The organism is Vibrio sp. NC2 (assembly GCF_025195005.1).
GTDB lineage: Bacteria > Pseudomonadota > Gammaproteobacteria > Enterobacterales > Vibrionaceae > Vibrio > Vibrio splendidus.
Map to the genome: position 1 here is coordinate 57,672 of NZ_JANVFC010000006.1, position 57,671 is coordinate 115,342.

At 43.4% G+C, this 57,671-nt stretch carries 47 protein-coding genes and 1 tRNA gene (2 of these 48 cut by a window edge); 11 read left to right on the forward strand and 37 right to left on the reverse strand.

The genetic code is table 11. From position 1 onward, the window contains the following. The 4 genes from gltS to NX845_RS10430 all read right to left on the reverse strand — a co-directional run. On the reverse strand, nucleotides 1-542 hold the beginning of the coding sequence (gene gltS, locus NX845_RS10415; RefSeq protein ID WP_065681564.1) for a sodium/glutamate symporter. 673 nt of this gene lie to the left of the window's left edge; the window shows 542 of its 1,215 coding nt (coding positions 1-542); its start codon is at nucleotides 540-542; the stop codon falls past the left edge of the window. A gap of 254 nt (nucleotides 543-796) precedes the next feature. Next, a tRNA-Ser gene (locus NX845_RS10420) sits at nucleotides 797-887 on the reverse strand. Nucleotides 888-1,067: 180 nt separating this feature from the next. Next, a complete protein-coding gene (locus NX845_RS10425) occupies nucleotides 1,068-1,517 on the reverse strand; it encodes an L-alanine exporter AlaE (RefSeq protein WP_017089573.1) in 450 nt (149 codons plus the stop codon). A gap of 248 nt (nucleotides 1,518-1,765) precedes the next feature. After that, on the reverse strand, nucleotides 1,766-4,219 hold the full coding sequence (locus tag NX845_RS10430) for a hybrid sensor histidine kinase/response regulator (protein WP_065681565.1): 2,454 nt from the start codon (nucleotides 4,217-4,219) through the stop codon (nucleotides 1,766-1,768). A 171-nt stretch (nucleotides 4,220-4,390) separates the two neighbouring features. On the opposite strand from NX845_RS10430, the gene NX845_RS10435 reads away from it, so the two are divergent. Continuing rightward, nucleotides 4,391-4,960, forward strand: a complete 570-nt coding sequence (locus NX845_RS10435) for a UPF0149 family protein (protein ID WP_017083925.1) — start codon at nucleotides 4,391-4,393, stop codon at nucleotides 4,958-4,960. A 77-nt stretch (nucleotides 4,961-5,037) separates the two neighbouring features. On the opposite strand, the gene NX845_RS10440 is transcribed toward NX845_RS10435, so the two are convergent. The 8 genes from NX845_RS10440 to NX845_RS10475 form a co-directional block, all read right to left on the reverse strand. After that, nucleotides 5,038-6,069, reverse strand: a complete 1,032-nt coding sequence (locus NX845_RS10440) for a potassium channel family protein (protein WP_065681566.1) — start codon at nucleotides 6,067-6,069, stop codon at nucleotides 5,038-5,040. 162 nt (nucleotides 6,070-6,231) lie between these two features. Next, nucleotides 6,232-6,933 (reverse strand): 4'-phosphopantetheinyl transferase, encoded by a 702-nt coding sequence (locus tag NX845_RS10445; RefSeq protein WP_065681567.1) that lies wholly within the window; start codon nucleotides 6,931-6,933, stop codon nucleotides 6,232-6,234. Nucleotides 6,934-6,938: 5 nt separating this feature from the next. Next, nucleotides 6,939-7,751 carry an ABC transporter ATP-binding protein gene (locus NX845_RS10450; protein ID WP_065681568.1) on the reverse strand — a complete coding sequence of 271 codons (813 nt, stop codon included), beginning with the start codon at nucleotides 7,749-7,751 and terminating at the stop codon, nucleotides 6,939-6,941. 198 nt (nucleotides 7,752-7,949) lie between these two features. Continuing rightward, a complete protein-coding gene (locus NX845_RS10455; RefSeq protein ID WP_065681569.1) occupies nucleotides 7,950-11,165 on the reverse strand; it encodes a condensation domain-containing protein in 3,216 nt (1,071 codons plus the stop codon). A 187-nt stretch (nucleotides 11,166-11,352) separates the two neighbouring features. Next, a complete protein-coding gene (locus NX845_RS10460; protein ID WP_065681570.1) occupies nucleotides 11,353-12,414 on the reverse strand; it encodes an iron chelate uptake ABC transporter family permease subunit in 1,062 nt (353 codons plus the stop codon). Next, entirely contained in the window at nucleotides 12,411-13,451 is a 1,041-nt protein-coding gene (locus tag NX845_RS10465; protein WP_017094432.1) for an iron ABC transporter permease, read from the reverse strand. Before NX845_RS10465 ends, NX845_RS10460 begins: the two co-directional genes overlap by 4 nt. A 32-nt stretch (nucleotides 13,452-13,483) precedes the next feature. Then, nucleotides 13,484-14,449, reverse strand: coding sequence for a Fe2+-enterobactin ABC transporter substrate-binding protein (fepB, locus tag NX845_RS10470; RefSeq protein ID WP_017094431.1), 966 nt, complete (start codon nucleotides 14,447-14,449; stop codon nucleotides 13,484-13,486). A 412-nt stretch (nucleotides 14,450-14,861) separates the two neighbouring features. After that, entirely contained in the window at nucleotides 14,862-19,340 is a 4,479-nt protein-coding gene (locus tag NX845_RS10475; protein ID WP_241819412.1) for an amino acid adenylation domain-containing protein, read from the reverse strand. Nucleotides 19,341-19,677: 337 nt separating this feature from the next. Here NX845_RS10475 and NX845_RS10480 point away from each other — a divergent pair, with 337 nt between their 5' ends. Further along, a complete protein-coding gene (locus tag NX845_RS10480) occupies nucleotides 19,678-20,748 on the forward strand; it encodes a 3-deoxy-7-phosphoheptulonate synthase (RefSeq protein WP_065681571.1) in 1,071 nt (356 codons plus the stop codon). Nucleotides 20,749-20,794: 46 nt separating this feature from the next. On the opposite strand, the gene NX845_RS10485 is transcribed toward NX845_RS10480, so the two are convergent. After that, nucleotides 20,795-21,580, reverse strand: a complete 786-nt coding sequence (locus NX845_RS10485) for a 2,3-dihydro-2,3-dihydroxybenzoate dehydrogenase (RefSeq protein WP_065681572.1) — start codon at nucleotides 21,578-21,580, stop codon at nucleotides 20,795-20,797. A 271-nt stretch (nucleotides 21,581-21,851) separates the two neighbouring features. On the opposite strand from NX845_RS10485, the gene NX845_RS10490 reads away from it, so the two are divergent. Then, nucleotides 21,852-23,033: an isochorismate synthase gene (locus NX845_RS10490; protein WP_065681573.1), complete on the forward strand. Its 1,182-nt coding sequence runs from the start codon at nucleotides 21,852-21,854 to the stop codon at nucleotides 23,031-23,033. Between the two features lie 11 nt (nucleotides 23,034-23,044). Further along, on the forward strand, nucleotides 23,045-24,664 hold the full coding sequence (locus NX845_RS10495) for a (2,3-dihydroxybenzoyl)adenylate synthase (RefSeq protein WP_017096105.1): 1,620 nt from the start codon (nucleotides 23,045-23,047) through the stop codon (nucleotides 24,662-24,664). A 65-nt stretch (nucleotides 24,665-24,729) separates the two neighbouring features. Here NX845_RS10495 and NX845_RS10500 read toward each other — a convergent pair whose 3' ends face one another. The 4 genes from NX845_RS10500 to NX845_RS10515 form a co-directional block, all read right to left on the reverse strand. Next, nucleotides 24,730-25,545, reverse strand: coding sequence for a siderophore-interacting protein (locus tag NX845_RS10500; RefSeq protein WP_017095661.1), 816 nt, complete (start codon nucleotides 25,543-25,545; stop codon nucleotides 24,730-24,732). 52 nt (nucleotides 25,546-25,597) lie between these two features. Next, entirely contained in the window at nucleotides 25,598-26,491 is an 894-nt protein-coding gene (locus NX845_RS10505; RefSeq protein WP_065681574.1) for an isochorismatase family protein, read from the reverse strand. Between the two features lie 153 nt (nucleotides 26,492-26,644). Further along, a complete protein-coding gene (locus NX845_RS10510; RefSeq protein WP_017095663.1) occupies nucleotides 26,645-26,986 on the reverse strand; it encodes an isochorismate lyase in 342 nt (113 codons plus the stop codon). A gap of 168 nt (nucleotides 26,987-27,154) precedes the next feature. Continuing rightward, a complete protein-coding gene (locus tag NX845_RS10515) occupies nucleotides 27,155-28,810 on the reverse strand; it encodes a (2,3-dihydroxybenzoyl)adenylate synthase (RefSeq protein WP_065681575.1) in 1,656 nt (551 codons plus the stop codon). Nucleotides 28,811-29,026: 216 nt separating this feature from the next. Here NX845_RS10515 and NX845_RS10520 point away from each other — a divergent pair, with 216 nt between their 5' ends. Continuing rightward, a complete protein-coding gene (locus NX845_RS10520) occupies nucleotides 29,027-29,269 on the forward strand; it encodes a phosphopantetheine-binding protein (RefSeq protein ID WP_032555623.1) in 243 nt (80 codons plus the stop codon). A 100-nt stretch (nucleotides 29,270-29,369) separates the two neighbouring features. Here the strand turns inward: NX845_RS10520 and NX845_RS10525 are convergent, their stop codons facing one another. The 3 genes from NX845_RS10525 to NX845_RS10535 all read right to left on the reverse strand — a co-directional run bounded on the left by NX845_RS10525 (nucleotide 29,370) and on the right by NX845_RS10535 (nucleotide 34,004). Then, nucleotides 29,370-31,430, reverse strand: a complete 2,061-nt coding sequence (locus tag NX845_RS10525) for a TonB-dependent receptor (protein ID WP_017095666.1) — start codon at nucleotides 31,428-31,430, stop codon at nucleotides 29,370-29,372. A 456-nt stretch (nucleotides 31,431-31,886) separates the two neighbouring features. Further along, the gene (locus NX845_RS10530) at nucleotides 31,887-33,158 is read right to left on the reverse strand and encodes a condensation domain-containing protein (protein ID WP_065681576.1); all 1,272 of its coding nucleotides are present in this window, start codon (nucleotides 33,156-33,158) and stop codon (nucleotides 31,887-31,889) included. A gap of 69 nt (nucleotides 33,159-33,227) precedes the next feature. Then, nucleotides 33,228-34,004: an alpha/beta fold hydrolase gene (locus NX845_RS10535; protein WP_065681577.1), complete on the reverse strand. Its 777-nt coding sequence runs from the start codon at nucleotides 34,002-34,004 to the stop codon at nucleotides 33,228-33,230. A gap of 134 nt (nucleotides 34,005-34,138) precedes the next feature. Between NX845_RS10535 and NX845_RS10540 the strand changes: the two genes are divergently transcribed. Then, nucleotides 34,139-35,341 (forward strand): MFS transporter, encoded by a 1,203-nt coding sequence (locus tag NX845_RS10540; protein WP_017095669.1) that lies wholly within the window; start codon nucleotides 34,139-34,141, stop codon nucleotides 35,339-35,341. A gap of 329 nt (nucleotides 35,342-35,670) precedes the next feature. Here the strand turns inward: NX845_RS10540 and nadA are convergent, their stop codons facing one another. The 17 genes from nadA to aspS form a co-directional block, all read right to left on the reverse strand. Then, nucleotides 35,671-36,732: a quinolinate synthase NadA gene (nadA, locus tag NX845_RS10545; protein WP_004736488.1), complete on the reverse strand. Its 1,062-nt coding sequence runs from the start codon at nucleotides 36,730-36,732 to the stop codon at nucleotides 35,671-35,673. 210 nt (nucleotides 36,733-36,942) lie between these two features. Then, the gene (gene ybgF / locus NX845_RS10550) at nucleotides 36,943-37,725 is read right to left on the reverse strand and encodes a tol-pal system protein YbgF (RefSeq protein WP_029222039.1); all 783 of its coding nucleotides are present in this window, start codon (nucleotides 37,723-37,725) and stop codon (nucleotides 36,943-36,945) included. Nucleotides 37,726-37,758: 33 nt separating this feature from the next. Then, nucleotides 37,759-38,301, reverse strand: a complete 543-nt coding sequence (gene pal / locus NX845_RS10555; RefSeq protein ID WP_017085872.1) for a peptidoglycan-associated lipoprotein Pal — start codon at nucleotides 38,299-38,301, stop codon at nucleotides 37,759-37,761. A 111-nt stretch (nucleotides 38,302-38,412) separates the two neighbouring features. Further along, entirely contained in the window at nucleotides 38,413-39,765 is a 1,353-nt protein-coding gene (tolB, locus tag NX845_RS10560; RefSeq protein WP_017078184.1) for a Tol-Pal system beta propeller repeat protein TolB, read from the reverse strand. Nucleotides 39,766-39,777: 12 nt separating this feature from the next. Then, nucleotides 39,778-40,845: a cell envelope integrity protein TolA gene (tolA, locus tag NX845_RS10565; protein ID WP_017078183.1), complete on the reverse strand. Its 1,068-nt coding sequence runs from the start codon at nucleotides 40,843-40,845 to the stop codon at nucleotides 39,778-39,780. Nucleotides 40,846-40,858: 13 nt separating this feature from the next. Continuing rightward, nucleotides 40,859-41,302 (reverse strand): protein TolR, encoded by a 444-nt coding sequence (gene tolR, locus NX845_RS10570; protein WP_004736481.1) that lies wholly within the window; start codon nucleotides 41,300-41,302, stop codon nucleotides 40,859-40,861. Between the two features lie 3 nt (nucleotides 41,303-41,305). Next, a complete protein-coding gene (gene tolQ, locus NX845_RS10575) occupies nucleotides 41,306-41,989 on the reverse strand; it encodes a protein TolQ (protein WP_004736480.1) in 684 nt (227 codons plus the stop codon). Continuing rightward, complete coding sequence (gene ybgC, locus NX845_RS10580; RefSeq protein WP_017078182.1) at nucleotides 41,979-42,416, reverse strand: tol-pal system-associated acyl-CoA thioesterase; 438 nt, start codon at nucleotides 42,414-42,416, stop codon at nucleotides 41,979-41,981. The genes tolQ and ybgC overlap by 11 nt, the downstream gene beginning before the upstream one ends. Nucleotides 42,417-42,588: 172 nt before the next feature. Next, a complete protein-coding gene (ybgE, locus tag NX845_RS10585) occupies nucleotides 42,589-42,891 on the reverse strand; it encodes a cyd operon protein YbgE (protein ID WP_017055065.1) in 303 nt (100 codons plus the stop codon). Next, the gene (gene cydX, locus NX845_RS10590) at nucleotides 42,884-42,991 is read right to left on the reverse strand and encodes a cytochrome bd-I oxidase subunit CydX (RefSeq protein WP_000270284.1); all 108 of its coding nucleotides are present in this window, start codon (nucleotides 42,989-42,991) and stop codon (nucleotides 42,884-42,886) included. The genes ybgE and cydX overlap by 8 nt, the downstream gene beginning before the upstream one ends. Before the next feature lie 31 nt (nucleotides 42,992-43,022). Next, on the reverse strand, nucleotides 43,023-44,159 hold the full coding sequence (cydB, locus tag NX845_RS10595) for a cytochrome d ubiquinol oxidase subunit II (protein WP_102383406.1): 1,137 nt from the start codon (nucleotides 44,157-44,159) through the stop codon (nucleotides 43,023-43,025). Nucleotides 44,160-44,172: 13 nt separating this feature from the next. Further along, nucleotides 44,173-45,759: a cytochrome ubiquinol oxidase subunit I gene (cydA, locus tag NX845_RS10600; protein WP_004736475.1), complete on the reverse strand. Its 1,587-nt coding sequence runs from the start codon at nucleotides 45,757-45,759 to the stop codon at nucleotides 44,173-44,175. Between the two features lie 552 nt (nucleotides 45,760-46,311). Then, nucleotides 46,312-47,328 (reverse strand): Holliday junction branch migration DNA helicase RuvB, encoded by a 1,017-nt coding sequence (gene ruvB / locus NX845_RS10605; protein WP_017083931.1) that lies wholly within the window; start codon nucleotides 47,326-47,328, stop codon nucleotides 46,312-46,314. Between the two features lie 103 nt (nucleotides 47,329-47,431). Continuing rightward, nucleotides 47,432-48,043, reverse strand: coding sequence for a Holliday junction branch migration protein RuvA (ruvA, locus tag NX845_RS10610; protein ID WP_017076435.1), 612 nt, complete (start codon nucleotides 48,041-48,043; stop codon nucleotides 47,432-47,434). Between the two features lie 92 nt (nucleotides 48,044-48,135). Continuing rightward, nucleotides 48,136-49,596, reverse strand: a complete 1,461-nt coding sequence (locus tag NX845_RS10615; protein ID WP_065681580.1) for a methyl-accepting chemotaxis protein — start codon at nucleotides 49,594-49,596, stop codon at nucleotides 48,136-48,138. Between the two features lie 194 nt (nucleotides 49,597-49,790). Further along, nucleotides 49,791-50,312 carry a crossover junction endodeoxyribonuclease RuvC gene (gene ruvC, locus NX845_RS10620; protein WP_004736470.1) on the reverse strand — a complete coding sequence of 174 codons (522 nt, stop codon included), beginning with the start codon at nucleotides 50,310-50,312 and terminating at the stop codon, nucleotides 49,791-49,793. 211 nt (nucleotides 50,313-50,523) lie between these two features. Beyond that, entirely contained in the window at nucleotides 50,524-52,296 is a 1,773-nt protein-coding gene (gene aspS, locus NX845_RS10625; RefSeq protein WP_004736469.1) for an aspartate--tRNA ligase, read from the reverse strand. Nucleotides 52,297-52,876: 580 nt separating this feature from the next. Between aspS and NX845_RS10630 the strand changes: the two genes are divergently transcribed. The 5 genes from NX845_RS10630 to NX845_RS10650 form a co-directional block, all read left to right on the forward strand. Next, a complete protein-coding gene (locus NX845_RS10630; RefSeq protein ID WP_065681581.1) occupies nucleotides 52,877-53,782 on the forward strand; it encodes a DUF72 domain-containing protein in 906 nt (301 codons plus the stop codon). 139 nt (nucleotides 53,783-53,921) lie between these two features. Continuing rightward, on the forward strand, nucleotides 53,922-54,650 hold the full coding sequence (cmoA, locus tag NX845_RS10635; RefSeq protein ID WP_017078176.1) for a carboxy-S-adenosyl-L-methionine synthase CmoA: 729 nt from the start codon (nucleotides 53,922-53,924) through the stop codon (nucleotides 54,648-54,650). 182 nt (nucleotides 54,651-54,832) lie between these two features. Then, nucleotides 54,833-55,804: a tRNA 5-methoxyuridine(34)/uridine 5-oxyacetic acid(34) synthase CmoB gene (cmoB, locus tag NX845_RS10640; protein ID WP_004736466.1), complete on the forward strand. Its 972-nt coding sequence runs from the start codon at nucleotides 54,833-54,835 to the stop codon at nucleotides 55,802-55,804. A 267-nt stretch (nucleotides 55,805-56,071) separates the two neighbouring features. After that, nucleotides 56,072-56,812: an ATP-dependent zinc protease gene (locus NX845_RS10645; protein WP_004736465.1), complete on the forward strand. Its 741-nt coding sequence runs from the start codon at nucleotides 56,072-56,074 to the stop codon at nucleotides 56,810-56,812. Nucleotides 56,813-56,829: 17 nt separating this feature from the next. Continuing rightward, nucleotides 56,830-57,671, forward strand: the 5' portion of a protein-coding gene (locus NX845_RS10650; protein WP_004736464.1) for an inactive transglutaminase family protein. 664 nt of this gene lie beyond the right edge of the window; only the first 842 of its 1,506 coding nucleotides appear in the window; the start codon lies at nucleotides 56,830-56,832; its stop codon lies off the right edge, out of view.

Consider the following 57,671-nt stretch of genomic DNA (forward strand, 5'->3'; position numbering starts at 1 on the left):
ATTGGACCACCAATCACACACGCCGCTATCAAACCAACCGTATTTGACGCCACACCTAGCTCTAGCGCGTTAGCGATACCAAACTCTTCCACAAACGTTGGCGCCCACGCTAACGTTGTACCTACGCCACCGATTAAGCTAACAGAGCCCGATAACAAACCAGCTTTAGGATCCATTCCAAAGCCAGAAGCTACTGCCATCCCTACCACGTTTTGCAGAACGATAAAGACGGCAGCAAGAAACAATAGAATGAACAACGGTCGCCCACCCTTAATCAGTGTCTTAATATCCGCTTGGAGTCCGATACCAGCAAAAAAGTAGAGAAGTAAAAAGTCTCTTACATCTAGGCTAAAGGTGATTTGGATTTCAAAAATATAGTAAAGCGCCGCTACGGTCGCAGCACAAACAAAGCCACCAATCACAGGCTCTGGTAGTGAATACTTTCTTAATACTTCAGATCGTTCAATCAAACCTTTACCGATAAACAGTAACGAAATCGCGATAGTAAAAGAGAGCATTGGAGAAACTAGGGTTTCTGTCATGGGGTAATGAATTCCTAATAGTTAGATTATTAATAATATTTCGTACTATTAATAATCTAGATTCATACCAAAAGATCAAGCGTTTATCGATGATAAAAACACCAAATATGGTTCAGTCTGCGACGCCATTAATAGAGGAAATAACTATAAAGAAATGATTAAAGGAACTGATACTAGGGATGGATGTAGATGACGTGAAATATAGGGGCTCTAAAACGAGAAAACCCCAGCATTTCTGCTAGGGTTTTGAATAGTGGTGGAAGGATGGGGATTTGAACCCCAGATACGCTATAAACGTATACTCGCTTTCCAGGCGAGCGCCTTAAGCCACTCAGCCATCCTTCCACAAATTGTGTGTTGAGCTTGTCACTCAACGAGGCGCTACTTTATTGATTCTGCTTGCTTTGGTCAAGGGGCTTTGTCAAAAAAAGTGCCTTTTTCAGTTTGTTCGATTACAAATTAACTCATTAGATCAAAAACAAACCAAATTTCATTCTTTCGCTGCACTTACGCTTGTTGCTTTTCTTAAGCTTGTTGATAGTAGCCCGGAACTCGAAACCATTTACGGCACATATCTAGGAAGTAGCCATAAAGTACCCCCATACCACACGAGATAACCGCATTACTGGTTACAGCCGTAACGATCTGGTCGCTTGAAGCACCCACCGCCAATAAAATACCGGCATACACAGGCGACTGGAACAACACGTAAGCTAAAAGGTCAGAAATATTCTTCATCAACGAACTTTGTGAAAACTTTGCACCATTACGTAAAAACCAATCACGAAAAAGACCATAAGGCCAAGCAATAGCAATGTTCACTGGGATAGATAACGTTCGAGAAGCGAGAGACTGCTCAAATGTCATACCAGAAATAAACACTTCTACGATCATGCCTGAAATAAAACAGAAAACGACCATAGCAAATGTATCCGCAGCTGCGTTTCGAATACAAAATGGACCACGAGACTTCATCGACGCAAAACCTAAAATATATCACTGCCTATTGAGTGAATTAGTAACATATAAACAAGGTGCATTTACACCCTACCAGATAATGTCGCTATTAAATCATAAGATTAGCAGTCATACATTCCAAATTAAAAATCAAGTTGTAAATTAACAACCAAAAACCTATTCAAAAGCAGTAGCTTCCACCAAAAAATCAAACCAAGGTCAAATATTAGACAATTCGTCATTTACTTACCGTAATTAAACAACATTTAAGCCATCGGTAGATTTACGGTAATGATATTAATGACATCTTGTGTAGGTGGTGATCCTAAAGAAACCTGCTCTAGCGCTTTATCGACTTGTTCAGTAAGTTCAGCGTTGTTCATAGGTTCAACGTGGACACGTAGACTCTCTAGTGCAAATTGAATCAGTTCTAGGTTGTTGTCTTCTAGCGCCACATACAGCGTCACCAATAGCTCTTCGGTGTTATCTTTATTTCGCAGATCAGGTTTAGGCAGTGACTCGCTTTTACTTTTCGAGTCGTGTTTTTTTACATCTTGGCTTTCGAGAGCATCCGCTTTTACTTCATGGTATTGGTATAGCTTATTTGAATAACGGAACAAGGCGTCATCCAGTTCACGCTCATCAATCGGCTTAGCGATAATGTAGTCCACACCCGCCCCTAGCATACGTTCGCGAGTCTCTTTAAAGACATCAGCCGTACAACCAAATACCAGTACCGATGACACATCACCTATCAAAGCACGAATCGCAGTGGTTGATTCAACGCCATCCATCACAGGCATATGGTTATCCATGAGTACCAAATCAAAGCGCTCGGCAACCACAGCTTGTATTGCAAGTTCACCATTTTCGACGCTCTTACAAGTGAAACCTTTGCTGCTCATGAAGGTTTCAATGATCACCGTATTCGTTCGGTTATCCTCGACAATCAATACTTTTAAGCCTGAGTAGTCCAACTTCTTATGTGGCAAGCTCTCTATCTCGCCAGGCTGGCATGGCTGAATCTTCAAGCGAACATCAAAGCTCGTGCCTATCCCTTCTTCACTGGTGACGGTAATACTGCCATCCATGAGTTGGGCAATTTTCTTCACTATCGCTAAGCCAAGGCCTGTACCGCCAAAACGCCTTGTTGTGGAAGACTCCGCTTGTTCGAAAGGTTTGAAAATACGCTTTTGAGCTTCCTTAGAAATACCAATTCCGGTGTCGCGAACTCGAATACTAAGATAGGTGTCACTCCCCTCTATGACTTCTTTCAAGTACACCTCGACAAAGCCTCTGGACGTAAACTTCACCGCGTTGTTCAAAAGATTAAACAAGATTTGTCGTAGACGTGCTTTATCTGAGAAGTACCAACGACCCGAAGGCACCTCAGAGTAGACTTTGAATTGAAGTCCTTTCTCTGAAGAGAGTGTGAAGTAGACACTGTTGATACTGCCGATGATCGAATCGAGTGGGAAGCGAGTCTCATCAAGATCCAGCCTTCCCTGCTCGATCTTCGAAAAGTCTAAGATTTCGTTAAGTAAGGTCATCATGTGATCACCAGACTCATACAAACTCTTAAGATGCTTCTCTTGTTCAGAATTTAGAGGCGTTTTTAATAGGATCTGAGCAGTACCCAATACCCCATTCATAGGGGTACGAATTTCATGTGACAGGGTCGCAAGGAAAGCGGTTTTTGCATTGGTGGATGCCTGAGCTTTAACCTTTTCCGCTTCAAGATAAATGGTCTTTTCGTTGAACGTTTTAATCAAATGGCCGATTTCATCATCACTCGAGTAATCCACATCAATGATTTCGCCCGCTTTGGAGCTATCAACCTGCGCGGCAATCGTTGTAATTGGACTAATCAAATAACGGTTCAATAAGTAATAGCCCGCCATCACACAAAGTAGCAATAGCGGAACAATACCGCCCTCAATACTCATCACCTGACGAAATACTTCGTCTGCTACACGTGACTTAGAATTAACTACATCCACTTGCCAACCGAAATCACCAAATTGATTGCTACTGATGTAGATCCCTTCAACGAGATTGAAGTTATGCGAAACTAACACTTGATTGAGTTTATCTCTGAGCATAATGCCAAGATTGTATTCTTCGGCATGGTTCTTAATAAAGCCAAGCAGCTCTTCGAGCGAGAGATCCACCGTGGCAACACCTGCAAAAATGCCGTCGTAATAATAAGGGGAAGACGCCGTAATCATTCGAACGTGTGTGTATGGGTCGATATAGACATCGCTCCAAGAGATCGTTCCTTGTTCTTTGTTTACTACAGAGGTGTACCAATACTCTTCTTGATAAGGGGTATTTTTAGGATTGTTATAAGAAAACAGCTGATCAATTTTTCCATCGTCGGCTTTATTGAAAAAGTGGCTGTTAAGAAGCTTTTTAGGGTCAAGCGCATAAGGTTCAGGCCAAATTCCAGCACTGACGATCGTATCGTCGCTCGCCGCCAACATGAATTTAAAGAGCGGAATAACATCATCACCGTTACGATGCGCTTGCGCAAACCCAACGAGACTGTCTACAAAACCTTGAGAGCTGCTGAGCGGCTCTGTAATCAATGCGGATAAAAGTTGCGTACGCAAGTCGAGGTTTTGTTGTAATTTGGCGCGCACAGGGGATTCTACGACGTAATACGTCACACTACCGACAATGGCAATAAACATCGCAAGGTATAACCCAAGCGCTACCATACTTTTTTTCTTTAAAGACGACCGTATCTGCATAATTCTTTTATTGTTTTCTTTTCTGTTAAACCTAGTGTTTATCATCCATGACATCAAGCCTTTTTAGATTGAAGCTTGATTGGCACAAGTTCATTGGTACTATAAGCGCAAATATGTTCCCTTTTACGGTACCTCACTTTGACTTTACAAGATATTCTTGCGCTTCCAGAGTTGGAAGGAAAGCTAATCACAGAACACAAAACAATGGGCTTTGTCACTGCAATGGCAGCGGCACCTAATGTGTTAACCCCTCATGAGTGGCTACCGTTCTTATGGGGTGGCGAAGAAGTCGCGCCTTTTACGGATGGTGAGCAGCTAGAGAGCTACATTGAAGTTATCATCACGCTTTGGAATAAAACACGTCCTGAACTAATTGAAGGAACGTGGGTTTGGCCTGAAGCTTGCCAATTGGATGATGCAGAAGTGGTGAATACCGCTGCTCGCGATTTCTGTGAAGGCTTACTTCAAGGCTGGCAGATCGCCCGTGATGACTGGGAAACATTGATGCCTGAAGAGAGCGAAGACAACGCACTCGTAGGCGGTGTGTTGCTTTCACTGAGCATGCTTTACGATCCAGAAACGTCAATTGCGACACTTGCAGAGCAAGGCATCGAAGGCCTAGAGCAATTCGAAGAGATCTTTAACGCTGTTCCTGTAATGCTTTGCGGATTAACGCAGCGTGGTATTGCCCTGGCTGAAGCTCAATAAAAGTTAGCTTTATACATACCCAAAAGGCCTCACAATGAGGCCTTTTTTCGTTTTTGGACGAGATTAAAATAGTAGATCTAGAAGCCTTTCCAATCGAAGTCATCAATTCGCTCGTCGGCGATATAAAATAGTTTAGTACCGCTGCTGATAACTTGGTCTAGTTCTGGGTTAAGTTCAATACCCCCCCCCGTATCAATCGCGATCAGCGTTGCTTTGTACTTCTCTTTAAACACAGAGAAAATAGGCGCGACGGTGACAGGGTCGGCGTCTTCAGGGAAATACGTTGAATACTGTGTCATACCTCTTGTTGAGCTCAATAGCTCTTGATGAAGCGCACTTGAACCTGGGTCTACCGCAGCCTTTGCTAGCATCTCTGCACCCACAGCCGGAATACATTCAGAGTTTGGACAATGTTTGTGTAGCAGGTCGCTCAGCGCTTCATCTTTAAAATAAACCAGTAAGTGAGCTTTCGGATTTCGGTTAGCACAGTAAAGTGCTGCAGACAGGGTGATGTCGTCTTCTGGGTTATCAATCAGGATGCAACTCGCAGACTCAATACCCGTTTTCTCCATCTCTTTTCCATCGGTGTAGCTGTTTACTTTGACGAAATTGATTTCACCGGGTAACGGGTTTTCGATATCTGAACGAGTACATAATACGATTGGTCGCTTACCCGTTTCTTCGTGTTGCAGCATGCGGATGAGGTGAATAGTTCTTTGTTCATTCCACCCCAACATCAAAATGTGGTTTTCCACTCTAACTCTCCTTTTACCTAACAAGCCCGCTCGCCAATATTCAACACCTTCTGTTGCCACCTTACCCAGTAAAGCAGCGAAAAGGCTGAGCCCTCCAGGGATAACAAACAAAATAACAATCCATCGCCCCGCTTCCGTCGTCGGTGACAAATCGCCATAACCAACCGTAGAAGCCGTCACGACTAAATAGTATGCAAATGTAGTAAACGAGTTGGTTAAGTCCGTTTCACCCGCTAAATACAATGTCGACCACGATAAAAACACGTAGCCGAGGAAAGTAAACAGTAGGTTTTTACCATTCAAAACAAAGATATTCGCTTTGACCCAACGTTTGAGTTGTAACCAGATTATCATTAGAGCCTCTAATCCATTTCTCTTAGTTACATGCTAGAAAAAATAAATGATATCAACAAGATGTATCTTAAGAAAAAGGCACATGAGCCCAAAATAATGCCAATAGTCCACATTTAGGTACAAAAAGACTTAGAAATATCTACAAACAATTTCTGGAGTTAATCAAGCTTGGCGAGGTTCGCGTACCAATGTATAAACTTTACCTTGCTTAAAAAAGAAATACACACATAGATTTAGTGCTTCGCCAAACGCCTTTTCTCCGCGCTCACACAGTTTAAAATGTGCCTCGCCTTTATCCATATCAACACTCATTAGCTTTGAGTCGCTGAACTCTAAGTAAGTCTTAACATGGGGGTAGATGGCTTTAAAAATACTTTCCTTAGCAGAGAACACTAAGGTGACAAACCATTGGATGGGAAGGTGAGTCCTGGCTAAGTGCTTTATTTCTTGAGGGCTAACAAACATAGGCATGAGTGACATAACCTGGTTTTCGTTGATGAGCTCTTCAACATCCAAACCAACAAGGCTCACGTCACTTAATGAACTGACCGTCGCTACCGCTAGATCATCGGTATGAGAAATGCTTCCAATCCAACCCTCGGGCCAAACCGGTGATCGGTGTTCACCGATGGGCACTTCGAGGCAATCACACCCTTCAATGCGTAATGCGTGCAATGCCGCCCTGCGACCGGCAATAAACTCTGCTTTTCGTTTAGTTACTGCACGCTTCATTTCATTTGGCAACGCGACGTCAAGTTCTTGAAAAAGGCAATCTGTATACCTTTGTCGTTCAAAGTGGTACTGCCAAACCTTAATATTTTGCGAGCCAAAGGTGAGCAATTGCAAACCTGACAAAAAAGTCATACGAGTTACTTCCCCAGAGGCACAATCAATGGAGTATGACTTACAGGATCATCAATAATAACGCTATCTAAGCCAAATACTTGCTTAACGAGTTTGGCGTCAATTAAAGACTTAGGTTCGCCTTGCGCGACAATTTCTCCACCAGCAAATGCAATCAGGTGATCCGCGTAACGACAGGCTTGATTCAAATCATGCAGCACGGCAACGATAGTATGTTTTTTTTCTCTATTGAGGCTACGGAACAACTCCAACAAATCGATCTGGTGTGCGACGTCCAAATAAGTTGTTGGCTCATCAAGTAATACTATCGGTGTCTTTTGCGCTAATACCATGGCGATCCAAACTCGTTGTTTCTGACCTCCAGAGAGTTCATCGACCTGCCTCTCGGCCAAATCGGTGACACCAGTATCTTCCATCGCTTGAAAGACCGCCTCTTGATCATCTAAGCTCCACTGCTTAAACAGCTTTTGATGCGGGTAACGACCTCTTGCCACTAAATCAACGACTCGAATCCCTTCAGGAGCTTGTGAGCTTTGCGGCAGTAACCCTAACTCTCTCGCCAACTCTTTAGCTGGCACCTTTTGAATATTCTGACCATCAAGACAAATTTTACCTTGAGAAGGTTTCAACAAGCGGCACAAGCTTCTCAATAAAGTAGACTTTCCGCACCCGTTGGGTCCGACAATGACCGTAAATTTACCTTCAGGAATATGAAGTTCGAGATTTTCACAAATAACGCGATTCTCGTATGCAAGTTTAAGGTTATTTCCGTTTAGTCGAGAGGTAATGTTGGATTTAACCGGTGTCGATAGGCTCATAAACTTCTGATTCATTTAAGTTAAACAATATCCCCTAAGTAACCTTTAGCTATTTGCTTATTTAGCCAATTAGCTGTTTGATTGCTTCACTCAATAGCTCTAGCTATTCAGTTACTTGGGAAAGCGCAGCATCAAGAATAGACTTGATACTGCTCAAGGTTACGCATGGTTTCTTGGACGAGTAATCTACCTACGGTTTTATAACATTGCGGGTTCAACCACGCTGTCTTTAATTGCTTCGAGCAACTGCTCCCCCTTTGAGCTCAAAGCAAATTCTGCAAACAGAGCTCTTAGTGTGTCACACAGAAGATCAACCTGAGCTTGACTGTAGTTTTCAGTAAGGTAGCTCATCATTACACGTAGCACCTGCTCATCATTGACGGTTTCTTCTAACACTTCGAACTGAAGTCCTAAACCAGATTCGCTTCGATCTGAATCAACCTGCTGGAAGTTGATTTTGTCACCATTAGACAATTCGAAAGCACCACTAAATTTACTTTTGGCGTGAAGTTGAATAAAAACTTCGAACATGTGCCCATCCACATCGGGATCCCCCCCAACCAAACCTTCTTCAATAAGGTCGATAGGAATATCGCCATATGGCATAGAATCATTAATCGTATGTTTCACTTGGGCTACCAGTTCAGCCACCGTACGGACGCGTTCAAAATTCACTAAATGCGCCACTACGGTGGTGAAGTAACCTATCGTGTCATAATACTCAACGTCTTGTCGGCCCGAAGCCGAGGTTCCTACTATGAGCTTATTGGGTGCACCAACAACATTGAGTGCCGCTGCAATAGATGCATAAACAACATTGAATAGCGATGCGCTTTGCTGCTTAGCAAGTGCATATAACCCATCCCTTACGTTATCTTCAATTTCAACGATAACCCAACCACCTTTAGCCCCTTGAGGATCAGCCTTCTCTGATAAAGGGTGACTCTTAGGGAATATAGGGGTAGACCACGGCACATCTTTTAGATTATCCAACCAATAATCGAGGTGCTTCTGATGTGTTCCAGAACCTCTCTGCATACGAGCATACTCGTGCATTGGAAGAGCTTCATGTCTCCATTCCGGTGATTGACCTTGAACGCGCAGTTTATAAGCTAAATTAAGCTCATCCATCATCAAATTCACTGACCATTCATCTTGAACAATATGGTGGAACAAGAAGGACAAGAACTGCTGCCCCGTATCCTTGCAACGGATGAATCTTACTCGAAGAGGGAACTCCTTCTCTAAATCAAAGGGATGGATTGCCTCCTGTTTAAGAAACTCATCCCTATCTTCGATTTCACATTCATCTGAAGTCCAAAACCATTTGTAATTGCCGATGTTACTGACATCAACCACTTGTTGGCATGGATTACCATTATGTTCATAAAAATGGCTTCTTAGAGTGGCATGACGAACTAGAATATCGCGGCAAGCTTCCCCAAAAGCCACTTCATCCAATTCATCGAAAAAGCGTAAAACAAACGGCAAGTTAAAAATCGTATTGAGTCCAAATTTGGCGTATTTTGGAATCGCCTTCCACAGAGAATTCTGAGCGAGTGACAATGGAGCAAGCGTAGAACCAACATCGGTAATAGATGCCGAAGACTCAAGAAACTCGGTACTTTTCGGCACAGCTTGTTCGGCAAGCGATTGAGCCGTCGGGTTGCCAAAAAGATCATTAATGCTGATTTCAATACCATGGTGAGTCAGTAATCGACCAATAACTCGAGTTGCAATCAATGAGTGCCCTCCGAAGTCAAAGAAATCGTCCGTTGCTGTCATCGTATCCGAAGCTAAAGCCTCTTTAAACTCAGCCAAAATGAGTTCGGCAGTAGAATTTATCTCAGAAACGGGACTTGATGCTTCAACTGATGCCGGCATAACCGTGGGATTTATTGGCTTAGCGCGCTTAGCCAGTTCAGTCGCAGTTCGGTAGGTGAATAAGTCTTCAATGCTCACTTCAATCCCATGGTCCTTCAACAAGCGACCAATGACTCGAGTACCAATAAGCGAATGACCACCAAAATCAAAGAAGTCATCGTCTTTGTTCATGCTTTCTATAGAAAGTGCATCTCTAAATTCAGCGAGTATTGCCTTTTCAAAAATTGAAACTGGCTCGGCACTTTCATTCACCAACGGTGCTGCTTTTACATCCTGCTTTGCCAATGCAGGTTTAGTGACTTTTTGGCCATCAATGTAGGCAACAAATTGCTCAAATAGAAACGCACCTAAGTGAGGAGAAACCGTTGCCCCCGTAACTAACTCAAATGACAGGGCACCTTGTCGGTTAAAGCCAACCGCAAGAGAGATTTCAAACTTCGGATGAAGCGGTGCGGTCGGTAATTTCACAGCCTCTACATCGTCAAGTGACAAATAGTCAGACGGATCTACAAGCCAAGTCACTAAAGCTGCTGATTGAGAAAACTCTGTTGACTCGATGGTCTGAGACTGAGCAGCGGTTAGCCTCATAGTAAGGTCGCCAACAGCTTGGCCTAAGTCTGAAATTGGCTGCCCTAAACAGAGATAAGTCAAACCAGTCTCAATCATCGCGCCATTAATTTCTCGATTTTTCTGACTGATATCAACCGGCATGAACACATCAAGACTATCGAGATCATTAGACTCGGTGATGTAACGAGCGAACAGCACCGCAGTAGCTGAGAGGATTTCTACTTCGTTCATCGTCCTACCAAGGCGGTTCTCGAAGATCTCTCTTTGAATAGAAGTCGTAAACTTACGTGGTACTGATGCTTGTAAATACGAACAAACATTTTCACTAACACCGGTTTGTACTAAGTCAATATCCCGTGTAGAACGCTTAATCCAAGGCAAACAAGATGTCGAAAGAGCTTCAAACTTTTGAATAGGCGTGAAGCCGCCCATATTTTTGGGCTGCTTTTTCTGACCTACGGTGCAAAGGCCATGATTATATAAAGCACTCACAACTTCGAATATTTCTTTCCAGCACACTTCACCACTCAGGATTTGGTGAGAAACAACACCCAACACCACATCTTGCTCTGCGCAAATGTAAACGGTAAATTGGATTCCTGACTGAGATTCCAGCGCTATAGGGATTGATTGATTAGCTTGCAGGTGAGAAATTGCGTCTTGAACCGAATCAACAGCTTCAATATGAATCGATTGAGAAAACGCATTATCTTGAAATTTAACTAAACCTGCATTCTCATCAAATTGATAACAAACATTAAGAGATGGCACGAATTGAGAAAGTTTACTCAACGAAGAAACCAATCGACCAATGTTGACTTCCCCGGTTAGACGGTACGCAGCTGAGTATTGAGCAGAATCATCATGCTGCTGATGGTGCATCCAAACTCGTTCTTCAAAATCTGTCACTGCGTTGCCAAATCCACTCTTTTCCTTCGAGTGATGCGAGTTAAATATCATGTTCCTTTCTCCTGTCTGAAAGAATTCAGAACTGTCCTTTTTGAAGCTAAAGCTGCCTTTAAAGTACAAGTATTCTGGGGGAGGCTCTAAGCTCTACGCTTATTAAAATCAGTGGCTTACTTTATTCCCAATAAAACTTAATGTAAAGCATTCTCATTTACATTAGTTGAGGTATGTGTACCTATGCTTAAAACTGGCGAGATCGGGTCAATAGCCAAATTAAATATATGCCACCAACAATACCCGTCATCCTGCCTATGGGCACGCTTACTTGAAAAGGCAACCATTGAATTAAAACGTCCGCAGTTAAGACCAACAACGCGCCCATAAGAGCTGAGGAGAACAAGGATAATGCTCGCGACTTTCTCAATCGACCAACTAATTGAGGAGCAGCAAGGGCAATAAAGGCAATAGGCCCAGCAGCTCCTGTCGCGAATGCGGCTAAGACCACAGCAAAGAAAATCATAGAAAGACGGACTCGCTCTACTCGGATACCCAGCTGAGTTGCGATGTCATCCCCCATCTCTATCATGGCAAGCGCACGCTTTAGTATCATCATAAAAGGGAGGAGGAGAAATACCCCTATAAGTACAGGATAAACATGTGTCCATGTCCTAGCATGCAGTGATCCTGCAAGCCATAGATTAGCCAAAATGGCATTGTCCAAATTACCCTTAACTAGCATCAGGCTGTTCAGCGCACTCAAAATGGACCCGATCCCAATACCAGTGAGTATTAAGCGATACCCTCCAACCACTCCTGCTTTTACCGCGAGCAAGTAAACGATAACGGCCGTGATTACTCCGCCGACTATCGCCGCGATTGCAACTTCTATTGCCCCTTGCTCAAACAAAACTATTTGAGCAATTGCACCGGTCGCAGCCCCCGTAGTGAAGCCAATGACATCTGGAGAACCAAGAGCATTTCTTGATACCGATTGAAATACCGCACCAGAAATGCCTAACGCAGCCCCAACAAAGACCGCAGTAAGAACCTTAGGTAGTCTTATGTTAAGAATTATTCGATCTTTTACGCCCCCCTCTCCAACCCCAAGAATGATATCGGCCACTTGAGGCAACGAGATATTAAACTTACCCAATGTCATGGAATAAGTTGCAATAGCGCAAACTGATATCAACAAAATCAAAGCGACAAGTATATGAGACGGTTGATAACAGAAAGAAAACTGACCGAAGCGTACAACACTTCCCGAGCCAGAATTTTGAAGAGTGTAAGGCTCAATCATCATAGGGGAGATATCTTCCAACGTTTCACTAAGAATACAAAGAATGGCCCGCCGATTAGAGCAATCATAATGCCTACACTGATCTCATTGGGATACCCGACGATCCGGCCTAGCACATCGGCGACAACCGCCAGAATGGATGCAATCAGTAAAGAGAAAGGCATCAACCATTTATGATCCGGCCCCGCCGCCATCCTTGCAATATGAGGGGCAGTAAGACCAACAAAGCTGATAGGACCAGCAGCCGCAGTAGAAGTCCCCGCTAAAACCACAATAGCAATAGAAGCAAAACACCATATTTTGATCGGGTTAACACCTAAGGCGTGACCAATATCGTCCCCTAACGAGACAGTATCTAAGGCTTTACTTAATGAAAATGCGATTACTAATCCAATGGCTATTAACATGGAAGCCGGGATCAAGACATCGTAACCTCGCCCTTGAAATGACCCCACAGCCCAATGTCTATATTGTTCAAACACCATTTCATTGCTGTTTATTGTGATCATATGAGTCAGTGCAAGCAACACAACCGACAAAGCTGTTCCCGCCAATACAACTCTTACAGGGTTAACCCCTTTATTTACCCCAGCAAGGGCAAACACACCCGCTCCGGAAACAGTCGCCCCAAGTAAACCAAACCACATCACATAGGCCATATCATGGATGCCCAGAAAGGCTATCGCTGAGACTATAGCAACTGTCGCCCCCGCATTGACACCGAGTATCCCAGGGTCTGCTAATGGGTTACGAGTTAAGCCTTGCATGATAACGCCTGCAACACCAAGCGCACCGCCAACAACTAAAGCTAACAAGGTGCGTGGAATTCGAAGATGGACAACCAATAGATGATCACTGTTGGTTGGATCAAAAGAAAAAATCGCATCCAAAGTCACTACCGGCGATATGTAATGCGTGCCGATAAATAGGCTAAAACACGAGGTAAAAAATAACAACACGAATCCCGCCATCAACCATCGTCGTCGTTGTCCATTTCTTATCTGTTCAAATGCTTCTGCAGGACCAGTAATACTTGTCATCACGGACATCCTTTACCCATTTTCCATTGGCATTAGCCTGCATTTGTATCTCGTTCAAAAAGCTGAACAATGTCATTAACGATTTCAGTGGCACTATACATATCGATACGAAATGAATTCTCACCTAGGCCAAAGACTTGTTTATTCTGGACGGACGGAAGGTTGATCAAGATTGGGTCATGCATGAATCGATTAGCGCTGTCATCACTCGCTTCTAGCAAAAATGTCGTATCAGCTTTAAGTTGAGTCAGCAGTTCAAAGTGGACGCGCATAAAGTCTGATAAAGGCACGGTGTTGTCATGCCATTGACGATTTTGCACTTCCATTTTGAAACCGAGGTCAGTAAGCAAGTCCGCATGAACGCCGTCCTCTAATGCGATAGCATTGGTTGCTCCAGGTCCAAAATACGCCACAATATTGGTTTCGCCTTCTGGTATCTGTAGTTTGTTTTTACTCTGGTTAACGAACAACTCAAACTGGCTAATTTTTTGTTGGGCTTGCTCTTCTAACCCTGTCGCCTGTCCAAGCCTCAAAGCCAAGTCTTGCCATGATTGTGCGGTGTAATCCAAAATAATGGTTGGTGCTATTTGCTTAAATTCAGCTATTTGATCTCTCGCCGAATCACCACCGCGCCATGCTACAACAATCAAATCAGGTTCATAGATATAGGCAGACTCTAAATCAACGCTGCCGGCAGGCCATGCCTTTTTCACGCTTCTCTGTTCAGCAATATCTGCCCATTGACTAAAAAACTTCCCTTCATAAGTGAGTGCTGTTGCGGCTAAAGGAGCATCAATCGCCAGTAGCGTCCCACTAATCGTCACCGAGGTAGAAAGGATTCGAGTTGGTTTAGATGGGATCACTGTCTGTGAGCCATCCGCATTAACGAAAGTCTTGGGATAAGTATTTTGAGATGTCATTTCGGTTTCTGCGAAAACAGAAGCCGAAGCTGAAATCAAAAAAATAACAATGATTTTAAAAATTATATTGATTCTCATTTACTATTTACACTTCATTTAGTCTGCGTTTAGTGAATTAAATGGTCTTGCTACTGGGAGTTTGAGTCTGAATAACTTTTCTGAATTAAGCCATTAAGCCATTAAGCCATTAAGCCATTAAGCCATTAAGCCATTAAGCATATGCTAACTATATTCATATAGAACAATCAAGATAAATCCGGTTTTCGCTAGCGGATACATTAACATAATTTCGCTTTAAGTAATTGATAAGTATGTAACTTAAACAACCCAACTAACGTACATCGCACCGTTAAATCGACATGTAGTAACCTTTGCATTTCGTGACCAACAAAAATTAACTTAGCGGGCTAACACGACAAAACACCCTCCAATTAAATAAAATAGCCGAACTTTATTCGCTCGGCTTTCTCTGTGAGGGTTATTAAAGTGATTATAAAATCTCGTCGGCAACCTCTTTTGCGTTCCGACATTTAATCAACTTGCGTGTAAACACCTTACGCTCAAACGTTTTACTCAGTTTCTCTGCAACACCTTTTAGGTGAGATGGCTTTAAACCCAGCGACAGAAACGCACTCTCCTCGCTAAAACCTTCTAATTGTTTTCCCGTCACTTGCTCATAAGCTTCGATAATCGACCCAAATTCTGATGTCGTTAACGTCGTTTTAGCGTTGTTCTGAGTAACAGAAGCTGAAGCGAGTTGTAGAGAGCTCACCGTCTGAGTCATTGAGAGAACCAACTCTTCTCGCGCTTGAATCCGGTCAAACTTTCCATTTCGAGAGAGAGGCAGTTTCTCTAATTCAAGTAACTGAGAAGGTACATGGGAGTTTGGTAAGCATTGCTGTGCAAAATCACGTATAGCAGCAGCATTAGCGACTTGGCCATCCGCCACTTTATAGATTGCACCTAACGCTACGTCTCCATTACGTTCCGTATAGTCGACAATCAAAACTTGCTCAATCAGTGAGCAACGATTTAACTCTTTCTCAATATCGGGTAACGACACACGGACGCCCCTAACCTTCACATAGCCATTAACCCGACCAGCAAAAATAATGGTGCCATCTTCACGATAATAGCCTAGATCGCCGGTTCTAAACGCTCTGACCTCACTACCTAGATCATCAATTATCGTCACAAAATCAGTTTGTGTAAGCTCTCCATCAGCTAAATACCCTGACGCAAGGTTTACTCCTACTGTCATGATCCGACCTGCTACTCCTTGTGGAACATGTTTACCTAATCCATCCATAATAAAGTACTGATTTGCAGGGAAAGGCCTGCCATAAGGAATAACCGATTTGTCTTCGTCAGTGACAAAGTGCCAGATACTCCATATCGTGGTTTCGGTAGGACCACCAATTGAGACAAGGCGAATATCTTGCTCCAGCGCTCTAAGTTCATCAATCGTTTTAGGTTTAACGTAATCCCCCCCTTGGCAAACTAAGCGTAGAGATTTGAGTTTTTCACCCTGCATACAAGACAACAACATTTCCATCAATGCCGGAACTGACTGCCAAATAGTAATACGGTGCTTCTCAACCAATTGATTCCAACGAATCGCGTCTTTTTCTTCACCAGCCTCTGGTAATACAATGGTTGCCCCGCAAGTAAACGAAGCATAGATATCAAACACAGAGAGATCATGATGGAACGGCGTTACGCACATCAACACATCTTCAGACGTTATTTGCCAAGCTTTACACGTTTCCCCGATAACATTGGAAGTTGCTCTGCTGTTCACTACAACGCATTTAGGTTTACCTGTTGTTCCTGATGTATACAGATAATAAGCACCATGCTCACTTTGACTAAGCACTTCTAAGTCCGTATTGGAGAGTGATGGATAAGCCTGCTCAACAGGTTGCAATAGTGCTTGATAGAGCACTGAATTTTTACGCTGTGACGCTTGGTTAGTTACCACTAAATTGGCATTACAATTACTCAGTAGGTAATCCAAACGCTCTTCTGGTGATGAAGCATCGATAGGCACCCATATAATCCCTGATAATGAACAGGCAATCGTCACCACTAAATGTTCAGGGCTCTTTGGCAAACAGATGGCCAACACATCACCTTGCTTCAAACCAAGATGAGCAATATGCTGCATCACTTTATGGACGTCCTCCCCAAATGCCTTGTAGCTGATATGCCGTTCACCACAAATGACCGCGATATCATCACTCGCATTTTCCGCAAGATTACGCGCTATCTTGGATAAGAACTTGGAGCATTCAAACTCTTTTACATCACAGTTCAATTTATAGTGTTCAAGGTTGAGTACCTTATGTGAAGGGATGTCAAAATCATGGGTCTCACATACGGTCTCAATGTGACGCTCTATCGATTCAAGAATGGAGACAACCACTCGTTTATCTAATGCGTCAACCGCATAGTCAAAACTCAATACTAGATTTCGCCTTTCATCAAAATTAAGGCGGATATCTAACGCGACTTGAGGGGTTTGGGTGATACCATCAAAGAAGACGAGTTCATCGTCATCGGATAATGCATCCCAAGTTAGACCATTCGTCACTACAACAGGTAAAGCCAATGAACTGGTTCGCGAAGTCATTAACTGACGATTGATATCAACACCAGAAAAGTCGAGATGATCAAGCGCCTCAAACATATCATTTTGCATACCCTGAGCTCGCTCTAGCAAGCTGCCTTCATTCTTTCGGTACTCCAAAATCACGAACGTCGAACCATTACCAAGAGGTTGATCGCTTTGTGGGATCGCTACCGGAAAACCAACTCTCATCTCTTGTTCTGTCGTCCAATACGACATCCCTTCAAGAACAAGAGCAGAGAGTGCTGAGTTCAAAAACAAGCTGTTGGCTGCACTCGCCACCGTTAACTGAGTTAATGCAGTTTTGTCTATAACAATGCTTTCTCGCTGGTAACGCGAAGCCTTTATATGATCCAATCGCTGTTTCCATGGAAGCGAAGGTGGCGCGCACTCTGGGTCAAGCTTACTTTGCCAAAACGATATATCTGCCTCCCTTTTAGCAATGTCATGTTCACTATCAAAGTGATTGGTCTCAGCGCTGTAAGCACAGAGCTCATGCAACTGCCCGCTATTCTTTTTCAATAATTCAGAAAGAATCAGGGAGTGTGTTCTACCATCAACAATTAATGCATCAAAACTGGTAAAGACAATGGTCTGATAACCGATATCAGAGTCAGGCAATTGAATAACAGAAACACGCCATGGCGACTTCGACAGGTCGTGCATCGTGTGATTACTCACTTGACGAATTTTACCAACTCTCTCTAGCGCTTTCTCAATCGACAAGTGTTGAAAGTCGTGGGAGTCAAAATTCAAAGTCAACTTAGACGACACCTGCTGAACAAGCTTGTTCTCATCGATGTGCATCCGTAACGCATCGTACTTTTTCACCAATGATTCGAGACGAGACTCAACTAAACTCGATTCTATTTTCCCTCGGTATTCCCGGAATTCATGCATCGCAGTGCCACCCATAGGGATATGAGTAGAGCGACCGAGTAAGTAAGATTTTTGTAGCTCTGTTAAAGGCTTTGGACAAGAGGTAACTAAGGGTAACGAAGGACATGCATAACCTAACTGAGCGAGCGTACTTTCCAAAGAGTTATGTATGCTATTAGGTTCGTCAGCTAAAGATTGAACAATCGCAATAAACTTGTTAAACAAAGTATCGACAAAGCCTTTAGGGAACACGTCCATTCGCACATCCCAATTGACAAAAATACCTTCGTACGCAGGCGCGATTTGTGCATCTAATGTAACCTGAGCACCTTGAGAGATTACCCAGTTCATTTTTCCGAAGACTTTTGTGACTGCCTCAGAGAATAAATCATCGCCTTCAACATCCATTCCCGATGTAAATACGATAGGCGATGCTTGCACGGTTCCATAATAACGCGATAAATCTCGCATCACCGTTACACCAGAATAGCTTTCATGGTTGAGTAATTGGTTCAGTTGATTGGCAGTACGACGACAATGATTAAGCGTTGATTCTTGAGCTTTCAAGCTAGCGCTGTAGATCAGCAAGTTCGAGAAATCGCCTATCGTTGCCTCTGCATCGTTCGTATAGAAACCGCGGTGGAAAGTCGGCACATTCAATCGAAAATCTGGGCTGTTACAAGAGCTACCGACTGCTTGAGAGAAAAGTGTTAGAAAAAGTTGGGTTAAGGTTAAGTGGTGTTTCTTGGCTAACTCTTCGATCGAAGACCGTTGCTCTTGAGTCAACTGATGTGTGAACCGCTGACTGTGCCCATGCTGACGATCAATAGCCCCATTAACATACGGAAACTCTGGTGCTCCAGCGATGTCTGGTAATCGTTGTTGCCACCATGTCTTATCAGACTGTCGTTTAGCTACGAGGTAATTGTCCGCCGCTTGTTTATCTAAATATTCAAAGAACGAATTCTTCTCTTGTGTCTCGTTGCCTTGATGTTCATCGCTATAGAGCTTAGCCAACTCTTCAACTAAGATTCGGAAGCTCTGTGCATCCACAGCAATCATGTCTACGTCTATATGCAAACGGCACTGCACTTTAGAATGACGTGTAATACCGATCTGCGCGGCCTGCCCATTGTCTAAATCCAGTTTCTGGTCAGTAATAGCGGTGCGCTTCTCTATTAAAAAGTTACGGGTAGCCGATGGTGAAAGGTGTTCAATATCATCAATGATAAGTTGATGAACAGAAGATAAAGGAGCGATGGCTTGTTGACCACCAGAAGTGACTTTCATCCGTAACATAGGATGATTGATGTACAACTTCCTCACCGCACTTGCCAATTTTTCTGAATCGATATGTTCACCATCAAATTCAGCATAAATATGGGCCGCTACACCTCCCATCGATTGGCCTGTTTGCCTCCCGACATAATAAGCAGCCTGTACAGTCGTCAATTCTCTCATCTTCATTTCCACACTCATTCATCCATTTAATGTGCCACGAGGCTTATTAAACTAATGTAATACACCAGCTTAAGAATAAACTCAAATATTAATGATAAGCATTATCATTTTTATTTAACACTGGACAATATGAGTTGATGTACTGATTGTATTCGGCATGATCTCACAACATCATCCAACAATAAGCTTGACAACACCTAGCTCCTATTTCAATAATCCCAAAAAAATAAATGATAATAATTATCATTTATTAAGAGTTAAATGTTTTCCAAATCATACCTGGACCGCACATTTGATGAAGCCATAACATCAAGGAACACTTGTTTTAGGAGGAAGGATGCAAGAGTTAGAGAAGCAACTTAATTCAACCACGATAGAGCCACTGCCGAGTGTGATTGATGTAACGAGTGAAGTCACTCTAGACGAAAAAAGTGAACGATTTATCCGTGATAAAAGATTCGAAATCACAGAAATTTTAAATGGGAAAGATAACCGTCTGCTCGTTATCATTGGACCTTGCTCCATCCACGACCCAGAGGCTGCTTTAGAGTATGCTCGTAAGTTGGCCGATCTACAGAACAAATATCGTGACCAGCTCTTGATCGTCATGCGAACCTATTTTGAAAAACCACGAACCCGCGTCGGTTGGAAAGGACTGATTGTCGATCCCGATTTAGACAATAGCCATAAGATGAGCAAGGGGCTATTTGTCGCAAGAAAGTTCTTAAAAGATGTTGTTGATCTAAAGCTTGCAACGGCAACCGAGTTTTTAGACACCACCGTGTACCCATATGTATCTGATTTAATTTGTTGGGGCGCTATTGGAGCAAGAACCACTGAGTCTCAAACACACAGACAAATGGCTTCAGGTATCCCGTGCCCTATTGGGTTTAAGAATGGAACGGATGGTAATGTAACGATCGCGATTGACGCAATTCACGCCGCGAAATCTCCTCACCTAGTTTATGTCTCTGGTTTTGGTAATACACCCGTGTCTGCAATGACACATGGCAACCCTAACGGACATATCATTTTACGTGGCGGAAAACAGCCAAACTATACTAACGTACACGTCTGTGATGTAACAAAACAATTAGAATTAAACGGCCTTAACCCCCGAATTATAATTGATTGTAGTCATGGAAACAGTCTGAAAACTGCCAAAAATCAACTCAATGTAGCCCGAAACATTGCAGAGCAAATCATTTCAGGAGAGCAGTACATCGCCGGCGTTATGTCTGAAAGCTTCTTAGTCGGAGGGGCGCAAAATATTGATGCGGCGCCACTAACCAGAGGCCAATCCATCACTGATGAATGTCTAAACTGGGAAGATACCGTTGCAATTCTCAATGTCTTTGCAAATGCAATGGTAGAGGCAACTCATAAGAAATTATCGACAGTCGCTTAACCTAAAATTTTATATGGCGCATGCGCGCCATATAACTCTATGATGTCTAATTATCGAGCGTTGCACCACCATCAATACGCAAGTCATGCATAGTGATATGATTAGCTGCATTAGACATCAGAAACAATATCGACTGAGCAATATCTTTGGGTTCAGCAATCTTGTTAAGCGGAATGCCTAGACGAAACTGCGTTGCATCACCGGCAATGACTTGCTCCTCACCATAACTCTCATTCCAAAGTTGCAATTGCATTTCTGTACGTGTAGACCCTGGGCTGACAATATTGCAACGAATCCCCAAAGGCGCGAGTTCAATACCAATGGATTTTACAAACATGTGTAACGCCGACTTAGATGCTGCATAAGCCCCCATATTTGCTCTAGGAGTATTAGCGGCATTCGAACCGACAACAACCATATTCCCCTTCCCCCGAGCTTTCATACACTTAGATACCGCCTGCATTGTGGCTAGAGCACCAAACGAATTGACCATAAATGTGTTTTCTATCTGCTCGAATGACATATCACACAGCGCACCTAAATGAAGAATACCAGCACAACTCACTAAGTGATCAAACTCACCGTACTCTTCTACCCAATGATAAATACTCTGTTTTACTAACTCAGGTTTTGACAGATCCAACGGTTCAACCCAGAGCTGATCTGGATACTTTCTCGCTAGAGATTCAGATTTAGTCGCGAGGAGTTGGCTATCAATATCCGTAGCGAGCACCTTAGCTCCCGAGCCCAACAAACTCTCTAACGTGCTAAAACCAATACCTTTTGCCGCACCCGTTAATAACACTAATTGTCCTTCAAGAAATCTTTCCATATACCTAAACAACCGAATAATAAACAATCAAAATTGCGACTTTTGTATACATTTACATAAAACAAAAATCGAAGAATGTGAGCAGCCTTCAATAACAACGAATTACATTAAATAGAAATCATTATCATTAGCATTTAAATAAATGTAAATGTAATCTTACTGACCAAAATAAGCAACCCGATGAAGTGCATGACAAATGAGTTCCTTTAAGAACATCAATGTAAGTAATTGCACATCGTCATAACGATCTATACATAAAGAGGGACCTGTTATGAAACGTGAAGTCATTGGCTATTCAAAAATGGAAAGTGATCTGCTAGATAGAGAGCTATTGTCATCTCCATTTTTCTTCGCTTCTCCCAGTAATACGATGATGGGTAAAGGTATTGAAAATGAGTTCCACCAGCCTATTGCATTTTCAGAGCTAGCCGAGAAGGCTAACGAAATGCTCCAGGCGGCTAAAAAATCAGAAGCCGATAATCCAGTGCTATTCGGTGTCGTCCCATTTAACGAAGAAAACCCGACTAAATTTATTATCCCAGAGCAGTTATTCATCTCTAGTAGTACAAGATCCTTACACTCAAATCCGCTTTCCTCTGCCGATGCGCACGTCATCTCTTCCCCAAGCGGTAATCATTATAAGCAAGGAGTATCCGACCTTCTTGACATGTTTGCCAACACAGAGCTTTCAAAGGTGGTTCTTTCTCGGGCTATTGAAGTAGAAACAGACGCTGATATTCAGCAGCAAACTTTGCTTCGCAATCTGTTATCAATCAACTCGAAAGGCTATACGTTCGCAGCGAATATCAATAACAACCAAAAGCTAATGGGGGCGAGTCCAGAACTCCTTGTTGCAAAAAAAGGCAGTTATCTCACCTCTAACCCACTCGCAGGATCGCGCCCGCGTTCTGAACTGGACGAACAGAATCAAAGCTCAACAAATTCATTGCTCAATACTAACAAAGATCTGCATGAACATGGCCTGGTTGTAGAAGAAGTTGAGCGTGTGATGAGCAAGTATTGCCACAACCTGTACACACCTATGATTCCATCAGTCATAGAAACAAAAACCATGCTTCATCTCTCCACGGTACTAGAGGGTCAAGTCAATAACCCTCACACTAATGTGTTGGAAGTCGCTGCTGAATTGCACCCTACCCCTGCAGTTTGCGGTTATCCGCGACAGAAAGCGTATGAAGCCATCCGAAAATTGGAGCAATTCGACCGAGGGTATTTTACTGGTATGGTTGGTTGGTGTGATTCAAGAGGTAATGGGGAGTGGGTGGTGACGATCCGTTGTGCTGAGGTACAAAAACGACAAATGAAAGTTTTTGCTGGAGCAGGTATTGTTGATGAATCACATCCACAAAGTGAACTGGATGAAACAGGTGCCAAAATGAACACCATCTTAACGGCAGCAGGTATCCAACTTAAAGATATGTTGACGGCATAGGTAGACTCATAATGTCGAATGAACATATGGATTATACAGATTGGCCAACACCCCAAGCTTCTTTGTATAGAGAGCTAGGTTATTGGCAAGACAGAACTCTTTTCGATCATTTTCAGCACTCAGTTAAGCGGTGTGGTAACAACATGGCTCTTATCTGTGGTGAGCGTCAATTTAGCTATTTACAAGCCGCAGAGAGAGTGTCTCAAATGGCTTCAGGTTTTCAGTCTTTAGGGTTAATGAAAGGCGACAATGTCGTATTACAAATGACAAACGTAGCCGAATTCTATTTCTGCTACTTTGCCTTTTTACAGAAAGGTATTCGACCCGTTTTAGCTCTTCCCGCTCATCGCTTCTCGGAAGTGTCTTATTTTTGCCAACACGCTAAAGCCAAAGCTTACATTGTAGATGGGAAACATACTGGTTTTAATTACCAAGCCTTAGCTAAGCAAGTGGTAGATGAAAGTAATGAATTAGAACATATCATCGTTCGCTGTGATGCTACGGACTTGGCAGACCCAAGGTTCACATCGCTTGATGATGTCACGGGACAACCCGACGATAAGCAAGAAGCAGAAGCATCTGAACTGGCATTTTTCCAATTGTCGGGTGGAACAACCGGTACACCAAAACTGATACCTCGAACCCACAATGACTATGCTTATAGCGTGATTGGCAGTAACACGATCTGTAAGTTTACTGAAAACACTCGCTACTTATGTGCGCTGCCGGTTGCACATAATTTCCCATTAAGTTCACCGGGAGCTTTAGGGGTCTTTTTCGCTGGAGGTACGGTTGTTCTTACGCATGACCCTACGCCAAAATCAGCGTTTAAACTAATTGAAGAGCATAAAATTACCGTATCAGGCTTAGTTCCCCCACTAGCACTGCTGTGGATGGAGCAGGCTCAATCCACTACTCATGATCTTTCAAGCTTAAAATTAGTTCAAGTCGGTGGCGCTAAGTTTAGCCAAACGGCGGCTACAGACCTACCAAACAAGTTAGGTTGTCAGCTTCAACAAGTATTTGGTATGGCTGAAGGACTAGTGAACTACACGAGATTAGATGATCCCATGGAAGTTATTGCCTCTACCCAAGGCCGCCCTATTTCACAACATGATCGGATTAAAATCGTGAATAAAGAGGGGGAGTCAGTGCCCTGCGGAGAGGAAGGTTTTCTTCTCACTCAAGGTCCTTACACCATTCGCGGCTATTACCAAGCAAAAGAACACAACCATCTTTCATTCGACCAACAAGGGTTTTATCACACTGGTGACATAGTTAAACAAACTAAGGACGGTAATATCATTGTAACAGGACGAGATAAAGACCAGATTAACCGAGGGGGGGAAAAGATTGCAGCAGAAGAGGTTGAAAACCACCTAATTCGACACGATGGGGTTCATGATGCCGCTCTCATTGCGATACCTGACGACTACTTAGGAGAACGAAGTTGCGCTGTAATCGTTAAAGTCGAAGGGGCAGACATAAATCCCTTCAAACTAAAATATTTCCTACGTGATTGTGGCTTAGCTGATTACAAAATCCCAGATTTAATCAAATTTGTCGATTCATTGCCCAAGACACCTGTCGGCAAAGTGAATAAGAAACGCCTCCGAGAGGCGTATGCTTAAGCAACCAAAGGTACTAACAAAAACCGATCTCATGAGATCGGTTTTTGTTTTCTAGAACAGGCAGGCTAGTACTCTTCATCCATAACTTCATGACGTTCATCATGGTATGCTTCTTCATCCTTACCTCGTTTCCAGTAAGGAATCGCATACATATCTTTTCTAGACAGCTTGTACTCTTGTTTAAGCGCTTTACGACACGCAATCACGCTTTCATTTTCACCCGCAACGAAAGCCGAAAGCGAGTGAGATCCATTAGGTGCAATTAAGCCGGAAATGGCTTTGCTCAATAGATATTGATCACTCTTTTCGTCTCTCATTAGCCACTTCAAAACCAGACCTTGCGGATGCTTAATATCATGTTTATCTGCAGCATCCTCTATCTCGATAAATACATAGCCTTGAGTGTCAGAGGGAAGACTCTCCAAAATAGCACTAATGGCTGGTACTGCTGTTAGGTCTCCCGCAATAATATGCCAATCTGCGGGTTCAATTAATGGCTCAGGCCCAGCAGGGCCTACAAGGCCAATTTGGAAACCTTGTTCTGCTTTAATCGCCCACCCACCGCCGGGAGAATCGGTTCCGTGGATCACGAAATCTATATTAAGCTCATTCACATCGGCTCGATACTTTCTAACGGTATAGGCTCGAGGCACGGGTTTATGCTCAGGCCAAATCACAGTTTCACCTTCTCGATAAGGTAACTGCAATATCCCACTCTCCCTATTGGGGAAAAACACTTTTATGTGTGTACCATTTTGATCTTCAGGGAACCCTTTTAAAGAGTCGCCCGTAACAGTCACTCGCAGTAGATGCTTTGAGATCTTCTCTTTACGAACAAAGTCCAACAACATCGGATGTAAACGCACTGGTTGATCGCTCATCAATTTACCTCTTAAGAAATTCTATAAATAATTGGCGCTAACTTGCGAGCATTTATGCTGGTACTTCTTCTGTGCGGTTATTCAGTGTGGCTTCGATTGCTTGCCACCACTCTTGCAATGAAACCGCTTCAATCAGCTGAGCGAATGAGACATTTGCGCCCTGCTTATTCCACTTCTCTACAAGTGTCATCGCTCTCATCGAATCTAGCCCCATAAAGATTAGATTTTCATTCACATCAATCTCTTCGTAAGATACACCTAATGTCTCGGCCACGTCAGACTGCAAAACATTGAGGCTAAGAATACTCTCTTCATTTGGGTTAATTTCCGCTATAGCTTTATCGAGTGTTTTAATGCTTCCAGTTCGGCCTGATATGTAATTGAGAGTGTGGATATGGTCTTCACGCGAAAAATCCGCGATCGCATCACCGATAATAAAGGGCTGTACATCCAACATGAATGCATCCAAAGCAGTCGATAAAATGCCAATGTGACCGTAAATACCAGAGATGATCAGCTGAGTTTTTTGATTGTCTTTCATGTAATCAAGCAATGGGGTTTTCTTAAATGCACTGTAACGCCATTTAACGTACTCAATATCATCGTTTTCTGGAGCAAGTGTTGATACGACAGGAGTATGGTCGCCGTTTAGCCCCGGCCCCCAAAAGTCAGTTAACAAGGCTCTATCTTTTGGGTCTTGATTCGCAGGTTGCGCGGTATATACAACCGGAATTCCCGCTTGTTTCGCTATGTGTTTTAACTGCTGAATGTTAGTTAAAATGTCCGCCATAGGTGACGAATCAGCCTCATAGTAGCTCACAAAATACTCTTGCATGTCGTGAATTAAAAGTACGGCTTTACTAGGCTCGATCGTCCAGTTCGTTCTGTTTTTTGGAAACTCATGGTGTTCCGGCAAGTCGTAACTCGCTATTTTCGGTATAGTCATTTGTAATTGTCCTTAATACTCTAATCAGCGATGACGTTATCTTCTGTCACCTGATCAATTAAATCTTTAGCGCTTTAGTCAAAGTGGTGCTCCAATAGGAATATGTGTAACCCCCCTCATTCAGACTCTACGGATAAGTTCAAAACACTCTTATCACGTTGCCGTATTTTCGGGTTCTTCTGCTGAAAGCCCCCTTTCGGTACGCCAATGTTTAATTTGCTGATTAATGTACCAATGGGTGATACTGGAGAATAACGTTTCGACATACTCGCTACTCATCCCAGCCTCTTCGGCCCATTTTTTTCTATCTTCTAGCATTTCAGCGACACGCTCTGGTGCCGGAATACTCTGCTCATTGGGCTTAAATTGTGCGGCGGCTTTGACATACCCTAACCGCTTAGAAAGAATATGAACGATCTCCTTATCAAGGGTATCGATTCCGATTCGTATATCATTGAGACTTTCGCAAACTTCTGGCTTCTTTATAGATGACATGTTGATTTCCTTTAGTCTTTGTTCCCTGTAATGACCCATTGAAGAGTGTAAGAATAGAACCACCGTTCTCAGGCTCGATGACAAATCATCCTTCTAGAGCACTCTCGATTCAATCAATAGGACGTTGTTTATCGACAATATAGAGCTACGGTAGGCAGCTCGCGTTAGTTAAACTGGCGTATTAACCCAAGGTTCACCACTTGGGCCAGGCACTCGCTTTTTATCAATTTTACCTACCGCTGTTTTGGGCAGATTAGAGACAATGATCAATTCATCTGGCTGTTTGAAAGAAGCCATCCCTTGGTCTTTTAGGAACGTGCGTAGCTCCTGTAAAGTTGGGGAAAGCCCCCTTTTCACGACAGCGACTCCGATCCTTTCGCCTAGATGTTTATCAGGTACCGCAACCACGGCGACCTGTGAAATATTAGGATGCATAAGTAAATGCTCTTCGATTTCATCGGTAGCAATACACTCACCGGCTCGGTTTACGACGTCCTTAATTCTGCCAGTCACAACGATATATCCCCTCTCATCAACAATGGCTCGATCCCCACTTCGATAGAAACCATCTTGAGTAAATGAGCGTTGGTTGTGTTCCTCTGCTCGGTAATACCCTCTTAAGGTGTAGGGACCGCGAGTGAGTAGTTCTCCTTCTTCACCCATTGGAACAGTGTTCCCCTCAGCATTAACTATGCGAACCTCATCCCAGTTACTTACAGGTCGACCTTGTTTCGTCGCAACCAGAACTTCATCATCCCCTAATCGAGTACAGGCGATCAGGCCTTCTGCCATACCAAAAACTTGTTGGAGTGCACCGGGAAAGTTTTTTTGTACATCAAGAGCATCAGAATAAGCCAGCTTCGAACCACCGACTTGCATCAGCCTGAGGCTAGATGTATTCGCACGTTCCCATTCTTTAGCCGCGTTCCATAGCTGCGCTAACGCCGGAACCAAAGCTGTCGCCGTCACTTTGCTTTTCTCGATAACATCAAAGCAGTAATCAGGGCTGGGGTTAGAACTGAAAATGACACTTCCTCCAACATCAAGCGCACCTAATAAACCGGGGCAACCTAAAGTGAAATTATGCGCAGCAGGTAGCACTGCGAGGTATACTTCCTCGGACGATAACTCACTTGCTGCGGCACAACTTTGGATGTTGAGACGATAATCGTTATGGCTTCTAGGAATGAGCTTAGGCAGTCCCGTAGTTCCACCAGAGACTAAGAATAGAGCGGGATGATTTGGGTTTGGTCGTTCAGGAACGAACTGGAAAATATTACCCAGAGGTAAGGACGGATACTTTCCAGAATCTCCCACAATATAGATATGGCTAAATGAAAGAGACTCTTCCGACAATGAGTCTGCTATGTGCAGAGCTCTTCCATCGTTTTCTAAGTTAGAACCGAAGTAGGCCCTTGCGCCAGATACTTTCATGAAATGGCGGATTTCAACAACACCATGTGCTGGCAGTGCCAATACCGGAACCATGCCAGCTCTTTGTAAAGCAAAAAACACTTTTGCGAAATAAATGCTGTTAGACACCTGAAATACGACCCGGTCTCCAGCTTTTAACCCGACCTCTTTTAAACCCGCGGCTATTTTGTCTGCTTCAGACAGCAACTCTTCATAAGTAAGGCTACCCGTCGGATCGGCTACTGCTGGCTTAGTTGGATGCAGAGCAACTCCTTCACTCAAAATTGCCCATAAAGGTGTGTTTAACCATAGGTTGTTCTGTTCGAACTTCGCAGATTGAGGAGCTGGTTGATCAACAAAGCCATATAACAAGCCATCTTGACAAACCTTCTCCTTGAGCACGGTTTCCATGTCATTCCTTATCGTATGTTGAAGTGCTAAGAACAACGCTTGGAAGTATTAAGATACCCAAACCGATTCAGCACAATTGACGCCTATCAATACACTTAAATGCTAATAATAATCATTTGTATGTAACAATCAAGTGGTGATATTGTGTATAGCGAATTTGAGTGAAATATTGGAAGTAGAAGATAAACTTCCGAAAGAAAAGAAAAGGAAATTATTTTGTCTAAGCAAGAAGCAAATATTGATCTGGTAGAAATAATCAGTCAGGTATTAAGTGTTCCAGTCGAATCGGTAAAGCCGGACGTTAACCTCATCGAACTCGGTTTGGATTCAATCAGTATGATGCGCCTAACAGGCCAACTAAGAAATGCAGGGATAAACATTAGTTTTGCCCAGTTAATGGCGACGCCAACACTAAAATCTTGGCAAACGATCATGGCCTCTACTGAAGCTTCTGCCTAAATTAAGGTTCTGACTTCTAGTACCTCAAACATTTCGACAACCGTTTTGAGATCAATAAACGCCTTACTTTAAGCAAGGCGTTTTTATTATATCTAACCGATTAGAAGTACAATTCTACTGAACCACCAATTTGGCGAGGTGCTTGCTTCGTAATATCGTCTCCACCGAAATTAAATGTTTCTTTCTGAGAATCAAACAAGTTTGTAGCGAATAAAGACATACGTCCGTTAGTAAACACATAGGCAACTTGTGCATTTGCAACCCAGTAAGCATCAATACTCTGGTTCGCTGAGTTTTCAACGTCACTGAAGTACTCTCCAGTATAATTCGCATTACCACTCAGCTCGAAATTCTCAGCAAACATGTATAAAGCACCGAAGCTTGCAGTCAATGAAGGAGCACGGGCGAGCTCTTTTGAGTCATTAGCATGATCTTTGTAGCTTGTTTTTAACAAACCAAGTGAAGCTAACAGCTCTAGGTTAGATGTTGTTAACCAACGGCTTCCTAGCTCTGCACCATAAGTATATGCCCCATCAACATTATCAACTTTCACATCACCTTGCGATGAAGTCTCCAATACTTGGAAATTATCATAGTCGTTATAGAAGACGTTAGTGGTTAACTCAAGTTCATTATCTAGTAGACTATGGCGAGTGAAGAATTCATAGTTCCAAACGTATTCGTCTTCATACGTATATGAAGAAAATGCCCACGTTTGATTATTAAAACCAACACCTCCACCTCCAGAGTTAAAGCCTTTAGCAGCTCGTATACCTACGGTTTGATCTGATTCAGGCTTATATGCAACTTCAAGCTTAGGGAGGAATACATTTGATGTTTCATCATAATCTAAGCCGAAAGGACCTGGGGCAACATAACGTTTCTTGTCTTCACGCTCGAATCGCCCTGCCGCTACAACTTCGATGCTCGGCATCACCAAGTAAGTCACTTCAGCGAATGCCGAAATAGCGCGATTATCACCTTCCATCGGAATAGATGATCCGGTCTGTTCAAATACGTCGTTATCTTCAGATTTGAAGTAGCGTAAACCAAACAAACCAGAGAGATCTTCGCTGAGCGAATCAAATCGAACCAAAGGCTCTATTTGGAACTCGTTACCCTTCGATTTGAAATCCTGTTTTCTTCCTGCAGGGTCAGTGATTCTGTCGTACGTACGATCGGTATAAATCAAATTATTTTCAAACACTAACGTATCTGAGATGTCATAAGACACATCCCAAATACCGCTTGTTGACTGAGTTTTGTAAATTGCTCTATTAATATTTGTTTGCTGAGATTCAGATTGAGGCCCAATAGTATCCATATGGGCAATCGTTAGCGTCGTCTTGAACCCTGGAAGACCTTCAGGTTCGAGTAAAAATTTACCTCGGGCAGTGGTCATCTCAATGCGATTAGGGTCACCGACAGGCTCATAGGAAGTAAGGTCTGCATAACTACTGCGTTTTTGCTGATCAACACTCAATCTAAAGGCTAATTGATCTTCCAGTATTGGCGCTGAGATAACCGCAGCGGTCTGAGAATAGTCTTGTTGACCAATAGCAGCCTTTACTTTGCTCTCAAAATCGTAAGTCGGATCATTAGATTTTAAAACGATTGCACCAGCGGAGGCATTTCGACCTTGAACATAGCTTTGCGGCCCTAGATAAACTTCCGCTTGCTGCATATCCCATAAAGAGCGAGGGCCAAACGCGACTTCAGAATAGCTGAGTGAACGTCCATCAATTGAAAGGTTCAACCTTGGCATAGACCCACCAAAGGCTGCTAGGCCACCGAACGAAGGACCTGAACCATCAACACCACGAATCGATGGTAGGTTATTACCCTGACCTGAATCTACAATGTTTGGGATTAGCTGCAGCAGATCATCGACCTCAGATGCACCTGGAGTACTCGCGATACGGTCTTCATCATACACATGCACGCTTGAGCCAGTATCATAAATCGAACGTTCTATTTTCTCACCGTATACTGTGACTTCAAAAATAGTTTTATCTTCACTAACGGTAGTTTCATTATTTTTGTTTGCCGCGGCAAAAGCTTGACCACTTACACAAAATCCCATGATAACTAAAGATAAGGTGCGTCGTTTGAATCTGCTATTTCCTAGCTCATTCACTGCCACGGGGCGGAATGCTGTCATTTAAAATTCTCCTTGATATAACATTAACTTTAAGTGGCTCATGTAACTGCATATAAGGAGAACTAGGGAAGACATTCAAAGGTGTTAAAAACACAACAACTCAAAACGAGTAAGATCTTTACTTCCTCTGCTCCTTATTGACCATTGCTTTAATACATAAGCCAAAATTCCGACTAAAAATCGTCACATTGGACAAGCCCTGAAATCACTCAACGAATAAGTTGAAAAATGAACATCCTTTCAATGTCTTGACGAATTTTCAACCGTACTTTATCGGTTGCATATTTAAATGTAAAGCATTCTCATTTGATATTGATAATAATTATCATTATTATTGATATCCGAAGTCGAGAATTCTGATTGTTGATGGTTAGGGCAGCTAACGAGTGCCCTATTCATGAAGGGGGATTGAGACAAAAATTTGAAAAAATAAGACAGAATTAGGCTTATGTAGAGCTAATCCAAGACAGAGTTAAGAGCTTTAGAGAGGTACTTTAGTAAATGATTGGCATGCTGATTTAGTTCATGCTGTTCAAAGAGACGGCTCTCTGCCTCTATCTTTAAATACATGTTTTGTGCTTGCCTTGAGCTGCGAAAAGTCACGTTAAAACCGTCCGCAATTCCACCAGCAATAATTCGACGCCTCGTGGAACACCCGTGAAATTCTGTCGGCTCAAAGGGCAAAATATTAATGAATGGTGAAAGAAAATAATGCCCCCCTGATGTGCATTTATTTTCTACTCGATACCGTCCATGGCAATAATTCCCCCTAAGGTCTTTTACTACCCTTTTTAGATACGCACTCACCGACTCATCATCGTTAACCTCCCCGAGATAAGGGATGGTATTAACCATTAATGAAGGTAGGTTTGCACAAGGATTACCCATTCGATTCATGAATGGTAACCACACTGGCAATGGAAAAGACTGCCGCTCGTCGAGGCGCCAATGCTTATAAAGGTACGCAGTACAAAGTAAGGTAAGAATGTCACTCCAACCAATCATTAATTGCTTAGATACAGTGACAAGAGAATCACTAATCGACTCAGGAACCTTCCTCTCACAATAGACTGTATCAGAGACCGAAATATCGCCCTGACTAAGCTCTAAATGGGATAATTCGAGATAATTATTCCAATAAGATCGGTCTACATCGAAACGTTTACTGTGTAAGTAATCGGTGTTTTCTTTGAGGTAAACATCAAACGTTTTAAAGCGGTGGGTTGGCTCAGTGTTATTCATTAAACACAGATAAAGCTCCGAACAACGCTGCTCAATTAAACTCATACTGTAACCATCGACCGCAATATGATGAGTTCTCAGATACCAAAGTACTTTCTTTGGCCCAACAACATAGAGCTGTACTTTTGTAATCACATCCTTTTCTAAATCAATGACCGCTTCGACGTCAGAACGCAAATATGCATTTACTTGTTCTTGTGCGTTTTCTTCATCGCGTAGATCGATGACCTCCACTGCGGGTTTTGCGTCAAAACAAACCATTTGAACTGGATAGTGCTGATTTTCCAATCGCCGAAATCTAAGAAGCAAAGCTTCCGCTTCTGAAACAGTCTGATTAATGGCATCGGCTAATTTTTCGAGATCGATAGAACCTGAAATTTCCAAACAATGAGCTACTGTCGATAAAGGCCTATCTGGATGTTGAACGAATTCGTCCCAATACGCCTCCTGTGCATTAGTCAGTGGATACCAATCTTGGTGAGTCATTATTCTTTTTACCCAATTGATTAAGTTATTCGTAAGCCGCACGCACCTGCATAAACAATAAAGTGCTTTCTACTTATTATTGCCATGTTGCGACAGAAAACGTTTGATCATTGAACCTACAATGCCAGGTGCTTCTTGATGTGACGCATGTGTTGTCTGCGGAATGTTGGCAAAACAGCTGCCAGAAATTTTGCCTTTTAAAGCCACTGCCTCATCAAGAGAAAATATAAAATCGTTGTCCCCCCTCATAATCAATGTTGGACAACGAATCTGTTCAACTAAATCACAAGGGTAACCTGATGCCGTGTTATCAAACCAAGCCTCTTTAACCGCATCGACCAGTTTAGGAAAATCTGGTTTCGGGTTTGTTGACTCGTATAAAGAAACGTCGTCAGAGAACCTGTTGCACCAAAAATCTGGAGTTAAACTGGATAATAATTTCATAGCCGGATCATCAATATTTACCTGCCATTGTGAACCGAGCGTCACCAAGCAAGAAACCCGACTCGGTTCTTGAGCGGCTAAGCGGTAGCCTACAATGCCGCCATCGCTGAAACCAAATATCGAATATTGCTCAATTCCCAAAGCGCCGAGTACGGAATGGACATCTTGCTGATACTGGCTGTAACTGAGTCGTAAACACCCTAGATCCGACTTACCATGCCCACGAAAATCGATACTTATTAACTGATAGTTATCAAATAAGTATCTATGTAACGGCTCTAATTCATGAATTGCTCCGAGGCCACCATGAAGCATCAACAGCGGTTCACCATTAAGATTACCCGATATTTCGTAATATATAGTTGAGTCATTGACGCTTATATAGTTACTTGCATTTATCATTTTTCTTCCACTTCGAACTCTTTCAATTAATTTAACTGATAATGATAATCTTTTCCATTAATGCTTTTATTGGAATTATATCGGTTGTATATTTGATGTCCCGTGAATTGTAGCCAAAATAAAAAAGCCACTTTATGAGTACTATTAAACAGTTATTTGTATTAAACGCTGTCTGTATGACAGCGATGATGTCGATCATTCCGGTGATCGGTCCGATTATTCGCGAAGTTGGTTTAATGGAATGGCATGGTGGTTTGGTGGTCGCTATGTCGGGGATAGCTTGGCTTCTTAGCGCAAAAAAATGGGGGGATGCCAGTGACAAGAAGGGGCGAAAACCTGTATTGCTAGTCGCTACTTTAGGCTATGCGTGCTCTTTTATTCTCATGACGATATGGCTAGACCTATCCCTTAAAACAACCTTTCATTCACTCATAATACTCATAGGAATGATAGTTGCTCGTACATTCGTTGGTCTGTTTTTAGCGGCTATCACTCCTGTTAGCACAGCGTTAGTGGCAGATATTACCACGCCACAAGAGCGACAAAGTGCCTTGGCAAGTATTGGGGCGGCAAGTGCCATAGGGCTCGTTGCCGGACCCGCTTTAGGCGGAATGTTATCTCAATACTCTCTGACACTCCCTTTATATGTATTGTCAATATTCCCGTTCATCACTTGGGTTACTATCAAGCACCGCTTACCAGAAACACCGAGAAGCCATGAGCCTCCCGAGAACACCCTCAGCTTTTTTGACCAACGGCTTCGTTTCCCGAGCCTCGCTATGTTCGCTTGTATGTTTGCGGTTATAACAGCACAAATCATCATTGGCTTTTTAATACTCGATCGCATCAGAGATACATCGGAACAAACGGCTCAACTGTCTGGCATCGTTTTGACCATCACCGGAATCACGTTAGGGATCACACAAGGTTTCTTAGCCAAACTAAAAAACAACGTATTACTAAAGAGTTTCATTATAGGTCCAATTGCGGCATGTGCAGGCCTCTGTATTGTGTCAGCAGCTCACTCGGCTCCGGTTCTTATTACAGGCTATATATTCATGGCAATAGGGTTGGGACTCTTGTTTCCTGCGATACAAGCTATCACAGCCAATTCAGTAGACATGAACGAACAAGGTGCTGCTGCTGGTACAATTTCGGCCATCCAAGGGCTATCTTCCATTGCGGGACCGATCACCGCAACGCTACTTTACCAATACAACCAAAGCCTCCCGTATTGGTTTGCCGCTTCTCTAATGGCAGTACTGTTTCTGTTCGTACTCATGAATCAATCTAAATTCAATTTTCAGTTTGAACACTCTAAAACAGAAAGATCGTAGAAAAATTTAACGCAAATCACAGTAAGTAAGGGTTGATAAATAACGTAGGCAAAAGGCTAAGGTGCAGATGCAGATTTACGACAAATCATTTCGATAAGTCGTTATTCTACAATCAAAAGTTAAAACGTATTAATCGGGCGTTTTAACAAACTAGGGTAACCCGTTCTTTACTATTATAGGTATTGCTAATGGTGGTATTGTTACGATTGGTAATATCTAGTGCAAACAGCAGCTAATGAGATGAGATTAAGTTAACTTAAGTCTAATATTCAGATACAAAAAAACCAGCACTATCGGCTGGTTTTTTGTGGGTTAGATAAAAGAACGGCTTACGCGTTACCTTTTACCTGCACATTTAACTGCTCTGCAAAATCTAGCATACGGTTCAATGGAATAAGAGACTTAACGCGTAATTCGTCAGAAACGAAGATTTCATGTTGCTCACCACCATGCTCTAGTGCATTTTCAATCGCTTCAAGGCCATTCATAGCCATCCAAGGACAGTGTGCGCAGCTGCGACAAGTTGCACCAGCACCCGCTGTCGGCGCTTCAATCAGTTCTTTTTCAGGAACCAATTGTTGCATCTTGAAGAAGATACCTTTGTCTGTCGCAACAATCATCTGTGGATGAGGCAGCTCTTTTGCTTTCTTGATCAGTTGGCTTGTTGAGCCTACAGCATCAGCCAGTTCAACCACGCTTGCTGGTGATTCTGGGTGAACCAAAATAGCGGCTTCTGGATATACCGATTTCATTTTCTTCAGAGCATCAGCTGAAAACTCATCATGAACGATACACTCACCTTGCCAAAGCAACATGTCAGCGCCAGTTTGATTTGCAATGTAAGAACCTAGGTGGCGGTCTGGGCCCCAAATAATGGGTTTGCCTTCAGCATCTAAGCTTTCAACAATTTCTAAAGCGATGCTCGACGTAACGACCCAGTCTGCACGTGCTTTAACAGCCGCAGAGGTGTTCGCGTATACAACCACTGTGTGGTCGGGGTGAGCATCACAAAATTCTGTAAACTTATCCGCAGGACAGCCAAGATCAAGTGAACATTCAGCTTCAAGCGTTGGCATTAAAATGCGTTTTTCAGGGGTAAGGATCTTTGCAGACTCACCCATAAAACGAACACCAGCGATGATCAAAGTGCTTGCTGAATGACGGTTACCAAACTTAGCCATTTCTAATGAATCGCCAACGAAACCACCAGTTTCTTCTGCCAGAGCCTGAATTTCAGGATCGGTGTAGTAGTGTGCAATTAGAACTGCATCTTTTTCTTGAAGTAGTTTTTTGATGTTTGCGATGTGGGCCTGTTTCTGAGCGTCGCTCAATGGAACTGGCTTAGGCGGAAACGGGTAAACTGTATCGATTTTATCTAGTATATGACTCATTGCTCTTGCTCTACGCAACTTCTTCCGAGGATTAGAGTATTCTACACAGGACAGCGATTGGGATCAAAAAGGATTGGTTGCAAGCGGTGACTAGCTAATACTTAAAACGCATAAACAAGGTGATGCGTTGGCGTCGCAAACCTACTGAGTAAATATTAAAAGGAAGTAAGCAGGTATAAAAAAGAGGTACCTGAGCACCCCTATTTTGTTTTATAAGTGGGTTTTAGCCACTTTAGCCGAAGCACTGTTTGGGTACTCGGTAACGACTTGTTGGTAATATTTCTTAGCTTGCGTCGCGTTGTTGTTGCGTGCAGCTATGTCACCAAGCTTAACCAGTGCATCTGCTCGCTTATTTGAGTCTTTGTATGACACAACAGCGGCAAAGCTCTTCACGGCTTCTTTATCTTGCTTCTTAGCAAAATAAAGCTGACCTAACCAGTAGTGTGAGTTAGGTGTGAAGGTTGAATCTGGGAAGTCTTTTTGAAACTTTTGAAATGCTGCGATAGCACCCGTGTAGTCTCGTTGCTTTAGAATCATATCTACAGCATTTTGATAAGCGGTTTGCTCATCCACATCAGTACTGAACGTACCAGAAGCGTCTTTAGAGCCTTCGCTCGCCGCTACTGCTACCGTTGCTGTTCCTGCTGCTTTCACCTCGCCTCTTACACGATCCAGTTCAATGAACAGTTCACGTTGGCGCTCTAGCATTTGCTTCATATCGTAACTGTTTCGTTCCAGCTCACCACGAAGTTCACTGATCTCCAGTGCCATGCCGTCGATTTGCTGTTGCATTTGAAGCTGAACGAGGTTGCGATTTTGAAGCAGGCGCTCTAAACGCTCAATATCTGATTCGTTAGATGCTGCTCGAGAAGAGGATGATGAATTGGTTGCGGTGCTATTGAGATCGGATACTGGAGCTGGTGCAGCGAACGCGATGTTCGCTGCACTTGCCAGTAACGAAAGCAAAATGACTCGCTTTGTGTTACTGAACATGAGGCAATTCCTCAATTATATAGCCTACTAAAATTAGTAAACTAGTACTGCGCGACGGTTTTTAGCATACACATCTTCAGATTGACCTAGAAGAAGTGGCTTCTCTTCACCGTAGCTTACGATAGAGATTTGGTCTGCTTGAACACCTAGAGCTTGTAGGTAATTCGCTACAGCTTGTGCACGACGCTCGCCAAGTGCGATGTTGTACTCAGGAGTACCGCGTTCGTCAGCGTGACCTTCGATAGTAACGTTCATGTCAACGTTGTTGCTTAGGTAAGCTGCGTGAGCTGCTAGAATTTCTTCGTAGTCGCCAGCGATAGTAGAGTTGTCGAATGCAAAGTAGATTGTTTGAGTTTCGCGTAGCGCTTGCTCTTTAAGCTCTTGCTCAGACAGTTGAGCGTTAGCATCAATTGGCGTTACAACAGTTGTGTCTACGTTGCCTTCTGAACCTGAAGTTGTTTGGTTGCTTTCAGTACCTGAAGTTGCAGATGTTGCTTCATCAGTTGAGCTACATGCCGTTACTGCCATCACTGGTAGTGCAATCATCAAGCCTTTAAGAACTTTGTTAAGTTGCATCTTTTTTTCCTTACGTTATCAAACTTAGTTTCTACAGCGACTAAGTGCTATAGATAGTTAATTGCCACAATAGTTAACACTATCAATAGCTAAAAGAATATATCACTTTAACTAGAGGAACGGTGACCATGCAGGCGCTCTTACACGTCCGTTGGTTGCCGGTAATCTAGCTTTGAAACGGCCATCGATAGAAACCATCGATAATACGTTTGTTTTGTTGTAAATAGAGCTATAGATAACCATACCCCCATTTGGTGCAATACTTGGAGATTCATCTAACAATGTCTTTGTTAGCACCTGAACCGCACCGGTTTCCAAATCTTGCTTAGCCAAGTTAAAACCTGAGTTGCTACGATTAACCATGATTAGGAATCGACCATCAGGGGTGATCTGGCCACCTAAGTTTTGGCTACCTTGCCAAGTAATACGAGATGTCGAATTATTGGACAAATTTACATTATAAATCTGTGGTTTACCACCACGATCCGATGTGAAAATAAGAGACTTGCCATCTGGGTACCAGAATGGTTCCGTGTTATTAGAACGGCCGCGGGTAATTTGAGTCAGCTTACGGCTAGCAAGGTCAAGTGTGTACACCTGAAGGCTGCCTGTTTTAGACAATACCAATGCCAATGTTTTACCATCTGGCGAGAATCTTGGCGCACCATTATGACGAGGGTATGACGTTACTTTCTCACGCTCACCCGTGTAAATATTCATGATGAATATTTCAGCTTGGCCATTTTGGAAACTCACATAAGCAAGCTTTTTGCCGTCTGGTGACCATGCCGGTGACATTAGAGGTTGCTTAGAACGAAGCACCAAGCGCTCGTTAAACCCATCGTAGTCAGCAACACGAAGCTGGTATGGGTATTTATCTTTGTCGTTCACTACCACATAAGAAATACGAGTTAAGAACGCACCTTTCTCGCCAGTCAGTTCTTCATAAACTAAATCAGAAATACGGTGTGCATACTCTCTCAAGCGTTTACCAGGAACTGTCGCTTTCTTATTGAACAACACGTGGTCTTTGGAAAGTACCAGTTGGCCCTCATCACTTAACGCACGGCTTTGTCCTTTGGTCAGTTGACCACGAACGATGTCGATCAGTTGATAGTTGACTACATATTGCCCTTCGGCATTTTTAGTGATGCTACCGGTTAGCAATGAATCAACGCCTAAGTTAGTCCAAGCATCAAAATCCACCTCACTTTCGCTGTAAGGCGTCTGTGGCATTTTGCTTGTTGCAACTGGGCTGAATTTACCACTGCGTTGTAAGTCAGAAGCAATAACCGCTGATACATCGTGTGGCAATGGCTCTGCGCCTTCCCAACGGAAAGGGACAATAGCGATAGGTCTTGCGGAGTTAATACCGTCTGTAATAACCAGCTCCAGTGCCGCGTGTGCAAACTGGCTGCTTGTAGCTATTAAGAAAACAAAACTCAGTAATAGTTTCTTTAACACAAGTTCGTCCTTTTACTCTGGTGATACAGTTAAGTTAATGTCTTTCAGTGATTTCACAATGTCTGGGTCTTTCGGCAACGGATAAGATTGCACTTGTGCCACTGCACGCTTGGTTGCTGCACATAAACGGCTATCGCCATCTAAGATACTTAAGCTACCCAATATCGCGTTAGAGCCCGTTGGAATCAGCTTAAGGTTCACTCGACATGAGCGCCCTCTATAGCTGTCTTCTAACAACAGGTTCTGCTGAATCAATTGGGTATAAATAGCGCCGTAACGCTGTGCTTCATCACTAATAAACTGTTGTCTTGCTGAAGAGTTTTGAGTCGATTCAGTCTCCAGTCCAGCAAAGATGTCGTTCAATGCTGCCTCTTGCTGTTTACGCTCTTTTTCAGCTCTTGCTGCAGCTTCTTTTGCTTTGCGCGCTTTCTCCGCTGCGGCTGCCGCTTCTTTCTCTTTCGCTATACGTTGCTTTTCAGCACGTTCAGCGGCTTCTTTTTCTTTACGAGCTTTATCTGCAGCTTCTTTCGCGGCCTTTTCTTTTGCCACGCGTTCTTGTTCAGCTTTAGCTATCGCCACTTCTTTGGCTTTGCGCTCTTTTTCCGCTTTCACAACCGCTGCTTCTTTCAATTTACGATCAGCTTCTGCTTTAGCGGCTTTCTTTTGTTCTTGCTTTAAACGAGTCTCTTCAACTTTACGTTGTTTTTCATTCTCAACTCGACGCTTTTCCGCTTCGCGAGCGGCTTTCGCTTCTTTAGCCTGCTTTTCTTTCAGCTTTCGAATGTTCTCTTCTTCAGCTTTACGATTTTTTTCAAGTCGTTCGCTTTCACGTCTTAGTTTGTCTAGACGCTCTTGCTCTTTCTTACTCGCTGCTTCTCTTTGTTGACGAATCTGTTGAGCTTGTTGGCGAACCAACTGAGGATCAATCACCACGGCTTGAACCATCTGCCCAGTAGGCTTTGGTTCCGACATTGTGAAATCCGCCCCCCAAATAAGCGCAACGAATAAGATGACGTGCAGCCCAAGAGAGATAAGAAGCGGTGATCTAAAATTATTGGATTTCTTATTATTCGCTTTCATGAATGCTACGGAGCTATTCCCTTATATCCGTTAATAGGCCAACCTTTGGCACACCTGCACGGCTTAATTCATCAAGTAATAAAACCACTTCAGCGTAAGGCGTTGCGGCATCACCACCAACCGCCACTGGAGAGTTTGGCTTAAGAGACAGCTCGGCTTTCACTCGGACGATAATGTCTTCCATTGATAAACCACGCTGTACTTCTTCGTTATTCACACTCAAACCAAGCTCACCGTCTTTATTCACTTCAACGATAATAAAGCTCGCATTGTCGTCACCCAATAGATCTTGTGCAGACTGAGCCGTTGAAGCCTTAGGCAATTCAACGTCTACGCCTTGAGTCACGAATGGCGAAGTCACCATAAAAATAATCAGCAAAACAAGCATAACGTCGATGTAAGGTACAACGTTAATCTCTGCTGTCATTTTGCGTTTTTTAGGTTGGTATCCGGCCATCTATTATTCCCTGCCAGCCATCGCTTGACGGTGAAGAATACTGTGGAACTCTTCAGAGAAAGTCGCATAGTTGTGCTCTAGCTTACCGACTCGACTGCTAAAGCGGTTGTAAGCCATAACAGCAGGAATTGCAGCAAATAGGCCCATTGCCGTCGCGATCAGTGCCTCTGCAATACCAGGAGCAACCATTGCTAATGTCGCTTGCTTCACTTCACCTAATGCGATGAATGAGTGCATGATGCCCCAAACCGTACCAAATAGGCCGATGTATGGACTAATAGAACCGACCGTTGCTAGGAAAGGTAAATTGGTTTCTAGCTCGTCTACTTCACGGGCAACCGCTACGCGCATTGCACGGCCAGTACCTTCCATAATGAAGTCAGGAGATGTTGCATTCGATTTACGAAGGCGAGCAAACTCAGTAAAGCCTGCGTAGAAAATTTCTTCAGTACCAGAAAGCTCGTCTTTGCGCTTATTGCTCTCTTGGTACAGTTTTGCGAGATCAACGCCTGACCAGAACTTATCTTCAAATACGTCAGTTTGTTTAGAAGCTTGAGATAATACTTTACTTCTTTTTATGATCATTGCCCAAGAAACAACAGACATGCCCATAAGAATCAGCATGACCATCTTAACTAGTAAGCTAGCTTCTAAAATTAGGCCTAAGATTGAGATTTCAGCAGTCACTATTCGTTAGCTCCGTGAGAATAAATGTTGGCATTGCTTTGGGTTTCATTTTTTGATTATCGATACATGCTACCTTAACCATCGCTTTACACAATGCCTTGCCATCAGGATTTACGATCTCTTGACAGAAGACCAAGGTAGCTCGCTTCAACTCGTAAATATTTGTAATGACTTGTAAAGAATCATCAAGTCGCGCACCTTGAATAAAATCAATGTCCATATGTCGGACTACGAAACCGATATTTTGTTCTAACAAGACTTGCTGAGAGACGCCAATTGAGCGCAACATCTCAGTTCGAGCGCGTTCGAAAAACTTAAGATAGTTTGAATGGTATACAACACCACCTGCATCGGTGTCTTCGTAATACACTGTCACTGGCCACGTAAATGGCTTAGATATTCCCTGCAATTTGATACCACAATCCAAAACGATAAAGATCTCACTATAACCTAACTCCTTATCATTAATAGTATATCGCTGTGAATTTTTTGATTTAATAGACGAAAAAAAAGGCCATCTGTATAAGATGACCTCTTTTTGGCTAAAAACCCAACAAGTATAAAGGTTCACGTCGTTATGAACCTAAATCTTCTGCCTTTTATAAAAGGCGCAACACCGTTAGGTAGAGCAAAATTGTGAGTGAAACGTATGGGCTAAACAGTAGCTGCCACATCCAAGCTCTAGGCTTAAACCCGATACCGTAAACCATGCTTGAGCACACTGCCCAAATAAACATTGGCCCGATGATCGCGTTAAAGCCACCTATGCTTGTCGCATACGCTTCAGGATCCCACATCACTAAACCAACATGCATGAAACCCAATACGAGGGATAAAGCTCTTAACAGAGTCTTATCCATTGGTTGATGCAGTTTAGCGATTTGCTCCGCGAGATTACTCACTGTCTTTATCCATCATTTCTGAATGCTCTAACCATAGAGCATTGATGATGCCGAATGCACATGCTAGAAGTACACCCAAAATCCATGCGAAATACCACATAAAATTTCTCCTAAGTTATTTAACTTCTAGCTTAGTAAGCTGAAACGTCGTTATCTTCGATGTGTTTCTTATCTAGACGACCGAACATTTTGTAGTATGTCCAAGTTGTGTAGCCAAGAATCACAGGAACCATTACCGCCGCAACTCCGGTCATAAGACCAAGCGTTAGCTCACTCGCTGTTGAATCCCACATAGTCAAACTATGGCTAGGGTTCAGACTTGATGGCATTACGAATGGGAACATTGCAAAACCAGCCGTTAAAATAACACCAGCGTTAGATAGGCTTGAGAACAAGAATGCGAAGCCACCACGCTCAAAGCGAGATGCAATCACAGCAAGCAGTGGCATTGCTACACCAAGAATCGGCGCAGCCCACATTGCTGGATACGTTTCGAAGTTTGTCATCCAAGCACCAACTTGAAGTGATACTTCTTTGTTTAGTGGGTTTGAATCAGCAAACGTGTCCATCGTGCTAGTGATTACGTAGCCTTCAATAGACTGAACCCAGAAGCCACCAATAATGAACAGAGCAATAGCAATTAGGCCAGTGATCTGAGCAACGTTACGAGCGCGACTGTGCAGTTCTTCTGTTGTCTTCATTTGAAGCCATGTTGCACCTTGCATCACGAACAACATCAGAGCCAACACACCACAAAGCAATGCAAATGGGTTAAGCAGAGCGAAGAACGTACCATGGTACTTAGACATCATAAATTCGTTCAGTTCAAATGGAACACCTTGTAGTAGGTTACCAAATGCCACACCGAAAATGATTGGTGGTACTGTGCCACTAAAGCAAAGTGCGTAGTCCCAAGTTTTACGCCATTTTGGATCTTCAATCTTAGAGCGGTAATCAAGAGCGAGTGGTCGTAACCAAAGCGCTGCTAACGTCGCGTACATTGCGAAGTAGAAACCAGAAAACGACGTTGCGTAAACCAGCGGCCATGCAGCAAACAATGCGCCACCCGCAGTGATAAGCCAAACTTGGTTACCATCCCAGTGAGGGGCAATCGTGTTTAGCATAATACGGCGTTCAGTGTCGCTCTTACCGATAACAGGAGAAAGAGCTGCAACACCCATATCGAAGCCATCAGTTACGGCGAAACCAACCAGTAGAACACCGATCAATACCCACCAAATAAGTCGTAAGCTTTCGTAATCAAACATAATATTCCCTCACTTATACTTCGACTGAACGGCTAACTTTGTCTTCAACAGAGTTATCGTTTTGTTCGAAGTGGTAACGGCCTGTCTTTAAGCTACTTGGACCTTTACGTGCGAATTTCAGCATTAGGTAAACTTCAGCAATCAAGAACACTGTGTACAGTGCAAGAATCGCGAATAGAGAAGTCCAAAGCTGTTCAATAGTCAGTGCTGATGCAGCAACGTTAACCGGTAGGATTTCACCAACCGCCCATGGCTGACGACCAAACTCAGCAACGAACCAACCTGCTTCAATCGCAATCCAAGGAAGTGGGATTGAGAATAGCGCCGCTTTAAGTACCCATGGTTTTTGTTCGATCTTCTGACGACACGTTTGAACAAACGCCGCACCGAATACAAACAGCATGATGAAGCCACAAGCAACCATCAGACGGAATGACCAGAATAGAGGCCAAACAGTTGGGATAGAATCATCCGCAGCCATTTGGATTTGGTCTTCTGTTGCATCAACAACGTCGTCTGTGTAGCGCTTAAGAAGCAGACCGTAACCTAGGTCACCTTTCACTTCGTCGAACGCTGCAATGTTTTCTTCAGACTTGTCGCCTGAGCGTAGCTTTTCAAGTAGCTCGTATGCGTACATACCAGTACGGATACGATCAACGTGATCATCACGTAAGTCACGCAGGCCCGTTACTTCAGTATCAAGCGAACGCGTTGCGATGATACCCATTACGTAAGGGATTTTAATTGCGTAGTCAGTATTCATTGTTTCTTGGTTTGGAATACCAAAAACAGTAAATGCTGCTGGTGCTTCTTCAGTGTGCCACTCGGCTTCTACCGCAGCGAGCTTCACTTTTTGAACTTCACCAAGCTCGTAACCAGATTCATCACCTAGCACGATTACTGACAAGATCGCCGCCATACCGAAAGATGCTGCAATCGCAAAAGAACGACGAGCAAAGGCAAGGTCACGACCTTTAAGAATGTAGTATGAGCTGATACCAAGGATGAACATTGCACCCGTAGTGTAACCAGACGCTACTGTGTGTACGAATTTAACCTGCGCTACTGGGTTTAGGACAACTTCAGCGAAGCTCACCATTTCCATACGCATGGTTTCAAAGTTAAATTCCGCACCCACTGGGTTTTGCATCCAGCCGTTCGCTACCAAGATCCAAAGCGCTGAGAAGTTAGAGCCAAGAGCTACTAACCACGTTACCGCTAAGTGCTGACGCTTCGACAATCTGTCCCAACCGAAGAAGAAAAGACCAACAAAAGTAGACTCTAGGAAGAATGCAACAAGCGCTTCGATAGCCAGCGGAGCACCAAAGATGTCGCCAACATAGTGAGAATAGTAAGACCAGTTAGTACCGAACTGGAACTCCATGGTTAAGCCTGTCGCTACACCAAGAGCAAAGTTAATACCAAACAATTTACCCCAGAACTTAGTCATGTCCTTGTAAATTTGCTTGCCAGTCATTACATAAACTGACTCCATAATGGCAAGTAAAAATGCCATACCTAAAGTCAGTGGAACAAATAGGAAGTGATACATCGCTGTAAATGCAAATTGCAATCGCGACAGATCAACAACATCAATCATGGTAACTCCTTTGTGTCGGCTGAATGACACTTGTGTGATTATTCACCGCAAAAATCCATGTTAAAACAATTTGTGTAATTGTTATTACAAATTGAAATTTGTAGCAAAAACGTACCGTTATAGTTAGATTATTGTTAAGCATGAGCTAATATAGCTGGCGCTAATATTACTGGTAAAATCAGTATGTTTCAAAAGGTTTATAGGAGAACCTTGCGTTGATTTGTATCAATTTTATTCAAGCAAATTAGAGTTATTTTTGTACAATCATGATTAAAATCACACCAATTTAGCCTCTGTTAATAACAGCGCATGATATCTGTGACAAAAGCTCAGCACCACTTCAACATACGAATTACAACTACCTATAAAGTATTAACAAAAAATATGACAACTTATTTCATTTTTTGCTAGCTAAATCAAACCTGCAATCAAAGTTTTCATTTTTGATAGAGGCTATTCAGCCTTTTTATCGAATCGCTCAAAGAGTTGTTATTCAATAAAAAGCAAAAAATCCCAGCGCTTATGCAACTGGGATCTTTGAAAATGAATAATTTAACGATTAGACGGTTTATCTATTCCAAAGTGTAAATACGCTCTGTCGGTCGCGATTCGACCTCTTGGCGTTCTTTGTAAGTAACCTTGCTGAATCAAGTAAGGCTCCAACACATCTTCAATGGTGTCTCTCTCTTCACCAATCGCAGCTGCCATGTTGTCGATACCAACCGGACCACCGCCAAACTTCTCCATGATCGCAAGCAGAAGCTTTCTATCCATGTAGTCAAAGCCTTTGGCGTCAACGTCCAGCATGTTGAGTGCTTTATCTGCAACGTCTGGGCAAATATGTCCATCGCCTTTCACTTCCGCATAGTCACGAACACGACGTAGTAAACGGTTAGCAATACGTGGTGTACCACGCGCACGGCGGGCAATTTCTAATGCACCTTCAGACTCCAGAGATAGGCCAAGGCAATCCGCGCTGCGTTGAACGATATTTTGAAGATCTTCTACTTTGTAGTATTCAAGACGCTGGGTAATGCCGAAACGGTCACGTAACGGAGACGTCAGTGAGCCAGCGCGAGTGGTTGCGCCAATCAAAGTGAAAGGAGGAAGATCAATCTTGATAGAACGTGCCGCAGGGCCTTCACCAATCATGATATCTAATTGGTAATCTTCCATTGCGGGATACAACACCTCTTCAACCACTGGGCTTAGACGGTGGATCTCATCAATGAACAGCACATCATTTTCTTCAAGGTTAGTCAGTAGCGCCGCAAGGTCACCGGCTTTCTCAAGAACAGGGCCTGAAGTGGTACGGATGCTCACATCCATTTCATTGGCAACAATGTTTGCCAACGTGGTCTTACCTAAACCGGGAGGGCCAAAAATCAACAGATGATCCAGAGCTTCATTTCGCATTTGAGCGGCTTGAATGAAAATCTCCATCTGGTTACGAACGTGGTCCTGACCTTGATAGTCGGCAAGTGCTTTAGGGCGTATTGCGCGATCAATGACATCTTCATCTTTAAAGACCGGATTATCCGGTGCAATCAGGCGATCGGCTTCAATCATAAATTCTGTTATTCCTAACTCTGCTCTTCCTGACTCTGCGCTTCTTGACTCAGTGTAAAGGCAAAGTGAATGAGTCTATTTTGTAGAACAAGTATATGAGGTATTAAACCATCGACTTTAGTGCTTCGCGAATCAATTGTTCACTTGTCATGCCATCTTTAGCCACTTGAGCAACAACTTTAGAGGCTTGAGTTGGTTTATAGCCCAGTGCAAGTAATGCGCTTACTGCTTCTTCTTCAGCATCGTGAACTGTTGGCATTGAGTCCATAGGCGCTGCATCCGTTGCAGGCGTAAACAGATCACCTGCGCCCCACCCTTTCAAGCGGTCTTTCATTTCAACGACAAGACGCTCTGCGGTTTTCTTACCCACACCAGGAAGTTTAACCAACGTAGAGATATCTTCACGTTCAACGCTCTGAACAAACTGGCTTGCCGTCATGCCTGAAAGGATACCAAGACCAAGTTTAGGGCCGACACCATTCGCTTTAATCACTTCACGGAACAAGGCACGCTCTTTAACGGTGTTAAAACCATAAAGTAGCTGAGCATCTTCACGTACCACAAAGTGAGTGTAGATAATTGCCTCTTCGCCAACGTTTGGTAATTCATAAAAACAGCTCATTGGCATTTGTACTTCATAACCAACACCACTGACTTCGATTAGCAACTCTGGTGGCTGTTTTTCTATTAATGTACCGCGTAGGCGTCCGATCACAATTCACTCTCTTGATGGAATATTATTTGAGGGACAGAATATAAAAGAACTGGATGCTTATCCAGTTCTTTGTGTTTATTAAGGTGATTTATTTAAGCTTGCTTAGCTTGGGAAACCACACTATTCAGGCTTTCAACCAGTTCTTTTACCGAAGTAACATGGCCTGTTAATTCAGAACCATAATTGGCCACTAAATCCGATACTGATTTAGTTTCTGCAACACTCAGCGCCACCTCTGAACTCGCGAGATCGAGTTCTTTCAGAGAGCTCATCTGCATCGCCATGATATTGGTAAGCTGATTAACATCAGTAGAAATGGTTTGAACCTCTGAGATGATGCCGTTCATTTCATTCGCCGTAGTTTCAATAATGGCTCGACCGTTTTCCACTTCTTCTTTACTGCGATCTAACAAGGTTCGAATCTCTATCGCAGAATGACTGCTTTTCGCCGATAGCTCTCTCACTTGATCGGCCACCACAGCAAAACCTCGTCCTTGTTCACCGGCTCGAGCGGCTTCTATTGCTGCGTTGAGTGCTAATAGGTTGGTTTGTTCGGCTACGGAAGTAATCAAATCGGCGACTTTCATGATTTCTTGATTACTTTGAATGATCTGGCTGATTGCACTGGTTGAGGCTTCTAGTGACTCAGAGCTCTTTTGCGCTTTGGTTCCAACCGCTTCACTGCGCTCTTTCAGTTCACCCACAAATGAATTGGATTCTTCGATGCCTTGAGTCATTTGATGGAGTTGTTGGCTCATCTCTTCTGCAGCGCTCGCTTGAGATTCACAATTGATATTCAACACTTCGACTTGAGCATGCAAGTCTTGCGACTGCTGATCTAAATGAACCGAAACACCTTGTAGACTCTCCGAATTCGAATTGGCTTGGTCGAGCACGATAGAGAGCTGACCTTCACTTTGCGTCGCTTGGTTTGCAACGTGTTGACTTTCTGAAATCGCATCCTCTGCCATTTCGATTGCCACCTCTTTTTGTTTCGCAGTAAATGCTTGGGCAATGCAGATCACCACCAGCGGCATAATCACACCAGACCAAGTTTCTACCACTACCGCATCGGGGGTTAGCTCAAGTAGAGGAAATGCAAATCCATTGAGATGTGCTGAGGTCATCACTAATGAAACACCGATAACCAGTCCACTCCACACCAAAGCCACAATTCGTGTTCCTGACAAGAAAAAAGCGACCACTAACAACGGCACCCAATAAGCTTGAGTGGAAGCCACAACCCCACCACTTTGATAAATGATGTTCAACGCGTGTACCGCCATGCCGACAAAACCAAAGTTAAGTGCAAGGCTCGGCTTACTCGTCACACGAAGTAGCAGTGCAGAGATCAGTTCGAATACGATAAGAAATACAGATGTGGCGATCAGAAGTTGCTCTTCGTGCTTAGTCCACTTGATTAAGCTATAGACACCCACGAAGAATGCGATAAAAGTGAAGAGTAATAAGATATCGGCTTGTCTGACTTCGTTGTTACTCCACCCATTGCTTTTAGGGAGAAACAGCGCGCGCCACAGCTTGATTGGGTTCATCAGTGATCATCCTTGATTAACTTGTAAGACCTCTGACCAATGTTAATAACATGTTAAATGATACGCAATGTTATTATCTGGGTTCTGTTCGAAAGATCTCATTTCATCAAGGATTTAGGTGCGTATTGTTTTGATATGAGCCAAACGGGGCGTAAGGCTCATCGAAAGAAAACTTCTAGAAAGCGATGGGGGGATTAACGGTAGCGTCCTTTTCTCGCACCTGTCGCTTTACCTGCCAGTGCAACCAAGGTTTTATTGGTGTTAGCGTGAGTGATCGCTACGCCGAGAGCATCGGCAGCATCAGCCTGTGGTTTGGCAGGTAACTTGAGCATGCTCATCACCATGTTCTGAACCATCGACTTATCAGCGCCACCATTACCTGTCACCGCCTGTTTGATTAGACGAGCCGCATACTCATGAACGGGCAAATCCGCATTCACTGCTGCCACAATCGCGCTACCACGAGCTTGTCCAAGCTTAAGTGCTGAGTCGGCATTCTTCGCCATGAACACTTGTTCGATCGCGAATACGTCAGGCTGAAACTGAGTAATGATCTCACTAACGCCCGCATAGATTTGCTTTAAGCGACCTGGCAGTTCTTTTTCGGAAGTGCGAATACAACCACTACCTAAGTAATATAGATGGCGACCATTTTGACGAATCACGCCATAGCCGGTAATGCGAGAGCCAGGGTCAATCCCTAAGATAATAGACATAACTTCAATACTGATTATTTATACATGCTTTATGAGCTTAGTATATCGAACGCAAAAAAAAATGCCCGTCAAATTAACGGGCATTTCGTTGTTCTGCGAAAGAAAAAGTTCTATCAAAAACTAAGTTTTGTTGAAAGTTTAAGTGCTATCTAAGACTTAAGCTCTATCGAAAACTCACTGCTTGATTAGAAAGTTGAGCTTAATCGTTTGATTAGTCTTCTTTCTTCGCTAAGTTAACAGCGATTGCTAGCTCTTCCAGTGATGCTGGGTTTGCTAGGCTTGGCGCGTCTGTTAACAGACATGCTGCAGCTGTTGTTTTCGGGAATGCGATAACGTCACGGATGTTCTCTGTACCACAAAGAAGCATTGCTAAACGGTCAAGACCGAATGCTAGACCTGCGTGTGGTGGCGTACCGTACTTCAGTGCTTCAAGTAGGAAACCGAACTTCTCTTGTTGCTCTTTAGCTTCGATACCTAAGATACCGAATACAGCCGTTTGCATTTCTGCGCTGTGAATACGTACAGAACCGCCGCCGACTTCGTAGCCGTTGATTACCATGTCGTAGGCATCAGAGTTAGCTGCTGCTGGGTTCGATTTTAGCTCTTCCGCGTTCACACCAAGTGGTGATGTGAATGGGTGGTGCATAGCGTGAAGATTGCCTTCGCCATCTTCTTCGAACATTGGGAAATCAATAACCCAAAGTGGAGCCCACGCTTTCTTATCTGTTAGCTCTAGGTCATCACCTAGCTTGATACGAAGTGCGCCCATTGCTTCAGCAACGATGTTCGCTTTATCTGCACCAAATAGAATGATATCGCCAGATTCAGCTTGAGTGCGCTCAAGAAGACCGTTGATTACGTCTTCGTTTAGGAACTTAGCAACTGGAGATTGAATACCTTCCATGCCAGCAGCACGATCGTTAACCTTCATCCAAGCTAGACCTTTCGCGCCGTAGATACCTACGTGCTCTGCGTAACCGTCGATTTGCTTACGAGTCAGCTTAGCGCCACCCGGTACACGGATAACCGCTACGCGACCTTTTTCGTCGTTCGCAGGGCCAGAGAATACTTTGAACTCAACGTCTTTAACCAAGTCAGCAACGTCTACTAATTCTAGTGGGTTACGTAGATCTGGCTTATCAGAACCGAAACGACGAATCGCTTCAGAGAAAGGCATTACTGGGAATTGGCCCAGTTCAACATCTAGAAGCTCTTTCCACATATCGTGAACGAGCTTCTCAGTGATGTTACGCACTTCTTGAGAAGACATGAACGATGTTTCGATATCGATTTGAGTAAATTCAGGCTGACGGTCAGCACGTAAATCTTCATCACGGAAACATTTAACGATTTGGTAGTAACGGTCAAAACCAGACATCATCAGCAATTGCTTGAACAGCTGAGGAGATTGAGGAAGTGCGTAGAAGCTACCTTTGTGAACACGGCTTGGTACTAAGTAGTCACGAGCGCCTTCAGGCGTCGCTTTCGTTAGTACTGGTGTTTCGATGTCTAGGAATAGGTTCTCATCTAGGAAACGACGAACGAAGCTAGAAGCACGTGCACGAAGCTTAATACGATCGCTCATTTCTGGACGACGAAGATCGATGTAACGGTACTTAAGACGCTGCTCTTCAGAGTTCGTTTGGTTGAAGTCTAGTGGAAGCGCTTCTGAACGGTTGATGATCTCAAGGCCAGTTGCGTAAAGCTCAACTTCACCCGTCGCCATATCTTTATTTACTTGGCTGTCAGGACGAACACGTACTTCACCAGTAAATTTGATACAGAATTCATTACGCAGTTGGTTAGCGATCGGGAAGATATCTTTCATATCTGGATCGACAACAACCTGAACGACGCCTTCACGATCTCGCATATCGATAAAGATAAGACCGCCTAAATCACGGCGACGGTTTACCCAGCCGCACAATTCTACAGTTTGTCCCGCCAGGGACTTGTTCAGGTTACCACAGTAATGGGTACGCATAATGAATTTCCCAATCTCTTAATTATTTACTAGTTTCCAAGCTGTCAGTGGTCATTCCACACAACAGAGCAAAGGAACATTTATACGCGGAAACTCGTTTAAAATCGACCTTCCACATTCGAATTTATTGTGTTTTATCTGGCTTTGCTGCTTTTTAGCCCATCAAGTGCGCAAAGATTCATCAAAACCGAAAAAATTGCGCTAATTATATCTCGAAAGTACCTTAATCAGCAAAACTCTCGTAAAGTAGATTTTAGGGCGCGTTGACCTTTCGTGGTTAAATTTTGTTCGAGATAAAAGCGTTTTAATCGCGGCGAGGGAGAAGTAGCCTAGTCATTCTAAGCAAATCTCCCTCAACAAAGAGTAAAACGCTTTTAGCCGAACCCTTCGGGCAGCGTTTGCTGGTCATTTCTACTACGTTATCGGCTTCTCATGTAGGCTAGCTACACATCAAAGCCTCTGCCTTGTATAAATACCCAGCAACTCGCTGCAAAAACCAGCTCGAAAGATCAACACGCCCTAATTTCAAACCAAAAACTTTTTGTAATGACTGATCGCGTGATGAATAACGGTGTAATAGATGGATGATCGTGTAATAACAACAGAAACTTTACCTCTAAGACTTGGATTAACCATGTGGTCTCACTCTGAGTGGCAAAGTCAGTTCTATGGCAAAGGCACCAAGCCTGCCGAACGCCTAGAAAAGTACACACAAGTTTTTCATACGGTTGAAGGCAACACGACCTTCTACGCCACACCGAGTATGTCGACCGTTAACAACTGGAAAGCCGCCAGTCACGATGATTTTAGGTTCACCTTCAAGCTGCCAAAGTTCATCACCCACCAGCAACAACTTAAACACTGCCAAGCCGAGCTCAAAGAGTTTTTAATGACCATGTCGCCACTGCACGACCGTATTGGCCAATGGACGATTCAGCTACCACACAGTTTTGAACCTAGTATGCTCCCTGCCCTGCAAAAGTTTTGTACCTTGTTCCCCAAAAATATGCAGCTCGGCGTAGAGGTTCGTCACCTTGGTTTTTTTGATAAGGGCGATGCGGAAAAGCGCTTCAATCATTGGTTAATAGAAGAAGGGATCAATCGCATTATTATGGATAGCCGCCCCGTTTTCTCCGCACCACCAACAACGGAAGCCGTTATCGATGCTCATCAGAAAAAGCCGCGCGTTCCCGTACATGCGATTGCGACCGCCAATAACCCTATGGTTCGATTTATTGGTCACCCAGACCAAGAACCTAATATTGAGTTTTTTAAACCTTGGTTTGCCAAAATTCCAAGCTGGCTTAATGAAGGCAAACAGCCCTATTTAATGATCCACACCCCAGACAATAATCACGCACCTGAACTTGCGATAGCTATTTATAAGCAGCTGCAAAAGCAAGTGTCTGAAAATACGTCACTTATCTTGCCTGACCTCGCTCAATTTCCAGCACAGAAAGGCAATCATCAAATCTCGATGTTTTAACCCATCACCTATCAGTAACTTCGAACCTTGAGCTAAATCTCAGTTTTCGTGACAGTAGCGCTTTTTTTACGTAAAATACGTCCCCTTTTATTTGGTATGAATTTTGTGCCAATTACGCTGACTGTCGAGAGAAAATGCCATGAGCAACACAGACAATATCTTTTCCGCTCCTATTGATAAAATTGGTGATTTCACCTTTGATGCAAGGGTTGCTGAAGTATTTCCGGATATGATCCAACGCTCGGTGCCTGGCTATAGCAATATCATCTCCGCAATTGGCATGCTGGCTGAGCGCTTTGTAAAGCCACATTCAAATATTTACGACCTAGGCTGCTCTCTTGGCGCGGCGACACTTTCAATGCGTCGCCATATTCAGCAAGAAGGCTGCACCATTTTCGCTGTTGATAATTCACAAGCGATGGTTGAACGCTGCAAGTTGCACGTTAATGCTTACCGCAGTGACACGCCAGTTGAAGTCATTGAAGCCGACATCCGTGAAGTAGAAATTAAAGACGCCTCTGTTGTGGTTCTTAACTTTACGCTGCAATTTCTGTCTCCCGACGACCGATACGCTCTGCTTGAGAGAATTTATGCAGGCTTGCGCCCTGGCGGGATCTTAATTCTGTCAGAAAAATACGTATTCGAAGATGAAAGTTCAAATGAACTGCTTATCGACCTGCACCATGATTTCAAACGTGCCAATGGATACAGCGAGCTTGAAGTAAGCCAAAAACGCAGTGCAATTGAAAACGTGATGCGTCCAGACTCGATCCCTGTCCACAAGGAACGCTTTGATAAGATTGGCTTCTCAAGCAGCGAAGTGTGGTTCCAATGCTTCAACTTTGGTTCAATGTTCGCGATTAAATAGCGCACATACCCAGTCAGCTCGAACTAAAACGTCATCCTCAAGAGCGAGGAACGAGCGAGTTGGGGATCTCTATCAAGTACGATAAACCGAGATTCCCTATCATGTTCGTCCCTCACTGTAGGGAATGACAAATTTAATTTTTATTTTAGGGTTTATTGATCCTATTAACTCAGTGAAAAACTATGTTTAATTTTGCCAATTTTTATCAACTCATTGCCCAAGACACTCGCCTACAGCCGTGGCTCAATGTTCTTCCTCAACAGCTGACGGATTGGCAAAATGCAGAGCACGGTGACTTCGACCGTTGGTTACGTGCACTGAATAAAATCCCTCAAGGCGTGCCTGACCAAGTTGATCTGAAAAACTCAGTAACCATTGGTAGCTCGACACCATTTCACACGGGTGAACTTAAGAAGTTAGAAAGCTTACTAAAGACCTTTCATCCGTGGAGGAAGGGTCCTTACACCGTTCACGATATTCATATCGATACGGAGTGGCGCAGTGACTGGAAATGGGACCGTGTCCTTCCACATATCTCACCGCTTAAAAACCGTTCAGTACTCGATGTAGGTTGTGGCAATGGTTACCACATGTGGCGCATGCTAGGTGAAGGCGCACGCCTAACGGTGGGTATCGACCCTTCTCACCTATTCTTGGTTCAGTTTGAAGCGATTCGTAAGTTAATGGGCGATGACCAACGTGCTCACCTATTACCTTTAGGTATTGAGCAACTGCCAAAACTAGAAGCCTACGATACTGTATTTAGCATGGGTGTGCTGTACCACCGTCGTTCACCACTGGATCACTTGATTCAGCTAAAAGACCAATTGGCATCTGGCGGTGAGCTGGTTCTTGAAACCTTGGTGATTGAAGGTGACGAGAATGCGGTATTGGTCCCTGTTGACCGTTACGCGCAAATGAGAAATGTGTACTTCTTCCCTTCTGCTCGCGCACTGAAACGCTGGCTAGAACAGGTTGGCTTTGAAGACGTGCGTATCGTTGACGAAAATGTCACGACGATTGGCGAACAACGCACAACAGAATGGATGACACACAACTCCCTTCCAGATTACCTCGATCCGAACGATCCAAGTAAAACGGTTGAGGGTCACCCTGCACCAAGACGTGCCGTTCTTGTTGCGACGAAACCGTAATTTCTATAAGACCAAAGCCATGAACTCTGTGGTCACTAAGTCTTAGTTATTTATATGTGTAAGTTTTGATTAGCAAGAGCATGAATTGTATAAAATCCGTGCTCATGCTTAACAAATGAACGAACTCAGATCACAATAATTTTCGTAGCGCTCACATAGCGATTCAATATGACCAGACTCTTACAATAGGATGCTTCACGCGTCCTTTTTTGTGGGATAAACTACTAAATAGTCTGAACTATTCTCTAATTCTCAAAGGTTTTTTATATGTTTAAGCGATTATCGCCTATCGTGGCGGTTGGTTTGCTCTCTGGTTGTACCCTCACGAACGGTGCTACCTACCACCAAGAAACTCTCGACGCTATTGCCCGCTCAGAGACAAACATCGCAAATAAGGTTCAAAATCTTGAACTGCAACTAAGTAATCAAAGTGATTATATTGAAAGCTTAGAAGACGAAATCACCACTCTTTCTAGTCAATTAGATGTTCACCTAACCAGTATGGAACACAAGGTAATTGAAGAACTAGAGCAAGAAGAACCCGTTGTCGTTGCCGCAACTCCTGTCACCACTACGTTACAACCGACCATCCTTGGCGGAATCGAAAAAGTGTCTATCGACTCGATCAAACAGAGCTTTGATGCGCGTGTTGATACTGGCGCAACCACCTCTTCTTTAAATGCTGTCGACATCAAAGAATTCGAACGTAACGGTAAAGACTGGGTGAGATTCCATTTGGCCGATAAAGCACAAGCTGTAGAAGACCAAAAATGGATTGAAGCGCCCGTTGTGCGGTATGTAAAAATCCGTCAGTCAACGAATGACCAGACAGAACGTCGAGCTGTGATCGAATTATGGGTAAAAGTTGGAAATATCCATGAAAAAGCGCAATTTACATTGGCGGATCGCTCTCAAATGAGTCACCCTGTATTACTAGGGCGCGAATTTATCAAAGACATAGCGCTAGTAGATGTAAGTAAAAAGTACGTACAAACGGAAGTTAAATAACAATAGTAGGGTAAGCTATGACGTCAAGAATTCCATTTTATATCTCTATTTTCCTGCTCATCGTGGCAGGTATAACACTGAGTATGTTCAGACATACCACCTACGGCGTACCTTGGACTCCAGGGGAAACCAGGCAGGTTTGGGACGTTGAAGCTCGTATCGAGTTCAATGCGGTTGGTAAAGAAGCAAAAGTTTCATTAGCTGCTCCTCACACTCAATCTAATTACACACTTATTGGTGAGTCAGCTTCATCTCCAGGTTACGGCATCTCTTACTTGAACACCGAGTCAGGTCGTCGTGCAGAATGGTCTATTCGCCACGCTGATGGCCCGCAAACTATCTACTACAAGACTCAATTCCTAGTTGATAACCAAGCAAAAATTGATGCGATACCACCAGAAGGTGAAATTACGCAACCAAGCTTTGATGGTCCAGAAGAAGCGGCAGCGTTGGCACTGATTGACCGAGCAACCAAGCGCTCAGCAGACAACATCACCTTCACTCGTGAACTTATCAAAACGCTTAATGATCCAGACAGCCAAAACTCTGCGCTGATTCTGAATAACATGAGCAAAGTTGAAGCAACACACAAGCTACTTTCAGCAGCAAACATTCACAATAAAGTGGTTGGTGTTATTGAGCTAGAAGATGGACGTCGTCGTCAGTCTATCCAGCAAATGAACCAGATCTGGGATAACGACCAATGGGTTTTATTCTCTCCTGAATCAAGCGAACAGCAAGTTCAGCCAAACCTGCTAATTTGGGATGAATCAAATGTATCTCTATTAGACGTGGTTGGCGGTCAGAACAGTAAAGTTCACTTCTCGATGATTGCTCAGGAGGTGACTCCCACTGAAGC

Excerpts from the sequence above, each read along its gene's own strand:
- NX845_RS10425 (WP_017089573.1), bottom strand. The coding sequence starts at position 1,517 with ATGAAGTCTCGTGGTCCATTTTGTATTCGAAACGCAGCTGCGGATACA.
- NX845_RS10430 (WP_065681565.1), bottom strand. The coding sequence starts at position 4,219 with ATGGTAGCGCTTGGGTTATACCTTGCGATGTTTATTGCCATTGTCGGT.
- NX845_RS10440 (WP_065681566.1), bottom strand. The coding sequence starts at position 6,069 with ATGATAATCTGGTTACAACTCAAACGTTGGGTCAAAGCGAATATCTTT.
- NX845_RS10445 (WP_065681567.1), bottom strand. The coding sequence starts at position 6,933 with ATGACTTTTTTGTCAGGTTTGCAATTGCTCACCTTTGGCTCGCAAAAT.
- NX845_RS10450 (WP_065681568.1), bottom strand. The coding sequence starts at position 7,751 with ATGAGCCTATCGACACCGGTTAAATCCAACATTACCTCTCGACTAAAC.
- NX845_RS10455 (WP_065681569.1), bottom strand. The coding sequence starts at position 11,165 with ATGATATTTAACTCGCATCACTCGAAGGAAAAGAGTGGATTTGGCAAC.
- NX845_RS10460 (WP_065681570.1), bottom strand. The coding sequence starts at position 12,414 with ATGATGATTGAGCCTTACACTCTTCAAAATTCTGGCTCGGGAAGTGTT.
- NX845_RS10465 (WP_017094432.1), bottom strand. The coding sequence starts at position 13,451 with ATGACAAGTATTACTGGTCCTGCAGAAGCATTTGAACAGATAAGAAAT.
- fepB (WP_017094431.1), bottom strand. The coding sequence starts at position 14,449 with ATGAGAATCAATATAATTTTTAAAATCATTGTTATTTTTTTGATTTCA.
- NX845_RS10475 (WP_241819412.1), bottom strand. The coding sequence starts at position 19,340 with ATGAGAGAATTGACGACTGTACAGGCTGCTTATTATGTCGGGAGGCAA.
- NX845_RS10480 (WP_065681571.1), top strand. The coding sequence starts at position 19,678 with ATGCAAGAGTTAGAGAAGCAACTTAATTCAACCACGATAGAGCCACTG.
- NX845_RS10485 (WP_065681572.1), bottom strand. The coding sequence starts at position 21,580 with ATGGAAAGATTTCTTGAAGGACAATTAGTGTTATTAACGGGTGCGGCA.
- NX845_RS10490 (WP_065681573.1), top strand. The coding sequence starts at position 21,852 with ATGAAACGTGAAGTCATTGGCTATTCAAAAATGGAAAGTGATCTGCTA.
- NX845_RS10495 (WP_017096105.1), top strand. The coding sequence starts at position 23,045 with ATGTCGAATGAACATATGGATTATACAGATTGGCCAACACCCCAAGCT.
- NX845_RS10500 (WP_017095661.1), bottom strand. The coding sequence starts at position 25,545 with ATGAGCGATCAACCAGTGCGTTTACATCCGATGTTGTTGGACTTTGTT.
- NX845_RS10505 (WP_065681574.1), bottom strand. The coding sequence starts at position 26,491 with ATGACTATACCGAAAATAGCGAGTTACGACTTGCCGGAACACCATGAG.
- NX845_RS10510 (WP_017095663.1), bottom strand. The coding sequence starts at position 26,986 with ATGTCATCTATAAAGAAGCCAGAAGTTTGCGAAAGTCTCAATGATATA.
- NX845_RS10515 (WP_065681575.1), bottom strand. The coding sequence starts at position 28,810 with ATGGAAACCGTGCTCAAGGAGAAGGTTTGTCAAGATGGCTTGTTATAT.
- NX845_RS10525 (WP_017095666.1), bottom strand. The coding sequence starts at position 31,430 with ATGACAGCATTCCGCCCCGTGGCAGTGAATGAGCTAGGAAATAGCAGA.
- NX845_RS10530 (WP_065681576.1), bottom strand. The coding sequence starts at position 33,158 with ATGACTCACCAAGATTGGTATCCACTGACTAATGCACAGGAGGCGTAT.
- NX845_RS10535 (WP_065681577.1), bottom strand. The coding sequence starts at position 34,004 with ATGATAAATGCAAGTAACTATATAAGCGTCAATGACTCAACTATATAT.
- NX845_RS10540 (WP_017095669.1), top strand. The coding sequence starts at position 34,139 with ATGAGTACTATTAAACAGTTATTTGTATTAAACGCTGTCTGTATGACA.
- nadA (WP_004736488.1), bottom strand. The coding sequence starts at position 36,732 with ATGAGTCATATACTAGATAAAATCGATACAGTTTACCCGTTTCCGCCT.
- ybgF (WP_029222039.1), bottom strand. The coding sequence starts at position 37,725 with ATGTTCAGTAACACAAAGCGAGTCATTTTGCTTTCGTTACTGGCAAGT.
- pal (WP_017085872.1), bottom strand. The coding sequence starts at position 38,301 with ATGCAACTTAACAAAGTTCTTAAAGGCTTGATGATTGCACTACCAGTG.
- tolA (WP_017078183.1), bottom strand. The coding sequence starts at position 40,845 with ATGAAAGCGAATAATAAGAAATCCAATAATTTTAGATCACCGCTTCTT.
- tolR (WP_004736481.1), bottom strand. The coding sequence starts at position 41,302 with ATGGCCGGATACCAACCTAAAAAACGCAAAATGACAGCAGAGATTAAC.
- cydX (WP_000270284.1), bottom strand. The coding sequence starts at position 42,991 with ATGTGGTATTTCGCATGGATTTTGGGTGTACTTCTAGCATGTGCATTC.
- cydB (WP_102383406.1), bottom strand. The coding sequence starts at position 44,159 with ATGTTTGATTACGAAAGCTTACGACTTATTTGGTGGGTATTGATCGGT.
- cydA (WP_004736475.1), bottom strand. The coding sequence starts at position 45,759 with ATGATTGATGTTGTTGATCTGTCGCGATTGCAATTTGCATTTACAGCG.
- ruvB (WP_017083931.1), bottom strand. The coding sequence starts at position 47,328 with ATGATTGAAGCCGATCGCCTGATTGCACCGGATAATCCGGTCTTTAAA.
- NX845_RS10615 (WP_065681580.1), bottom strand. The coding sequence starts at position 49,596 with ATGAACCCAATCAAGCTGTGGCGCGCGCTGTTTCTCCCTAAAAGCAAT.
- ruvC (WP_004736470.1), bottom strand. The coding sequence starts at position 50,312 with ATGTCTATTATCTTAGGGATTGACCCTGGCTCTCGCATTACCGGCTAT.
- aspS (WP_004736469.1), bottom strand. The coding sequence starts at position 52,296 with ATGCGTACCCATTACTGTGGTAACCTGAACAAGTCCCTGGCGGGACAA.
- NX845_RS10630 (WP_065681581.1), top strand. The coding sequence starts at position 52,877 with ATGGATGATCGTGTAATAACAACAGAAACTTTACCTCTAAGACTTGGA.
- cmoA (WP_017078176.1), top strand. The coding sequence starts at position 53,922 with ATGAGCAACACAGACAATATCTTTTCCGCTCCTATTGATAAAATTGGT.
- cmoB (WP_004736466.1), top strand. The coding sequence starts at position 54,833 with ATGTTTAATTTTGCCAATTTTTATCAACTCATTGCCCAAGACACTCGC.
- NX845_RS10645 (WP_004736465.1), top strand. The coding sequence starts at position 56,072 with ATGTTTAAGCGATTATCGCCTATCGTGGCGGTTGGTTTGCTCTCTGGT.